This is a genomic window from Pelagibacterium lacus (assembly GCF_003345525.1).
Taxonomy (GTDB): Bacteria; Pseudomonadota; Alphaproteobacteria; order Rhizobiales; family Devosiaceae; genus Pelagibacterium; species Pelagibacterium lacus.
In genome coordinates this window covers 1-56,838 of sequence record NZ_QQNH01000005.1, presented here as the reverse complement: position 1 = coordinate 56,838, position 56,838 = coordinate 1, and the positions used below count along the sequence as shown (strand labels likewise).

The following is a 56,838-nucleotide window of genomic DNA, read 5'->3' as shown; positions in this document are numbered from 1 at the left end:
GGCCGAACCCAATGCCGTGCTCTCGGGCGTAACGGTTGCCAAGATGTTGCAGGGCGGCACCCAGACCATTATTGGCGCTCACCGCGATCCCACCTTCGGGCCGGTCGTCATGTTTGGCCTCGGCGGCATTTATACCGAGGTTCTCAAGGATACAGTTTTGCGGCTGGCTCCCGTTACGCACGAAACCGCGCTCCAGATGATCAGGGAAATCCGCACCTTCCCCGTTCTCGACGGCGCGCGCGGCCAGGAGAAGGCCGATCTCGACGCGATTGCCGATACCATCGTCGCCGTGTCGCGTTTCATCGCGGCGCAGGGTTCCGAGGTTGAAAGCGTCGAGATCAATCCGTTCATCGCGTTGCCGGAGGGCGGCGCTGGCGTCGATGCTCTGATCGTCGTTTCGTAAACGAAGCCATTGGGCCCATGGGTTCAGAAGGGAGCGGACAGCATCCGCTCCCTTCTTTTTGCGCAAAAAAAATCCCGCGCCAGATGGGGACCGGCGCGGGAGGGGACAGGAGCCGAAAAGGGCTCTAGTTGGCGGTGATGCCGCGCTCCTGGGCGAGCGTGGCCCAGCTCTCGAGTTCGGTGAGCACCTGGGTTTCGAACTCTTCAACCGTGCTCGTGGACGTTACGAGATCGATGGTTGCCACCTGCTCCTGCAAGGCGGGATCGTCCAGGATGGCGTTGAGGTCGGCGTTGATCTGGGTTGCCAGTTCCTCGGAAATGCCGGCGGGGGCCAGCATGCCGAGCCAGAAGCTGGCATTGATACCCTCAAGCCCGAGTTCGGCCGTCGAAGGAACATCGGGCAGCGACGAGATTCGATCCGCTCCGGCAATGGCCAGTCCGCGCAGGGTGCCATTGCGGATGTTGTCGAGCGAGGATGCCGGCGTCGATGCGTAGATGTCGGCATGTCCGCCCATCACCGCGACTACGGCTTCCCCGCCGCCGCCATAGTGGACGACGTCCATGTCGATGCCCGATGCCTGCATCAGCATTTCCACGGTAAAGTGGGTCGTGGTGCCCAGGCCGGCCGTCGCGGCAAAGAGCGGCTCAGCCGCTGCTTCCTCGAGAAATTCGGCCAGTGTCGCGCCTTCGGTGCTCGGGCCGCCGACAAATACCATCGGGATATAGCCGGCAAGGCCGATAGGCTGCATGCCTTCGAGCGGGTCGAAAGGCATATCGGTGAGCACGGCGGGGCCGGTGACGTAAGCCGATGTGGTAAGCAGCAGCGTATAGCCGTCGGGGTCCGATTGGGCCACATAGGCCGTACCGAGCATAGACCCACCGCCTGGGCGGTTTTCCACCACGACCGGCTGGCCCCATTTCTCCTGCAGGCTATGGGCAACGTGACGCGCAAGCACGTCGGTCACGGCGCCTGCCGTATAGGGCACGACGATGGTGACCGGACGTTCGGGATAGCCCTGGGCCCATGCCGCCGTCGACATGGACAGAACCAGGGCGGTAGTCGCTATCAGAGATTTCATGGTTTTCCTCCTCTTTGATAATCTCGAAATAGGCGTTGATAACCAGTGGGTCGGACCTCGGGCGCTAGGGTTGCCCGACATCCAGAAGTTCCAGATTGCCGCGCCGGGTTCCGCTTCCGGCCTGCCGAACCAGTTCGTCGCAGTCTATATGGAGCGCGGTTGTTTCCTGCTGCCGTGCCCAGTGAACCGGTCCGCCGATCCAGCGCGGAAAGCCATAGCCATTGGTCATGGTCACATCGATGCTGGCGGGTGTCTCGGCAGCGCCGTCCTCGATCGCCAGGGCGGCTTCGTTCACCATGGCGATGAGCGCTCGGCGGACGATGGTGTCGGGGGCAATGGACGTGCGGGTGCGGCCCGCTTCCCGCGATGCCTCCACGATCAGGGCTTCGACCTCGGGGTCGCGTCCCTTCTCCTGGCCGGGGCCACCATAGCTGTAATATCCCGCGCCTGCCTTCTGCCCCAGCCGTCCCGCTTCGCATAGAAGATCGGGGATTTTGACATAGCGGGCCGCCGGATCGCGGCGGCCGGTCTGCGCCTGACGCATGCGCCAGGCAATGTCGAGCCCGGACATGTCGGCAACGGCAAATGGTCCCATCGCGAACCCGAACGCTTCGAGCGCGTCGTCCACCTCATGGGGCAGGGCGCCGTCCTCAAGCATGAATTCGCATTCGCGGCGATAGGCGGCGTAAATCCTGTTGCCGATGAAGCCGAAGACGTTGCGGGCGATCACCGCCTGCTTGCCGAGTTGCCCGGCCAAGGCGATCCCGGTCGCCAGGGCGTCTGCGGAGGTCGCTTCGGCGCGCACAACCTCGAGAAGCCTCGTGGCGTGGGCCGGACTAAAAAAATGCAGCCCCAGGACATCGGCAGGCCGTGATGTCACTTCGGCCACCCGGTCGATGTCGAGATAGGATGTGTTGCTGGCCAGAAGCGTGCCGGGTCGAACCACGCGGTCAAGCGCCGCAAAGGCGTCGCGCTTGACCGAGAGGTCTTCGATCACCGCCTCGATAACGAGATCGCAGTCGGCAAACACGTCCATGCTCGATGCGATGTGCAGGCGGCCCAGCTGTGCGTCGGCGGCGGACTGTCGCAGTCTCTTCTGCGTGACGCGGCGGGCCAATTGGTCTTCGATGGCCTTCCGGCCGCGCATGAGCGCGACCTCCGCATTGTCGACGAGGCGGACGGTCAGTCCGGCCGCCAATGCCGCCAGCGCAATGCCGGTGCCCATGGTGCCCGCACCCAAAATGCCGACGCGGTCGATCTTTTTGGCTTCACCCGTGCGGGCAAATGCCGAGCGGCCTGCTTCCCGCTCGGCAAAAAACAGATGGCGAAGCGCCTTGGCGTCCGGCGCGATGCGCAAATTCTGGAACGCGGCGCGTTCGTTGAGCAGTCCCTGGGCGGCGGGTATCCGTCCCACCGCGCGGATATGTCTGATCGCCTCGGCGATATGAGGACGATTGCGGGATTTCCTCAGTGCTGCAGCAGCGGCCAGTTCCTCGCGGTCCGGGTCATCGGTCGGAAGGTTCTTTTCCAGCACGGGCGCTTTGCGTCCGTCATAGTGGAGCGCCAGATTGACGGCTTCCTCGCGCAAATCGCCATGGGCGATTATGTCCACCATGCCCAGCCGCAGGGCTTCGTCCGCGCCGACGCGGCGGCCACTGGTGATCAGGTCTATCGCCGCGACGGTGCCGGTCAGCCTGGGAAGCCGCTGGGTGCCTCCGGCGCCCGGAATCATGCCCAGGGTTGTTTCGGGCAGGCCCACCAGTGTTCCCGGCGCCGCGATCCGGGCATCGCATCCAAGCGCCAGCTCATAGCCACCCCCCAAGGCGGCGCCGTGCAGCGCGGCGACGAACGGCTTGGGTGAGCTTTCGATGGCGGCGATGACCGCCGGCAATTGCGGCTCGGCCAGAGGCAGGTCGAATTCCTTGAGATCGGAGCCCACGATGAAGCTGCGATCGCCCCCGATGAGCACCGCGCCCTTTATGGAGGGATCGGTATCGATCGCTTTAATCGCGTCGAGCAGGCCGGTCCGCACCGCGTGGCTGCCCACATTGATGGGCCGGTTGTCGATGATGATGACAGCCACCGCGCCCTGGCGTTCGAGCCGGATGGGGGATGGTGCGAAATTGCCCGTAGCAGTCATGGCCGTTCCCCTTGCGCGATTCGGACCAGGCCATCCACCGCCACCACGCCCTTGCCGCGCGGCAGAACCAGCAGAGGATTGATTTCGGCCTCGATCACCGCGGGATCGTCGCGCACCGCGAGTTCGGACAGCGCCACGATGGTTTGGGCCAGCGCGTCGATGTCGCCCTCGGGCGCACCGCGGAAGCCCATGAGCAGTTGGCAGGCGCGGACCTCGCCAATCATCTCGTGCGCGGTCGCCACATCCACCGGCGCGAGCCGCAGGCTGCTGTCCCGGTAAATTTCGGTCGCAACGCCGCCCGCCGCCACCATCACCAGAGGACCGGCCTGAGGATCGCGGCGAATGCCGACGAGAACCTCGCCCATGCCGCGGGTCATGGGCTGCACGAGAACCCGATCCACAACCGTTCCGGGGCGATAGGCCGCGACGGCCTTGCGGATGCGGTCCATTGCCCGGCTCAGCTCCGCGCTGTCCGCGATGTTGAGAACGACGCCCCCGGCATCGGATTTATGGGCGATATCCTTGTGCAGGACCTTGGCAACCACGGGATAGGCGAAATCGAGTTCGGGCACATCGGCGCCCGGCTCGAGAACGGCGTAGGGCGCGTGCGATATGCCCGCCGATCCCATAAGGGCATAGGCCTCGGCTTCATCGAGCATCCGGTCGAAGCCCGGCAGGTCCACCGGATGTGGCGTGCCCAGCCGGGGCGCGCGGCGGCGGAAGGCGCTGGCTATGGCATCGCCGCAAATTTCGGGTGTGCCGAATACGGGAACGCCTGCCCCGGCCAAGGCGCGGATCGCCTCGGGCGCATCGGGCACGATATAGGCGGCGAGTGGCTTTGAGTGCTCGCGAGCCGCATCGATGATGGGCATCACCGCGAGGTCGGGATTGAACCGGGCCGAGGATCCCACGGTGGCCAGCACCAGGTCGAACTCGGGCGCATCGAGCAGGATGTCGAGGCTGGCCTTCATGATCTCGTAGCGGGTGCCGGCCAGCGTAAGGTCGACAATGCGCCCGCTCTGGGCGTCCACTCCCGCTTGCGCCAGCCGTGCGCGGGTTTGGGGCGAGGGCTCGACCACCTCGACGCCGCGCAACGCGATCTGGTCGACAGCCATCGCCGCGCCGCCGCCGGTGGTGGTGACGACACCCACACGCGCCGGCCGGCCCCGGTTTTCCGCCGGGATGCGTTCGAGCAGCGCCGATATTTCCAGCAATCCGTCAAAGGATTCCGGCCGCGCTATGCCGCATTCGCGCAGGAATATGTCGGCGACGTCGTCCGCCCCCGCCAATGCGCCGGTGTGCGACACGGTGAGTTCGGCGGCCTCGGCGGTCCGGCCCAGCTTGTAGGCGGCAACGGGCTTGCCCCGCCGGGCGGCCTCGAGGGCGAAAGTCCGCAGCGATTGCGCGTGATTGATCGATTCCAGAAAGAGCAGATATCCCGTAACCGCCGGATCATCGAGCGTTGCCGCGCAGATTTCGCCGATGGAAAGATCGCTCTCCACGCCCACCGAAACCAGGCCCGCAAAGCCTATGCCCCGTGCCTTGCCGCGTGATGCCATCGCGCCGATCAGGCTGCCGCTGTGCGAGCCTACGAACAGCCCGCCGCGGGGCAGGTCCGGCTCGGCAAAGGCTGCGTTGGCGGTGAGGACCAAATCGTGATGGAGATTGGCAAGCCCGATGCTCGACGGCCCCAGGATGCGGGTATCGTAGCGCGCGCGGATATCGTCGAGGCGCCTTTGATTGTCGATTCCCTTTTGACCGGCCTCGGAAAATCCCCCCGCCAGAATGGTCGCGACCGGCACGCCCAGCCGGCCGCATTCTTCCAGCGCATCGAGCGCCAGCTCGGCGCCCGTCAATATAAAGATGTGGTCGGGCCGCTCGGGCAGGGCCGCAAGGCTTGCATAGGCTTTTTCGCCCTGCACGGTCTCTCGCCTTGGGTTGACCGGATAGACGGTGTGCGCGAACCCGGCCCGCCGCAGGAAATGCAGGGGCCGCCCGGCGGTTTTGCTGGGATCGTCGGAAATGCCGACGAGAGCCACCGAACGGGGGCGCAGAAGCGCGCCGGCCCATGCGGCGTGAGAAGCAGTGCTGGGGGAAATCTGGTTCATCATGCTCGGTCAGTTGGGTCGCTGGCTGAAGCGCCGGTCGAAGACATGCTCGGCAATTCTGTTCTTGAGCATTTCGATGGAGCCGCCGGCGATCATCCAGCCCCGCGTCCGCTTCACGCAATATTCGACAAGCGATTCCGTGCTGTAGCCATAGCCGCCCATGGCCTGCAACGCCTCGTTGGCCACTTCGAAGCCGGCGGTGTTGCAGGCGAGCTTGGCGATGGCCGTCTCATAAGGCGAGGGCAGGGCGTGATCGGCATTGGCGGCCGCGCGATAAAGCAGCAATTGCGCGCTTTCGAGCTTGAGCGCCATATCGGCGAATTTCCATTGCAGGCCTTGAAATTCGCAGAGCGGGCGCCCGAACTGCTTGCGGTTCGAAACATAGTCCTTCGCCGCCTCGAAGGCATAGCGCCCCAGGGCCAGGGCGCGCGAGGCATTGCCCAGCCGTTCGACGTTGAAGCCCGACATCTGCTTTTTAAATCCGCCTGGCCCCAGCAGCACGTTGGAGGCGGGGATGCGGCACTTGTCGAAATAGAGCGGGCACCATTCCTCGCCGCTCATGAAACTCGAGCGCGCGCCCACCGTAAAGCCGGGTGTGCCCCGCTCGACAAGCACCGATCCGATGCCGTTCGTGCCAGGTCCGAAACGCACATAGACGAGGAACAGTTCGGCTTCCGGGCTGTGCGTGGAAAACACTTTCGAACCGGTAATGAGAAAATCGTCGCCATCCGGCTCGGCGCGGGTTTGCAGCTCGGTGGCCGCCGAACCGGCATCGGGTTCGCTCATGCCGAGCGCTATGAGCTTTCGTCCGCCCAGAAGGTCGGCGAGATACCGCTCCTTCTGGTCGGCGCTGGCATATTCGGCAAAGGTCCGGATCGGCCCGAAATTGCCGGCCTGAACGATATCGGCACTCTTGGGGCAGACGCTGGCGATTTCCTGAATCGCGATCACCGCGTCCATCAGCGTGCCGCCGATGCCGCCGTCCTCTTCCTTCATGGTGATGCCCAACAGCCCCATGTCCGCGAGCTTCTGCGCCACCTTCCAGGGAAACTCGCGGCTGTGCGCGCGCTCAAGAGCGTTCTCGGCAAGTTCGGCCTGCGCAAAGCGTCTTATGGTGTCGGCGAAAGCGCGCTGCTCGTCATTGAGAAAGGAATGCATTGTAATCCTGACGCGTTATTTTCCCTCATTGTGGCCAAGTGCTGTCGGGCCAGCAATTTCCTGGTCATCAGGCGCGCATGAGTTTTTGGCATGGCGGGGACGTTCGGGTGCCATAGGATAAAGTCAGGGCGCACAATCAATTTCCAATTGGCTGGCATTTTCCCGCCCGGCTAAGATGCGTGCCGGAGATGCTGGATTAGCGTGCGATGCTTGTCGAACCGGACGTGACGATGTTTTTTTGCGGTTGCGCCCGGTGAACGTCCAGACGCCTCATGATAACCCCGATCTGGGCGTGCTGCCGCCGCTGCGCCGGAACATTGCGTTCGGCACGATGATCGTGGCCATCGGCGCCGTGGTGATGGACAATGTCGCTGCCGCGCTGGCGCTGCCCACCATCGCGCGTCATTTTTCCGTCTCGGACGCCCAGTCGATCTGGGTGGTCAATGTCTATCAGCTCGTCCTTATCATCTGCATTCTGCCCATGGCGGCGCTTGCCGACAAAGTGGGCTATCGCCGGGTCTATATTGCCGGGCTCGCGACCTTTGCGATTACGGCCATGTTTTCGGCGCTGGCCCCGACCTTCGGGCTGCTTGTCGCGTCACGGGCCATCCAGGGCGTGGCGACGGCGTGTGTGATGTCGGTCAATCTGGCGCTCATTCGCACGATCTTTCCGGAAAAAAGACTTGGCAGCGCGCTGGGGATGAATGCGACGGCAGGCGCCATCGCTACGGCGGCAGGGCCTTCGATCGCCGGATTTCTGATCGAATACGCCTCATGGCAATGGATCTTTGCTATTGGCATCCCGTTTACGGCCACGGCGGCGCTGGTCAGCTATTTCGCGCAGCCGCCGTCGCCGACACGCGATGTCAGGCTCGATCTTTTGAGCGCGCTGCTCAGTGCGATGACCTTTGGCGGCATTCTCATGGGCATCAGCGCCATAGGGCACCACTGGCCCGTGGCCGTCAGCCTGGCGCTGCTGGCGACAGGACTGCTGGCGGGGCTGGCGCTGGTTCTCCGGCTCCGCGGCGTGGCCGATCCGCTGGTGCCCATCGACCTGCTGGCGATCCCCCCTTTCGCCATGTCGGTTCTGGCGTCGATTCTCACCTTCACCGCCCAGATGATCGCTTTTGTGTCGCTGCCTTTTCATATGCAGTCAACGCTGGGATTTTCGGTGGTCGATGCCGGTCTTGCGTTCAGCGGCTGGCCGCTGGCGCTGGCCTGCACGGCACCTCTTGCCGGCGTTCTCGCCGACCGCATGTCGCAAGGGCTTTTGAGCGGCATCGGACTGTCCATCCTGACGCTGGGACTTGGGCTTCTGGCCCTGCTGGACGCGGATGCGTCCCTGTTCGATGTCGCGCTGAGGCTGGCCATGTGCGGGGTGGGCTTTGCGCTGTTTCAAACGCCCAATAACCGGATCATGCTCGGTTCGTCCCCGCGCTTGCGGGCCGGCGCCGCCAGCGGCGCGCTCGGTACGGCAAGACTGCTGGGGCAGGCTCTGGGAACCGCGCTTGCGACCCTTGCGATCACCACCAATGTCGGCGGCAATGCGGCGTTTGCGCTATGGGGCGCCGCAGGGCTGGCCCTGCTGGGCGCTTCCGTTTCCCTTTTGCGCCGCAGGTTTCCCCGCACATGAAAATGCCCGCGCCGTTCAGCGCGGGCCTCAAAAACGATTGGTGCCTGAACGCTCTATTGGCGGGCGTATAGGGGAGTTTCCACATCCGCTCCAATCAAGGCGCGACCCGCATCGAGCACCTTGGCCTCGCGCTCACGTACCACGGCCCTGAAGGATGCGACGTCGCCGTCGCGCCAGATCTCAAATGCGATCGTCTCACCGGGAAAGACGGGAGCTGAAAACCGGCATTCGATGGAGCGCAAAAGGTCCGAGTCGTAGTCGAGCACTCCGGCCAGAAGCGCCCGCGCTGCCAGCCCATAGGTGCAAAGCCCGTGCAGGATCGGCCGGGGAAAGCCGGCGCGCCGGGCATATTCGGGATCGGCGTGCAGGGGATTGCGGTCGATATTGAGCCGGTAGATCAGCGCGGCTTCAGGCCGTGTTTCGAGTTCGACGACCATGTCCGGCGCCCGGTCGGGCAGGGTGTGGGCTGCCGGAACCTCGCCGAATCCGCCGCCAAAGCCCCCATCCGCCCTGCAAAATGTGGCGTGCAGGACGCTGGCGATGGGCGTGCCGCTCGAGGCGTCTCTCATGGTCCGGACGACATGAATGATCGCCCCTTTCTCGCCCTTGTCCTCGACCGCCAAAATGCGTGCGTCGGCCACCAGCTCGGCAGCGGGCGGAAGCGGGGCATGGAGGAAGACCCTTTGCGCCCCATGCACGACCTTGGATCGCGTGATCGCGAAGACCGGATCGCTGGACCAGGTTCCGGGGTGACAGAGAATTGCCGCCATGGTGGGGACGGCATGCAGATCACGCTCGAAGACGAATTTCAGCTGCCCGGCATCCAGCGGGTCCTGGCCGAAGCCCAGACTCGCTGCATAGAGCATGCTGTCCCTGTCGTCATAGGTCTGACGCAGCTCCGGGAACGTGAACGCTCGGAGGGCCTCGATATTGAGCGCCATCTAGATCGCTTCCCAGGGAAACACGTCGCGCGTACGTTCAAGCGGGGTGAAACTCGCACGCAAGGCTCCGGGCAGCGTTTCCGCCAGTTTGGCGACGGTCCAGCCGTCGTCGCGATGCAGCGTGCGGATCGGACGCGGCTGGCTGTAGAGATAGACCTCATTGCCGCGCGCCCCGAAAATCTGCCCGGAAATTCCTTCGGCAGCATCCGAGCACAAGAAAGCGGCCAGGGGCGCAATCTGATCGGCACGGGTGCGGGTGCGGCGCTTTTCCATCTCCCGCTCCTGCTCTTCGGGGGTCTTGCCGGGAATGGATTCGATCATGCGGCTGAAGGCATGGGGGGCGATGCAGTTGGACCTGACATTGAAGCGCTGCATGTCGAGCGCCACAGAGCGCGAAAGGCCCACGATCCCCATCTTGGCCGCGGCATAATTGGCCTGGCCCACCGAGCCGATCAGGCCCGAGGTCGAGGTCATGTGCACGATGGCGCCGGAATTCTGGTTGCGGAAATGGGGGGCTGCAGCGCGGCTGATGTTGAATGCACCGAACAGATGGACGCGCAATACGGCCTCGAACTGATCGGGTTCGAGCTTGTGGAAGATCGAATCGCGCAAAATGCCCGCCGAATGGACCACCGCGTCGATGCGGCCAAACGTTTCCAGTGCCGCGGCCACCATGTTTTCGGCGCCGGAATATTCTGCGACGCTGTCGCCATTGGCCACGGCCTTGCCGCCTGCCGCCTCGATGGCCTGGACGACCTCCTGGGCCGGAGACATATCGACGCCTTCGCCCTGCAGGGACGCGCCAAGATCGTTGACGATCACGCTTGCGCCCTCGGCGGCGAGGCAGATGGCGATTTCACGCCCCACGCCACGCCCCGCGCCGGTCACCACCGCCACCTTGCCCTTCATGAGATCGTTCGACATCGCTTCTCCTTCCACTGGGTTCTTATTGCGACAGGCGCAAACCCGGGGGTTGCGCCGCGCAGACTGCGCCAATGTTTTAACGATGGAAGGCGGGGGGACAACTTCGCAGCAATCATCGTACCTTGACCTCTGATCATGCTCGGTTGGGGCCGTTCATGCCGAGGGACCCGATTTCGTTTTGGTAAACTCGGGCGGTTGACCGGCCTGGGCGAGAATCCAGTTGATGAAAGCCCGCGTCTTGACCGCGACCGATTTGGTCGTCGGCCAGCTCACATAAAAGGCGGCACCGGTGCGCACGGGTTTATTGACGGGCTGGATGAGGTGCCCCTGCTCGATTTCGGATTGCAGCAAATCGATCTGGCCGATGGCAAGCCCAAGATCCTGTTTCGCGGCCCTGTAGACCAGAAGCGAGGTGTCGAATGCCATGCCCTCGCGATGGTTGATCTTGACCTCGGCCTCGCGCGCCCAGATTTCCCACTCGCGGCGGCGATAATGGGCGTGCAGCAATTCCGCCTCGTTGAGCGATTCGATCGATGCGAAATTGTCATGGAGCGCCGCGTATCGGGGGCTGCAGACCACATCGACGACCTCGTCGAACAGCTTGCGGCTCTTGGTGTCGCGCCAGGTTCCATAGCCGAGTTGAAGCGCCACATCGAGCTGGGTGCTGCGGAAATCCAGCGGTTCAACGACGGTGTCCAACCTGATCTTGTAGTGAGGATAGATGTCGGTGAATTCGCCCAGCCGGGGCAACAGCCAATGATGGGCCAGCGTGGGATAGAGGCGGACGTTCACCGTCTTTTCGGTTTCGTGGGACATCAGCTGCTGGGTGGCCGTCTCGATGTCGTCGAGCAATTCAGCGATCTCGTGGCCAAAAGCGCGACCGACTTCGGTCAATCTGGCCGACCGCGACCCCCGCTCGAAAAGCTTGACGCCCAGATAGCTCTCCAGCGTCGAAATCTGCCGGCTAACGGCGACCTGGCTGACGCCGAGCTGGCTCGCCGCCGCCGTGAAGGTCCGGTGCCGCGACGCGATGGCGAAGGCGCGCAGGGGATTGAGGGGCAGGTTGCGGTATGATCGGTTCATTCCATCATTCCGTGATAGGGTGGTTCAAATCGGCCGGTGCATAGTGCGTGCGCGCCGGCGAATGTCCAACGTCAATTTAAGCATGGGCAGCGGCAAGCTTTCCAAAAACTCATGCCAAACTTCTGTCTCTGAACTTGCCATCATCCAAGTGTGGCGCTTTGTCTCTACGCAAGGCGAACTGGGTTTCGCGTGGCCGTTTTGCGTCCGCATCATCGCGAACACTGCGCCTCAAAAAGGGAGAATGCTTATGAGCACGCCGAGGGCGCCCCATGTTTGAACGAGACTATCGCGACATGGCGGCCGGATTATTGATGGCCGCAACGGGAGGGTTCGTCGCCATCTATGCATCCACGCAGTACAATCTTGGAACGTTTCGCAACATGGGCCCGGGCATGTTCCCGATGCTGGCGGGCAGCGTTCTGGTTTTTCTCGGCGGGCTTTTGGCCGTCACCGCCTTTTTCCGGGCGGGGCCGATGCCCAAGATCCGGATATCGACGCCGATCTTCATTCTGGCGTCGATTGCCGCCTTTGCGTTGCTCATCAGAAATTTTGGGATGTTGCCCGCCGTCCTCGCCGTGACCCTGATCGCATCCCTGGCCGAGTTGAAGATGCGGCCGGTTTCGCTCGTTTTGCTCGCCGCCGGCCTGTGTCTGATGACTTGGCTGATTTTTCCGCTCGGGCTGGGACTGAATATTCCCATGCTGCGCTGGCCGTTCTGAAGGAGCGCGAAAAATGGATATTCTTGCCAATGTCAGCCTTGGGCTCGCCACTGCGCTGACTCCCGTCAATCTGCTTTACTGCTTTCTCGGGGTCTTTCTCGGCACGGTCGTCGGCGTTATTCCCGGAATCGGCGTGCTCACGGCGATTTCCCTGCTCTTTCCGCTCACATTCTATCTCGAGCCGACAACCGCGCTGATCATGTTGGCCGGGGTATGGTACGGCACGGGATATGGTGGCCGGACGGCGTCGATCCTGCTCAACATTCCAGGCTCCGCCGCCAACGCCGTAACCTGTCTCGACGGTTACCCGATGGCGCGTCAGGGCCGGGCGGGCGTCGCGCTGTTCATGACCACCATGGCGTCCTTTTTCGGCGGTTGCGTCGGCATTCTCGTGCTGATGCTGTTTTCGCCGATCATCGCGAGCTATGCGCTGAGCTTTGGCTCGGCCGAATATTTTGCCCTCATGGTGCTTGGCCTTGTCGCGGCCTCGACCATTTCGGAAGGGTCGGCGATCAAGGCCCTGGGCATGGTCGTGCTGGGCATCATCTTCGGCACGGTCGGCATGGACAGCCAGACCGCAAGTGCGCGCTTCACGTTCGGCATGCTCGATCTGCTCGATGGGCTCAGCCTCATCGCCCTTGCGATGGGCATTTTCGGGGTGGCCGAGATCATTGCCAGCGTGCGCCGCGTCGATGGCGGCGAAGTGCTCGATGCCAAGGTGTCCTGGGCGTCGATGAAGCCGACGCGCGATGATGTGAAGCGGTCGTGGTTTCCCGTGATGCGCGGATCGACCATCGGCACGCTGTTCGGCACGCTTCCGGGCACCGGGCCCTCGGTCGCCTCGTTCATGGCCTATGCCATCGAAAAGCGCATCGCCGGGCAGCCCGAGCGGTTCGGCAAGGGCGCGATCGAGGGTGTCATGGCGCCGGAATCGGCCGACAACGCCGCCGAGCAGACCTCGTTCATACCGACGCTTTCCCTCGGCATTCCCGGCAGCGCGACCATGGCGCTGATGCTTGGGGCGCTGATGATCCACGGCATCGCGCCCGGCCCCTCGCTGATCAACGACCAGCCTGCCCTGTTCTGGGGCCTGATCATGAGCTTCTGGATCGGCAATGTGCTGCTGGTGATCCTCAACGTGCCGCTCATCGGGCTGTGGGTCAAACTGCTGACCATTCCCTATCACCTGCTGTATCCGTCGGTTCTGGTGTTTATCTGCATCGGCGCCTATTCGGTCGGCTACAGCGCGTTCGATGTGTGGATGGTCGTGTTCTTCGGATTGCTCGGCTATGTGATGCGGATCTTTGCCATGCCGGCCGCGCCCATGTTGCTCGGCTTCGTTCTGGGGCCGCTCATGGAAGAGCATTTCCGCCGCGCCATGCTGTATTCGCGGGGCGATTTTGCAACCTTTGTCGAGCGCCCGATCAGCGCGGTCATCGTCGCGCTCACCTTTGCCCTCCTGGTCTGGACGGTCTGGACCGGCATTCGCCGCGCCAGAACCCGCCGCAACACAGAGATGGATGATGGCCTGACCCAGAGCTGAGCGCTCTTTGACGGGCATGAAAAAGGGGGACGCAGCCTGAACGCTGCGTCCCCCTTTTCGGTTTGTGGACTTTGCGTCCTTAAATCGTCGCCATGGTCCCTAGAATGACGGTGCTCTGTGCCGAGAGCACGCCGCCATTGCCGTGCACGATGGCCGTTTCGCAATCCTTGACCTGCCGTTCGCCGCACTCGCCGCGCAATTGGCGCACCGCCTCGACGAGGATCAGCAGTCCGTACATTCCCGGATGGCAGTATGAAAGCCCGCCGCCATTGGTGTTGACCGGCAGGCTTCCGCCCGGCGCGATCCTGCCGCCCTCGACGAACCGGCCGCCTTCGCCCTTGGGACAAAAGCCCAGGTCTTCGAGGAACAGGATCGTGTTGATGGTGAAGGCGTCATAGAGTTCGACCACATCGATGTCCTGGCATCCCAGCCCGGCCATCGCGTAGGCCTGAGCTCCCGATTTGATGGCGCCGGTCCGCGTCAGATCGGGCATGCTCGAAATGTTGGCATGGGTCAGCGATTGGCCGAAGCCCAGCACCGGAACGGGGGCCTTTTTCAGCGTTTTTGCGATTTCGGGGGAGGCCAGGATGATGGCTCCGCCGCCATCGGTGACAAGGCAGCAGTCGCGCACGGTGAAGGGATCGCTCACCGGGCGGGCATTGAGCACGTCCGAAACGCTGAGCGGGGTTTTTTCCCAGGCCGCCGGGTTCATCAGCGCCCATTGCCGCGCGGCAACGGCCACTTGCGCCATCTGCTCGCGCGTCGTGCCAAATTCGTGCATGTGGCGGCTGGCCGCCATTGCATAGGCGGATGCGGGAAGGAATGGCTTGAACGGGGTTTCATAGGGATTGAACTCGCGCGCCGAGGCGTGCTTGCGCCCTATGGTGCGCTGGGTGCTGCCATAGGCGATCACCGCGACCTTGCACAGCCCCGCGTCGATGGCAGCCATGGCATGGGCGACGTGGAGTTCGAAGGAAGCGCCCCCGACAAAGGTGGAATCGGCATGGGCGGGGTCGATCCCCAGATATTCGCACAAGGCCAGCGCCGACATGCGCGATTGGGATGCCGCACAGAACACGCCGTCGACCTGATCGAGCCGCAGCCCGCAATCATCGAGCGCCCTGCGCACGCCCTGGGCCATGAGATCGAAAATGCTCATTCCTTCGGCCACGGCGCCCAGGTCGGATTCGGCCACGCCCACGATAGCGGCGGAGCCGCGCTTCAAACCGGGGTTCATTGTGCGTTCTCCTCGGGCACGAAAACGGGGCGGGGGTCGTCGTCGACAATGTCCTCGGTCTCGAACCGCACCCGCATTCCGATCCTCACGCTTTCGGGCGGAATGCCCTTGACCGTGCTCATCAGCCGAAAGCCTTCGTCGCAATCGATGAGGGCGACATTGTGCGGTTGCTGGTTGCGCGTATGCACCACGGTGGTGGCGTAAACGGTGCCGAGCCCCTGGCTGATGCGCCATTCGAGGTTGCCCCCATGTCCGGGTGCGGCAACGCGCGGATAGAACACGGCGGATTGCCGCACGGGATCGAATTGATAGGCGAGCTTTCCGGCTCGGAGATAGTCGAGATAGGTCGAAAGGGGGGAGGTTTCCAAAGCAAGTGTCATGAAGCGCCCATACGCAAATGGCCGCGTCGAAACTGCGCGGCCGTTTTCGATGTCCGGTGCGGCCCCGCGTCTGCGTATCGCGGCTGCCGGGCTGCCCCAGGCTTGATTTTGTCACGGTGCAGTGCCCATGACTTGGTCATGTCAGGGTAGACCGACCATGGCTATGTTGACGTTTGTCCAATTAGGCTTCAACTGCACGTAGCGCAGTGGGCGATGACTTTTTATCGGTCTGGGACGGTCCCGGGCCGACAATGGATTTCAGGCGATGACCCGTACGATACCCCCGCTCAATCCCCTGCATGTTTTCGAAGTCGTGGCGCGGCTGGGAAACTTTACGCGGGCTGCGCAGGAATTGCGGGTTACCCAGTCCGCCGTCAGCCGCCAGATCGCGACGCTGGAAGCCTATCTGGGGCTCAAGCTCTTCACGCGCGAGCATCAGGGCATTGCTCTGACGCCGGCGGGCACGAAATATTTCGATGAGATCGGGCCCGCATTCGCCGCCATCGCATCGGCGACCGGGCGCTTGCGCATCAGTCAGTCGCGCGAGGCGTTGAGGCTGGTGGTCTATCCCACCTTCGCCGCCAAATGGCTCATCCCGCGCCTGTCGCGGTTTTCCGCCCTCCATCCCCAGATCGAAATCAAGCTCACCACCGGCATCAAGCCCGCCAATTTCGCGTCGCAAACCGTCGATCTCGCCATTCAGCTCGCCACGCCCGACCAGATCACCGATGGCCACAAGCTGTTGTTCGATGACATCATGCAGCCGGTTTGCAGCCCGTCCTATCTGGCCGAGCACAAACTCGAAACCGTCGACGATCTCGCCACGGCGCGGCTGCTCCACTCCCATTATCGCCGCAGCGACTGGCAGGACTGGCTCGACGACATCGGCCGCCGGGACCTCTGGCACGATGGCGTGGAATTTCCCAGCTCGCTGCTCACCTATCAGGCGGCCATCGAGGGCATGGGAGTTGCCATCGGACAGACCCGGCTGCTGGCGGAAGAAATCAAGGCGGGCACGCTGGTGCCCCTGTTTGATGTGGTCAAACGCGACCTCGCCTATTTCGTCATGTGGGAGAAGGGGACCGAACCCAATCTCAAGGGCCGGAAATTCATTCGCTGGCTCGGCGACGAACTCGGGCAGACGCGGCCGCAATAGACGGCATATCGGTCGCTGCGCCATTGATGATCTTTTCTCATCCCAGCTTAAGCACAGCGAAGTTTTCGCCAAACCGGGGTTGCCCTAGATAGTGGAGCATATTCGGGCCCGTTCGCGGGCCGCGAAATCAATGTTCAAGGTGCAGGACCCTTCATGAAGATTGTCGTACCCATCAAGCGCGTTGTCGATCCCAATGTGAAGATCCGCGTCAAGCCCGATGGCAGCGGCGTTGATCTGGCATCGGTCAAGATGGCCATGAACCCGTTCGATGAAATCGCGCTCGAAGAAGCGGTTCGTCTCAAGGAAGCCGGGAAGGCCGACGAGGTGGTCGCGGTCAGCATCGGTCCGCAACAGGCGCAGGAAACGCTTCGCGCGGCCTTGGCCATCGGTGCCGACCGGGCAATCCTCGTGCGCTGCGAGGGGCGGATCGAGCCGCTCACCGTCGCAAAACTGCTCAGGATCATCGCCGAACGCGAGGCCCCCGATCTCGTCCTCGCCGGCAAGCAGGCCATCGATGACGACAGCAACCAGACCGGGCAGATGCTGGCCGGTCTTCTGGGCTGGCCGCAGGCGACGTTCGCCTCGGCCATCGTGGTGGACGGAAGCAATGTCGAGGTGACGCGCGAAGTCGATCAGGGCCTCATGACGCTCTCGCTCACGCTTCCGGCGGTGATCACCGCCGATCTGCGGCTCAACGAGCCGCGCTATGCATCGCTTCCAAGCATCATGAAGGCCAAGAAAAAGCCCCTCGAAGAGCTTTCTCCCGAAGAGCTCGGCATCGATGTCGCGCCTCGGCTGGAGGTTCTCGAAGTCAGCGAGCCGGCTGCCCGCAAGGCGGTGCGGATGGTCTCCTCGGTCGATGAACTGCTCCTCAAACTCAAGGAGGAAGCGCGCGTTCTCTAGACGCGTGGCGGAAACACCCATGCCTATTCTCATTCTTGCCGATCACGACAATCACACGCTGTCCGAAGCGACCGCGAGACTTCTCACCGCCGCCGGACGGTTGGGCGATGCCATCGACATCCTCGTCGCTGGCCAGGGCGTCGCGCCGGTCGCCGAAGCTGCTGCCCGGCTCGCGGGTGCCCGCAGCGTTCTGGTTGCCGATGGCGAGGCGCTCGCCCATTTCATCGCCGAACCGGTCGCCGATATCCTCGTGCAACTGGCCGATCGCTACGACGCCATTCTGGCCGCCGCGAACTCCAGCGGCAAGGATGTCCTGCCCCGCGTTGCGGCACGTCTCGACGTGATGCAACTCTCCGACGTCGTCGCGATCAAGGGTGCTGACGTTTTTTCCCGGCCCATCTATGCCGGCAATGCCATCGAGACCGTGCGTTCGCGCGACGGCAAGAAAATCGTCACGGTCAGAACCTCGAGCTTTGAGGCAGCCTCGACGCTTGAGACTTCGGCGCCGATCGAAACCCTGGCGTTCGATGCCGGTCCGGTGCGGACGCGGTTTGTGCGGCTCGACGCTTCGCCCAGCGATCGTCCCGACCTCTCCTCGGCCCGGATCATCGTTTCGGGCGGGCGCGCCCTGGGCAGCAAGCAGGCGTTCGAAACCACCATCGTTCCCCTGGCCGACAAGCTCAATGCCGCCATCGGTGCCTCACGCGCCGCCGTCGATTCGGGCTATGTGCCCAATGATTGGCAGGTCGGCCAGACGGGCAAGATCGTCGCGCCGGATCTCTATATCGCCTGCGGCATATCGGGAGCCATCCAGCACGTCGCGGGCATGAAGGACAGCAAGGTCATCGTCGCGATCAACTCCGATGCCGAAGCCCCGATTTTCGCTGTCGCCGATTATGGCCTTGTCGCCGACATTTTCGAGGCCGTTCCCGAGCTGACCGGCAAGCTCTGAAGCGGCTCCGGATTTTCCAGGAAGGAGCGATGGCGTGACCGAGCGGGAATCGATGCCGGTGGATGTTGTCGTCGTGGGCGCGGGGCCTTCGGGCCTGTCGACGGCAATCCGTCTCAAGCAGATGGGCGACGCGGCGGGTACCGATCTCTCGATCGTCGTTCTCGAAAAGGCGGCCGAGATCGGCGGGCATATCGTTTCGGGCGCCGTCCTCGACCCCGCGGCCCTTGACAGTCTCATCCCGGACTGGCGCCAGCGCGGCGCGCCGGTTACGATCAGGGTTTCATCCGACGCTTTCTCCTATCTTACGGCAAAGCGCCGGTTCCCCATTCCCGGCATCGTACTGCCCAAAGCGCTCCACAATGATGGCAATTACATCATCAGCCTGGGCGATCTTTGCCGCTGGCTGGCCGAACAGGCCGAGGCGATGGGCATCGATGTCTATCCGGGCATTGCCGCTTCCGACCTGCTTTATGGCGAAGACGGAGCTGTTATCGGGGTGGCGACGGGAGATATGGGCGTTGACCGCAACGGCCAGCCCAAGCCCAGTTTTGCGCCCGGCATGGATCTGCTGGCGCGCTATACGGTCATTTCCGAAGGCGCGCATGGGGCGTTGGCCAAGCGTCTCATTGCCCGTTTCGCCCTCGCCGCCGACAGCGCACCACAGAAATACGGTATCGGGATCAAGGAAATCTGGGAAATCGACCCGGCCCGGCACCGGCTGGGCCATGTCGAACACACGCTTGGCTGGCCGCTGACCGAAGATACCAATGGCGGCGGGTTCATCTATCATGGGGCGGACAACACCGTGCAGATCGGTTTTGTCGTTCACCTCAATTATTCCAATCCGCATCTGTCCCCGTTCGGGGAAATGCAGCGCTACAAGACCCACCCTTCCATCCGGGCTCTGCTCGAGGGCGGCAAACGCGTTGGGTATTCGGCCCGCGCCATGACCAGCGGCGGCTGGCAGTCGATCCCCCGGCTGGCCTTTCCGGGGGGCGTGCTGGCCGGGTGCTCGGCGGGATTCATGAACCTGCCCCGTATCAAGGGCATCCACAACGCCATGTGGTCGGGCATCAAATCCGCCGAGGCGATCTTTGCGGCGCTGCAAGCCGGGCGCGGCGGCGATACCGTCGCCAATCTGGCTGAAATGGTGGTGGATGGTCCCATCGCCGACGATCTGAAGCCCGTGCGCAATGCCAAGCCCCTGCTCTCGCGTTTCGGCACGCTGGTCGGCATGGGGCTCATCGGGCTGGACCTGTGGTGCAACCAGCTCTTCAAACTCTCGCCCTTCGGCACGCTGAGGCTGGATAAGCCCGACCACGCCACCCTGCGCCCGGCCAGGGACGCAAAGCCGATACACTATCCGAAACCCGATGGAAAACTGACATTTGACCGGCTGTCATCGGTCTATCTGGCCAATATCAGCCATGACGAGGACCAGCCCGTCCATCTGCGTCTTCGCGATCCGAATGTACCGGTGAGCCGCAATCTGCCGCTCTATGACGAGCCGGCGCAGCGCTATTGCCCGGCCGGCGTCTATGAAATCGTCCGGACAGAGGGCGAGGCAAGATTGCAGATCAACGCGGCCAACTGCGTCCATTGCAAGACCTGCGACATCAAGGACCCTTCGCAAAACATCGACTGGGTTCTTCCCGAAGGTGGGTCCGGCCCCAACTACTGACGGCGCTCAGGCGCTGGCGTCGCCACGGTTCGCCGTTTTCAGGCGTGCCTTTCCAAAAAATTGCCCCGTAGCGCGCGAGCGCAATTCGGCCAGCCAGCAAGGGAGGTCGTTCTCAGCAATATGGTATTCCAATAGAATCCAAATGGTGTATTGATGCTGTTCCGTCGGCTCGGGCAATGGGCAATCCATCGTGCCGAAAATCAGCATGGCCGAAGTGGCGAGGGAAAAGAGGCCTGGGCTTGAGTTTCGACAGCGACAGGATGCCGGCGGTGGCGCGCCTCGGCACGGGCCAGGCGGCACCGCTCAGGGCCGTCCTCGTGATGATCGCTGCCGGCGGGTCGTTCTGCATGCTCGACAGTTCGGCCAAATATCTGGTGACGGCCGGCTACCGCGCGGAATTCGTCACTTGGGTGCGATTCCTGATCCACGTTCCGCTGGTGCTCATCGCTTTCCGCGCCTGGCATAATCCCGGCCCGTTTCGGGTGCGCAGCCTGCCTTTGCAGGTGTGCCGCGGGCTTGCGCTGCTGGGTGCGACACTGCTGAATTTTTCCGCGCTGCGCACGCTGCAACTCGACCAGGCGGTGGTGATCGGCTTTCTGGCGCCGGTGGTGATCACCGCGCTTTCGGGGCCGCTGCTGCGCGAATGGCCCGGATGGCGGCGCTGGCTCGCCGTTTTTGCCGGGCTCGCCGGCGTGCTGGTCATCGTCCGGCCCGGATTTGGCGGGTTCCAGGTCGGCCATCTGTATGCGCTTGGCGCCATGGTGAGCATGTCGCTCTACACCCTCATGACCCGGTATCTGGGGGCGAGCGAGACCACGCAAAGCCTGACGCTTTTTCCCGCCTTGACGGCGGTGCTCCTGCTGCTCCCGATGGTGTTGCCGGTCGCCGAGGTGCCGCACGACCCGGTCGAGTTGACGCTGCTGCTGGGGCTGGGTCTGTGGGGCGCGTTGGGGCATTATCTCGTCGTATGCGCGCACAAGATGGCGACGGCGGCGGCGCTGGCGCCATACCCGTATCTGGGGATCGTGTGGGCCATCGGGTCCGGCTATGTGGTGTTCGGGCAGTTGCCGGACCAATGGACGCTCGCCGGTGCCGCGATCATCATCGGCGGAGCGCTTTACGTCATGGGGCGCGAGCACCAATTGCGGGAGCGGAACGGACAATGAGGCGCAATGCGCGCCGATGCGCCCGCTCGCGATAGAGGATGGGGTGCCGGCCGCCGAATGCCCGCATCATCATTCGCATTGACGGGTGAGCCATCGCGTGTTTTATTGGTATTCCATCAGCATACTATAAGTATATTTATATCCGGGGAACCTTGCCGCGCATCCAGGCAGGAAGGGAGAAAGAGTGTCCAGTGAATTCCTTGATCTGAAATTTCCGGGCTCCGATATGGGCCGCACCGCCATCCGCAACGTGACCATCATACCGATGGACAGCAGGCGGACGCTGCCGAACCACACGATCCTGTTCGAGGCGGGCAAGATCCTCGCTATCTCTCCCTCGGGGGAAATGCAGATCGACGAAGACGTGGCTGTCATCGATGGCGGGGGGCGTTTCCTCATGCCCGGGCTGGCCGACATGTATACCCATTATCGCGACCCCGCCGAATCTCCCCTCTATCTCGCCTATGGCATCACCACGGCGCGGACCAGCAGCAATGCCTTCCAGCTTGCCATGGCGCAGGCGGCCGCCCGGCGAGATTTTCCCAGTCCTCGGATGATCACCGTGACCCCGGGGATCGACGGCATCGGGCCCAACGGCCGAACCGACATGTATGACGGTTATCCGCTCACCCGGCCCGAGGACGCGAAAGACCTCGTCCGCCATTTCGCCGGCCGCGGCTACGACCAGATCATGCCCTTCTCGCTGTTGAGCAAGGAGGTGTTGACGGCCCTGGGCGAGGCGAGCGCCGAACAGGGCATGCGCCTTGCGGGCAATTGTCCCAACGCCGTGTCGTGGGAAGAGGCGGTCGAGGTGGGCATGAGCGGCTTTCACCAGTGCCATCTGGTGGCGCGCGACCACATGCTGGATGCGCATGCGGGCCAGACCTATTGGGACCGCTTCGATCCGGCCCCCGGCACCAAGCTCGATTTCGACAAGATCCGCCGGCTGGGGGCGTTCCTCGCCGCGCACGATGCCTGGAGCCTGCCCACCCTCGCCTTCCACCAGCGCGCCGCCCGTCCGCTGGAGGTATCGCTGGCCGATCCCGATCTCCGCTATGTTCCGCAATCGACCATCAATGACTGGGAAACCACGATCATCCGGTGGTCGCATCGCGGCCGCATCGACGCCGTCGCATGGCGCTCCCTCGCGCAGCGGCGGGCGGAAGCCTTTCACCGCATGATCGGGATTTTCCACGAGGAAGGCGCGCCGCAACTTACCTGCACCGACGGCATCAATCCCTACAATATCCAAGGGCCGGTTCTGCTCGAGGAGATCGAGAATTTCGCCAGTGCCGGAATGGGCGCTTTCGACGCGCTGCGCTGCGCCACGAGCGAAGCGGCCCGGTTCATGCACGAAGAGGATCTGTGGGGAACCATTGCGGTGGGCAAATACGCCGATATGATCCTGCTGCGCGACAATCCGCTTGAGGATCTCCGGGCGCTGCGCACGGTTGATGAGGTTTTCGTCAACGGCCATCATCTCGACCGGACGGTTCTCGACAGCTTGCTCGAGCAGCGCGCGGCGCTGGCCAAAAAAGGGGCGCCCTCGGTGGCCGCGACGACCCTGCCCGCCGCTGCGGGATCTGGCGAGGTCGTAGATGAGGGCATCTGGCAGGAGCGGATCTGCGATGCCGAGTTCGGGCAGGTGGGCTATCGCCACTCGCGTCTGTCCAATGGCGGCTGGCTGATTGAGGAACGCCATTCCGGGGCCAATCCGCGGCGGCATCCCCAGCGGCAGACATCCCTGCTCACGCTCGACGAGAACATGAACGTTCAGCACGGCGAAATCGAGATCGAGAGCTTCGTGGGCAAGGAAACCACGACCATAAGCTGGTCGGACGGCATGGGGTATCGCCAGCGCCATACCGCGATGGACGGAATGGAAACCGAGGCTGTCCTTCCCGGCGCGCCGCGCGTGCCGGGCGAGGCCCTTTCGCTCAGCTTTTTGCCACGCATCGTGGCAAGACATGGCACGGCGCGCGTTCCTGCGCTCGATGTGGAAGGCCCCAGTCTGGGCGCCACCGAGCTCGCTATCGCCCCTGCGGACGAGACCGGGGTCGCCGCCGATGACGGATTGTGGCGGGTCGACGTCAGCCGTCTTGGCCAACGGGCCAGCAAGACCTATCGGCTGACGGCCGAGGGAAAGCTCATCGACATGAAGGAGACCACGACGCTCCTCTGGCCGCGCGAATTGCAGCCGATCGAGCCTGCCCTCTAGGAGGAGGCGGAGGGCCGAACACCCAAAGCGTGCCGGATATCATCGCAAAGGAGCCAAAACCCAGATATCGCTTGCGCTTTCCAAGACAAAACTGATTCACATACCATTGGTATACATAAGAGGAGGACTATATGAACACCATTCATTCCCGATTGCGGGGCAAGGCGGTCGCTTTCGCCCTGGCGGGTCTCGCAAGCGTTGCCGCCCTGGGCAGCGCCGGCTTCGCCAATGCCCAGGAGCTCGAACGTTTGAGCCTTCGTCTCGATTGGCTGCCCAGCGGCTATCACGCGCCGATCTTTCTGGCCATCGACAAGGGCTATTATCGTGAAGCCGGCATTGACCTGACGCTGGAGGACGGTCAGGGGTCCAATGCCGCGTTGCAGGCGGTGGCGGCGGGGACCAATGACGTCGTTATCGCCAATTACACCACCATGTTGCAGTCGATCGCCCAGGGCATGGACCTGATTGCCATTGGCGGGCTGATCCAGCGCCTGCCGGATTCCATCGTGTCGCTCGAGCGCAATCCCGTCCTGACCCCGCAGGACCTGGAAGGCCGGACGGTTTCGACGCCGCCCGACAGCGCCGCGTCCAAGCTGTTCCCGGCCTTCCTGGATGCCGCCGGGGTCGACGCCTCCAAGGTGAACATCCTCAACACGGCTTCCGGCCAGTCCATCCCCGCCGTATTGGGCGGCAGCGCCCAGGCGACCACTGGCTGGAGCTTCACCGACGCGCTCGTCGTAGCACGCCAGGCCCCTATCGCCCCGCCGATTCTGTTTTCCGATTTTGGCATCAACCTGCTCGGCAATGGCTTTGTGACCACCCAGAGCTTTGCCGCGGAAAACGGGGATCTTCTCAGCAAATTCATGGAAGCGACCGCTCGCGGCTATGAGGAGGGTCTGGCGGATCCCACGGCCGCCGTCCAGGCGCTGGCCGCCGCGCGGCCTCTGGTCGACGTGGAACTCCAGAGTCAGCAATTGGCCGCTTTCCCGCCCTTCCTGCACTCGGCCAATTCGGAAGGCCAGCCCTTTGGCTGGACCGCCGAAGCCGATTGGGAACAGACGGCCCAATTGCTGCGCGACTATTTCGACCTGCAGGGCGAGGTCGATATCAGCAGCGTGTACACCAACGACTTCGTGCCGCAGCAATGATTGCCTGCGGGGGCAGACGGGTGACCGTCTGCCCCCGCGTCCTGGCACCGACCTCACAATGCATACGGAATACCCATCATGACCATTCAACCGTGGCGCGCCACCTGCATACAGATGCCGAGCGTCCTCGCGACCAAGGCGGAAACGCCGGACGCCGCTCGCGCCATCATCAAGGCCAATGTCGCAAAGGCCATCGAACTCATTGATCTCGCCTGCGGAGGGGACAACCCGCCCCGAGTGGTGGTGCTGCCGGAATTCGGCCTGCAAGGGCCTCCCCATGGCCTTACGATCGATCGCTGGCTCGACCTTGCAGTGTGCTCCGTTCCCGGCTGGATAAGCGCGCCGCTGCAGGATGCCGCCCGGCGGCATGGCATCTATATCGGCTTCAACCAGTTCGAATCCGATCCTCAATGGCCGGGGCGCTATTTCAACAGCTGCGCGCTGATCGATCCGCGCGGCGAGGTGATCCTGCGATACCGCCGGATCAACACGGCGGCGTGGCCGTCTCCCCATGATGTCATGGATCAGTATCTGGACCATCATGGGATCGATGGCACGTTCCCCGTGGTGGACACCGAACTGGGCCGGATCGGGATGATCGCCTGCGGCGAGATTGCGGTTCCCGAAGTGGCCCGGTGCCTGATGGCGCAGGGTGCCGAGATCATCCTGCACCCCACCAATGAGGACAACACCCCGTCCCAGGAGGCGGCCAAGATCGCCCGCGCCGCCGAGAACATGGTCTATCTGATCAGTGCGAATGTCGCCGATGGCATCGGTTTTTCAGCCGATGGTTCGGTGAAGGGTGGGCGTTCCCGCATCATCGATTTCCGCGGCCGCACCCTGGCGTATCGCGAGGGGTCCGAACCCGGTGTCGACGTGACCGCCGAGATCGATGTGGAAGCGCTGCGGCAAGCCCGCCGCGACACCGGCATGGGCAACACCCTGCTGCGGGGGCGCTGGGAGATCTACCGGCCCCTGCTGGGCAATCTCGCCGTCTACCCGCCCAACAGTTTCGCGCAACGGCCCATGGCAGACATATCCGAAACGGCCGGGCCGGTGCAGATCGGCCTCGACACGCTGTATGGGTCGGGAATCGTCGTGCCGCCGGACGCATAAGCTGGCGCGAGCCTTCCGCAACGGGCAGCCACTGGATGCGCTTCCGCCTGGATGAGGGGGCGCATTCACGCCGTCCGGCTGATGCAGGGCAGGGGGCTACAGGTCGAGAACCAGTTCATCGGTCTTGGCGCCCGAACAGCAGATCATCATGGATTTGTTGCTCGTGCGTTCGCGTGCCGACAGAACGTGGTCCTTGTGATCGGGGATGCCTTGCAGCACGCGGGTCTCGCAGGTGCCGCACACGCCTTCCTGGCAGGATCGGGCAACGAACTCGCCATTGTCGAGGAGGACGCTCATGATGGTCTTGCCCTCGGGGATATCGAAGGATTTTCCCGACCGCGCCAGCACCACGCGAAATCCGCCGGTCGCCGGCTCCACCGTACCGGAGAAATGCTCGACATGGACGGTATCGTCGGGCCGCTCCGCCACCGCGCTGGAAAAGGCGTCGATCATCGGCTTGGGGCCGCAACAGTAAAAATGGGCGTCGGGTTCGGCGTCCCGGCAGGGTCCGGCGATATCGAGAACCCCGCCATTATTGTCCTCGTCCACATGCAGCACCACTCTGCCCGTGCCCTGTTGCCGATAGTGCTCGATGAGATCGAGATAGGCGGCCGCCGCCCGACTCCGCACGGCGTAATACAGCGTCCATTTTCGGCCCAGAGCGTTGAGGCGGCTGATCATGGAGATGATCGGGGTGATGCCGATGCCGCCGCCGAAGAAGATGCTGTGGCCTGCCGATTCATAGAGGCCGAAATTGTTGCGCGGCGGGCGGATCGACACGATGTCTCCTGGCCGCATGGTATCGCAGACATAGGCCGATCCGCCGCGGCTCTTGGGATCGCGGTTGACGGCAATGAGGTAGCGGTGCCGCTCCTCTTGTGAATTGACCAGCGAATAGCTGCGGAAATCGCCGCCCGGAATTTCAAGATCGATGTGTGCACCGGCCGTGAACGGCGGCAGCTGTGCCCCGTCAAGGGAGCGCAATTCCACCGAGCGAATGGTTTCTGCTTCATAGCGGATGGTGTGGACACGAACGGCGAGCAGGCTTTGCTGGCTCTGGTCGGCAATCAGGGGTGCAGAAAGATTCATGGGATCCAACGGTAATGGAGCTTGCCGCGCCTGAAACACGGCAAGCTGACAATGATTATTCGGCAACGTCCAGTTTGGGCCGATAGCCCTTGGCGAGGGCCATCTTTTCCTCATAGCCTTCCAGCCAGTCGGTCCCGACCGGAACGACGATATCGCCGCCACGCGCGTCACGGGCGAGGGCGGGATTGTCGAGGACCTCCGGCAATTGCCCGGATTCGGCAAAGTCGCGCGCCGATTGCAGCAGGACTTTGCGGGTCAGCATGACCATGCGGTCGCTCGCGGCCAGGTGCTCCATGGTGCGGTCGACGATGGAATCCATGCTTTCCTGGATGGCCTGGTCCTGCAGCGGAATGCCGGTGATGCCGGTGTAGCTTTCGCCGCTGCGCTGCATCTCCCGGTCGATTCCGTAGTCGTTGGCGAAATTCTTGGCGGCGCGCCAGCGACCCTGCCAGTCCGTCGTGCGGGGCAGATAGTCCAGCGGCCGGGCAAGGCCGGGGACCTGCGTGCCGTCGGCGTATTTGAGCTGCTTGTTCCGGCCCTGGGCGCGTGTCAGGTCGATGTTGAAGATCATGGTGTTCTCATCATCGATCGGCACCCAGGCATTGGCCGTCACATTGTGCTCGAGGCTATGGGACGGATAGGTCACCCAGAACGGGTAGACAAAGCAGGCGAAGCGATGATGCTCGGTGCCTTCGAAGGCGTCGCGCTGGGCCGAATACATGGTGCCGAACGACATTTCGGACACGTTGATCGTAGGTGCCTTGTTGATGACGGTGAAGCGTTCCGGATCGTTCATGTCCAGCCTCTCGCCATCGACGCCGCCCACATGGAGGAAGCCGAGATGGGAGGTGTCGATATCGCCTTCGAGGGCCTGCAGCCAATTGCATTCCCGCTGCGTGAGGGCGATGTTGAGGTCATTGGCCTCGCCCATGATCGCCTCCAGTTCCGGAAGCTCGGGTGCAACCTCGCGATTGCCCATATAGATGAAGACCAGCCCCCCCTGCTCCTTCACCCTGTAGGCCTTGGCGGGCACGCCGGCCGGGAATTTGTTCTTGTCGGTCAGGTTGGGCTGGTCGAGGCACTTGCCTTCCACGTCGAACTTCCAGCCGTGATAGGCGCAGCGGATGCCGTTCTCTTCGTTCCGTCCGAAAAACAGCGACGCACACCGGTGGGGGCAGCGATGATCGAGAACGCCGACGCGGCCCGATGTATCGCGAAAGCCGATCAGCTTTTCTCCCATGATCATGAGACGGAGCGGATCGCCGTCCGCAACAAGTTCGGATGACAGGCACACAGGCGTCCAGAACTGGCGCAGGAAATTGCCCATCAATGTGCCGGGGCCGACCCGGGAGAGCTGCTCGTTTTCCTGTGGTGTAATCATGATGTTCTCCAGTTTCTCAGTGTCGTGGGAGCCAGCAGGCCAGGCCTTGTGAGGTTGGCGATCCCGCATTGTACCCATGTTGCACGCCAACGGTATACCACTTACTTTACTTGATCCACCGGACAATTCAAGAGGGTGGTTGCGGAGCAATGTGCCGGAAAGCTGCGATTCTCGTTGTGGAACCGCCCAGATGGATTATTACCATGGGTGGGATATGTGAGATATGCAGCGGAAGTACCACTGACATTCCTCACGGCAGACTACCAAGGAGACACAGATGCGCCCAGAGCAGGTCCCAGGCTCGGCCGATAGCAGGGGCGAGCGCCCGAATCTGACCGAAGCCGTCTATGAACAATTGATCGATTTGCTGATCCGAGGGGAACTTCGACCCGGTGATATCGTCACCGAACGCAAGATGGCCGAAAGCCTCAAGGCCTCACGAACGCCCATCCGGGAAGCATTGAGCCGGCTGGAATCCCAGGGCCTGGTCTATAAGCAGGCCAGCCGGGGCGTGACGGTCAGCCCGTTCACCGCGGAGGCCTTCATTGAAATCATCAATGTCCGCCAGATTCTCGAGGCCGAGGCCGCATGGCTCGCGGCAGGGGAAATACCGGCTGAAACCCTGGAGCGGATTCGCCGCGTCCTCAATGAAACCGCCGCCAAGCCCAACCCGACGCTGGCAGAGATCTGGGCGGCAGACGATCTTCTGCACGGTGAAATCGCCGCGGCGTCGAACAACAAGCTCCTTGCGACCATGATACGGGACCTGCGCCGGCGCACGCATGTGTTCAATGTCTATCGCAATGGAATCAGCCGCCCCTTCACCTCGAACCAGAACGGCAACCATATGCTGCTGGAGGCTATCGAGAGCGGCGACCGTGATCGGGCCCGCGAGGCGATGTCCCAGCACCTCGCCCAGGTGAAGACCGCGATTATCGAACGGCTTTCGGGGGTCAAGCCGGCCGTGGCCTGACCGGACGCCGGTAGCGCTCACCCGCCCGGCGGATCACCATCGGGCGGGTAAGCGACGCGATCAAATGCTCTGGATGAGCCCGCCATCAACGCGAATGACGGAGCCCGTGAGGTATGAGGCCCGGGCGCTGGCGAGGAAGGCAACGGCATCCGCATATTCTTGCGGCGTGCCATAGCGTCCGACCGGGATGGACGCGGTGCTTTCACTGGCCACGGCGTCGACGGTCCTGCCTTCGCGCTTGGCCTTCTGCTCGTCGAGAAAGGTTATCCGCTGGGTGGCGATGCGGCCCGGTACGATGATGTTGCTGGTGATGCCGTCCCTGCCGACCTCGCGCGCCAGCGTCTTGGACCAGCCCAGCAGCGCCATCCGCAGGGCGTTGGACACCCCCAGATTGGGAATGGGAGCGACCACCCCCGACGAGGTCGACGTGATGATGCGCCCCCATTGACGCTCGCGCATGCCGGGCAGCACCGCGTCGGTGATGGCGATCACCGAGAGGACCATCGATTCGAACTGACCGGTCCACAGATCGGCATCCTGCCCCGCGGCGGGAGTCGGCGGGGGGCCGCCCGTGATGTTGACCAGGATGTCGACGGGGCCCAGCGCGTTCGCGGTGCCCGCCAGATTGTGCGCGATGACGGAGCGGTCGGCGAGGTCCCAGGCGAGGGGGATGGCCCTGCCGCCGTCCTTCACGATCGCGTCCGCCGTATCCTGCGCCGCTGCGCCGTTGATGTCGGCGACGGCCACATGCGCGCCTTCGCCGGCGAGGGTGCGCGCTATGGTGCTGCCCAGCCCGCCGCCGGCGCCCAGCACCAAGGCCACTTTGCCTTCGATACCCAAATCCATGATGATAGTTCCTTGTAAAGATGCGGTCAGACCAGGTTGCGGGGCTGGATGCCTGCGGCGTGCAGGCTGCGCTCCAGCCGGGCCACCAGGCTGTCGAGTTCCGCGTGATCCTCCTTGCTCAGCCGGGGACCGGGTGCGCGCACATAGCTGCTGGCCATCAGGCCGCGCCGGCGCAGCAATTCCTTGCGCAGGGCGAGGCCGATGCCCGGCTGCGCTTCGTAGCGGAGCAAGGGCAGATAGAGATCGAACAGGTCCTCGCCCTGCTCGGCCTTTCCGGCGCTATAGAGATCGCAGACATCGACCAGCATTTCCGGATAGGCAAAGCCCGTCATCGCGCCATCGGCGCCGCGTCCCAGTTCCGGCGGCAGATACATGCCGCCATTGCCGACCAGGATGCTGACCCGGCGATGGGCGCCGCTGTCGCTGCCCGCTCGCAGGCGGGTCAGCTTGCTGAGGCCGGGCCAATCCTCGTGCTTGATCATGACGATCTGGGCGAAATCATCGATCAGGCGCTCCAGCACCGGCACCGAGGCGTGCACGCTGGTGACGAAGGGATAGTCCTGGAACACCAGCGGGGTTTGGGAGCCTATGGCATTGCAGACACGCTCGAAATAGCCGTACAGCGCCTCGTCCGTACGGATCGAGGGGATGGGCGTCGCCATCACGCCGGCCGCTCCGGCATCCATGGAAAATTTGGACAGCGCGACCAGCGGATCGAGGCCGGCACTGCTGACGCCCACCACCACGGGCACCCTTTGGTCGACGCGGTTGAGAACGCCGGTGATGACGCTCTTGCTCTCGGCTTCGGAGAGCTTGTTGGCCTCGCCCATCATGCCCAATATGGTAATTCCGCTGACCCCGGCGGCGAGATATCCATCCACCATGCTGTTGATGCTGTCCTGGTCGACAGCACCGTTGTCGTCAAACGGGGTCGCGGCGATGACGTAAACGCCGCGTGCCTGTTCATTCAGTTTCATTGCGGTGACTCCGGTGTTTTGCGCATGCTGAGGGTAGATCGCGCCATTGGTGGTGATTGCGTCGCGGCCCGGGCAGTGGGGCTAGCCGGCGACGGGCGAGCGGTGGGGCCCGGGGGCCCGCGGAATGAATTGGCCATGGCCCGGCGCGCCGATGACCTTGGTGCCGTCCCAGACCTTGGTGCCGCGCACATAGGTCGCCACGGCGCGCCCGGAAAAGGGCTCGCCGTCAAAGGGGCTCCATCCGAGTCCGTCCAGCGCGTCGCCGGTCGAGAAGGTCCAGGGCTCGGGCGCGAACACCGTGATGTCGGCATCTCCGCCCGGGATCAGGCCGCCTTTGCGGGGCCAAAGGCCGAACAGCTTGGCCGGCCCTTCCGAGAGGTGTCTGGCGCAGTGGGCCGCCGCATCGAGGCCGCGTTTTTCCGCGCCGGAGAAAAAGGCCGGCAGCAGGGTTTCGAGGCCGGGAATCCCGGCGGCGTTGTCATGGACGGAAGCCGACTGCTTGCGGGCGAGCGGCCAGGCACTGTGGTCCGACGAGACGAGGGATACCGCGGTATCGCCGACCTCTTTCCACAACTGCTCCCTGACATTGTCCCTGATGGGCGGATTGACCTTCATCAGGGCGCCGAGCCGATCGGCATCTTCCGCCGCGTCGAAATGCAGATAGTGAACGCACATCTCGGCCGTCGCCCTTACGCCCCGGGCCTGGTAGTGCCGCACCAGTTCAAAGCCCCGCGGCGTCGAAATATGGACGATATGGACATGAGCTCCCGTGGCCGCCCCGAGTTCGAGGAAGGTGGCAGTGGCGACCAGCTCGGCGACTTCGGGACGGCTGGGGCTGTGGTCGCGCATGTGGTGGCGGCCCGCTTCGGTCAGCCGGGCCAGGCGGGAGCGGACGATCTCCTGGTCCTCATTGTGCAGGCCCAGCGGAATATCGGTTTCGGCCAGAAGCTCGAGCAGATCGAGCGTCGTGTCATTGCCGATGCGGGGAAAGCGCGTGGGATGGTTTTCGAAGGAAGAGATCTTGAATGCACACACCCCGCCCGCGATGAGGGCGTGTATGTCGTCTGTGTTCAATGTGGGTGAAATCGTTCCGTAGAGAGCCACATCGCCATAGGCGTGCTCCTCCACGGCGGCGATCTTTTGCGCCAGCACCGGGCCGGAGGCGACCGGCTCGGGGTCGTCATAGGGCATATCCACGATGGTGGTGACGCCCCCGGCCACGGCCGAACGGGTGGTTGCCTCAAGCCCTCGAAAGCCGAACTGGCTGCCGGCATGGGTCTGGCCGTCGATGATGCCGGGCAGGATATAGGCCTGGCCGGCGTCATCGACCGTCGTTGCGGAGGGGCAGGGGCCGGTTCCGATTTCGGCGATGGTTTGCCCGGCCACGCCAACCCAGCCGTCGTCCAGCGTGCCGGACGGGGTCACCACCCGGCCCTTTATGATCAAATCCAGCATATGTGCTCCTCAGTCATACGAGTGGCCGGTTCAAAGAGATCCAATCATGCCTCCATCGACCCGCAACAAAGATCCGGTGATGTAGCTGGCCGGCACGCCCGCCAGAAACGCAGCGGCGGCGGCAAATTCCTCGACGCGGCCGTATCGGCCGGCCGGTATCTGCCGCAGAGAATCCGCGATCACCTGCTCCGTCGAGGTTCCGTCCTTGGCGGCCCTGAAGGCATCGATGGCCACGACGCGGTCTGTCTTGATGCGGCCGGGTATCATCATGTTGACGGTGACCCCGTCCGCGGCGACCTCGCTGGCCAGCGTCTTGAGCCAGCCGGCCAGGCCGGCCCGAAGGGCATTGGACAGCGGAAGGTGGCGGATGGGTTCTTCGACACCGCTCGATCCGATGGTGATGATCCGGCCCCATCGGCGCTGGCGCATGCCGGGCAGGATCAACCGGGACAACTCAAATATCGGCAGGGCGATGTGCGAAAACTGCTCGGTCCACAGCGCCGCCGAAATCTCGCTGGCCGGCGTGGCCGGCGGTCCACCGCAATTGTTCACCAGAATATCGGTCTGCGAAAATACGCGCCCGGCCGCTTCGCTGATCCTCGAGGCGCTTTCGACATCGCCGAGATCACAGGCGAAGGTGCTGGCGCGCCCCGGTCCGACGGCGTTGATCTGGGCGGCAGCGGCGGCGAGCCTGTCGGCATTGCGGGCTGTCAGGAGCACATTGGCGCCCTCCGCGGCGAGCTTGGCGGCCACGCCGTAACCCAACCCCTGGCTGGAGGCCAGAACGATGGCGTTCTTACCGGTCAGGCCCAGATCCATGCTCCCTCTTTCTCTGCGATGCCGCGCGAAGGCGATTATTGCCTAATTTGGGATACCATTAGAATACCGTATCGCCCTTGTCCAGACGTCCGGCCTGCACGCGAATGGATGAATTGGAAAAAGGCCCGCGAGACCCGTGTTGCACGGTGAATTTCGACACCCGCGTCAGATGGCCGTCATTAAGTATTGCGCGGCGTGTGAAAGTGGAATACCGTCAATGTACCAACGGAGGGTTGGAGATCGGACATGGCTTCCAAGGGCGCGAAGACGCCACACCATGGCGATCAAGAAAAAAAGGAGATGGCATGCTTCACACACCGGACACGGACAGCTTTATTTCGATAAAGCATGTGTCGAAATCGTTTGGCCCGGTTCAGGCGCTCAGCGATATTGGCCTGGACATCAAGTCAGGGGAATTCGTTTCCATCGTCGGGCCGAGCGGTTGCGGCAAGAGCACGCTGCTCATGCTGCTTTCGGGTCTGATGAAGCGCACGGGCGGTGATATCCGCGTGGGCGGCCAGATGGTCGATTCCCCCCGCTCGGATATCGGCATCGTTTTCCAGCGCGACGTCCTCATGGAATGGCGATCCGCGCTGCGCAACGTCCTGCTGCAGGCCGAGGTTCGCGGCATGCCCATGGGGCCGGCTGCCGCCCGGGCGCGCGAACTGCTCAAAATGGTTTCGCTCGATGCGTTCGAAAACGCGTATCCCCATCAGCTGTCCGGCGGCATGCGCCAGCGCGTTTCCATTTGCCGGGCGCTCCTGCATAAGCCGCCCCTGCTCGTCATGGACGAGCCGTTCGGAGCGCTGGATGCGCTCACGCGCGACCAGATGCAACTCGATCTGCTGCGCATCTGCCGCGAGACCCATACGACGGTCCTGTTCATCACTCACTCGATCTCGGAAGCGATTTTCCTGAGCGATCGCGTGGTCGTCATGTCGCCCCGCCCCGGACGGATCGAGCGCATCATCGACATCGACCTGCCGCGCCCCCGCCGGCTTTCCATCCGTGAAAGCCGGGAGTTTGCCACCTATTCCGATGAAGTCACCCAGATCTTCAAGTCGCTGGGCGTGCTGCGCGAAGGAGATGACGAGTGACCAGCATCAATGCGGCTTCCATCAAGCAGAACATATTCTACAATTTCCGCGTTCCCTATGCCTTGATCACGCTCGTGGCCTTGGTCGCCATCTGGGAAATGACCGCCAAGCTGAGCGATGTGCCGGCCTATATGCTGCCCGCGCCGTCGGACATCATGGTTGCGATGCAGTCCATGTGGGGGCTGTTGTTCATCCATTCGGGCATAACCCTGGCCGAGATCGGGATCGGTTTCGTGCTGGCGACGCTCATCGGGGTTCCGCTGGCGACGCTCATTACCTATTCGCACGTGTTCGATCGCGCCGTTTATCCTCTGATCGTCGGATCGCAAACCATCCCCAAGGTGGCTATCGCGCCCCTGCTGCTGGCCGGCTTCGGCTATGGTCTGGCGCCCAAGGTGGCGATCGTCACGCTCATCGCCTTTTTCCCCATCGTCATCAACACGGTGGTCGGCTTGCGCTCGGTTCCCGCCGAGATGCTGCATCTGGCGCGGTCCATGGGGGCGACGCCGCTTCAGGCCTTCTGGAAATTTCGTCTGCCCCAGGCCCTGCCGTCGATCTTTGCCGGTCTCAAGCTGGCGTCGGTGCTGGCCGTCATCGGCGCGGTGGTTGCCGAGTTCGTGGGCGCCAATGGCGGGCTTGGCTACATCATCATGATCGCCGGGTCCAATTTCCGCATGGACCAGCAGTTCGCGGCGATCATTTTCCTGTCCGCCATCGGAATGGTGTTCTTCTGGCTGATCGGGCTGGCCGAGCGGGCGATGTTGCCCTGGCACATCTCTGTCCGGAGCGCGAGCGAAAAGAACTGATACGGTCCGCCGCAGGGCAATGACGGGTGAAACGATGTCGACAGTCCTGATCACCGGCGGCAATCGTGGCATTGGCCTGGAGCTCGCCCGTCAGTATTCGGCGGAGGGCTGGACGGTTCTCGCGACGGCGCGTCAGCCGGAGCAGGCCGAAGCGCTTGCAACGTTGGGCGCACAGGTCAGCATAGTGCCGCTCGAAGCCTCCGATGGCGCGAGCATTCAGGCATTGGCCGCGAACCTGCGGGGCGTCCCGATCGATGTTTTGATCGCCAATGCCGGGATCAGCGGCGACCTCAAGGCCGCCGCCCAAGCTGTGTCGAGGGACGACTTTCTCAACGTCATGGCCGTCAATGTCATTGGCCCGTTGCTGTTGGCGCGTGCCCTCAAGCCCAATGTCCTTCTGGGGCAGCGCCGCGTGGTCGCGGCGATGTCGAGCCTCATGAGCTCGATCAGCGCGAACGATTGGGGGACGCAATACGCCTATCGCGCCTCCAAGACCGCCCTCAACGCCATCTGGCGCACCCTTGCCCGGGAATGGGGCGCGGACGGGCTGTGTTGCGTGCTGTTGCGCCCCGGGCTGGTGGCGACGGACATGACCGGCGGTGCCGGGCAGCCCGTGCAGGCAAGCGTCGCGGGCATGCGCCAGGTCATCGAGGGCCTGTCGCTCAAGGATCGCGGGCGCCTCATCGGGTTCGATGGCCAGGACGTTCCCTGGTAGCGGATGGCGGGGGAACAGGCATGCCTTCAGTTCTTGTAGCCGATGTCGGACAGGAGATCGGACGCCGGTTCGCCCAGGACTATGCAGCGCGTGGATGGACGGTCTTTGCCGCCGGTCCCGGCGGGCCCTTCGATGCGCTTCCCAATGTCGTCTCCGTCTCCTATGACCCGATGGCCGAGGGCGGGGCCGACCGCCTCGCCCGGCAACTCGCCGGCACGGCGCTCGATGTGCTGATCGTCGTCGGTGGAGCGCATGGCACGCCGCCGCCGCCCGACGATACGTCTCCTGCCGTCTGGCAGTCGGCCATGATCACCAACGCCCTGGCCCCATTGGAGCTGATCAGCCGGCTGAAGGCCAATGTCATGGCGGGCGGGCAAAAGAAAATCGTCGCTGTGTCGCGCTGCTCGGCATCGATGGCCCTGCCGGGGGAGCCAGGGGATTATATCTCCCGGGCCTCGCGGGCCGCCATGCATCAACTCCTGCGCTGTATCGCAGCGGAGTGGAACGAGCCGGGGTGTAGCTGGATTCCCATTTGCCCCGCCGAGACACCGGATGTCGATGCATCGGTGCAAGCCATGCGGCAGGTCATCGCTTCGGCCGTGCCCCGGGAGGCCATGTCCCTGCTGTCCCATGACGGCAGGGAGCTGCCCTGGTAGGACCATTCCGGGCTGCGGATGCCGGAATGGTCCGGCTTGTCTATTTCAGGTCGGAATATCCGGTTGCCACGAACAGTTCTGACTGCAGGTTGGTCAGCTGCGCCGATCCCCCCGGAGGTGGCCAGATGCCTTCCTTGCTCGCTTGTCCCCGCGCCTTCATGCGGTCCTCGATGGTTTTGTAGGGCCAGATATGCACCATTTTGGTGGGCGCATCGCCGATCGATCCCATGACCATGAGCAGCTTTGACATTTGCTGCCGGCGTTCCACGATCTTGCTCCAGGCCTCCGCGGTCTCGGGCAGGCCGCCCGGGGCGATGGAATAGGTGCGGAATTCATAAAACGGCCCGAAGTCGCCCGGCGCGATCGGCGGCATGAAGAACAGGGGCTTGTACGCGTTGCGCACGACGGCGCCCAGATGCTTCTGAATGCCGAAGGGGTCGTCGGCTTCCAGGTCGCGGGCGCGGTCGGCCTGCAGGGCCTCGGCATTCTCATATGCCGCCAGCAGGATGAAGCGATTCAGCACGCCAAATTCGCATGCGAAACATCCCAGTGCCGTCCCATTGGGCGCGTAGCGCGCATAGGTCTCGGGCAGGATCGGCAGCACATCGCCCAGCCTGTTGGGCAGCAGGGCCAATTCGGTCAGATCGTAAATCAATGCTTTCCCCTTCGGTTGATGGTTCGCACAGTCCTACACGATCTTTGGTATGCCATCAATATTCCAATGGCACACATTATTGCCGTCATGGCCCATCGAGCTCCAGTACTTGCGCGCAGCGGGAGATGACGCGGGGGTCGTGGGTGACGATGAGCACGATCGTGTCCCCTTGCGCCGCGAACAGCCGGTCGAGGAAACGCTCGGCGGTCCGCGCGTCGAGGTTGCCGGTCGGCTCGTCGAGGATGAGGATGGGGGCCGCGCCATAGAGGGCGCGGGCGAGACCGATGCGCTGGACCTGGCCGCCGGAAAGCCGCCGCCCGAGTTCCCCGACCGGATGGCCTTCGGCGGGAAACGGCAGGTCGTCGAGGCAGGCGATGTGGAGGGCGCGCTGCAGGCGGTCGCGGTCGAAGTCGGCGCCGATGGTCACATTGCCGACGATATCGGTGTCGAACAGGGCCGGCTTCTGCGGGCAATAGCGCAACTGGCCCTGCCAGTCCGGGGCGTGGCGCGCCGTCAGCCGGACGCCTTCGACTTCCACCGCGCCCGCATCGGGCATGATGAGCCCGGCGATGATGTCGATGAGCGTGCTTTTGCCCGAGCCCGACGGCCCGGTGATGGCCAGCGATGTGCCGCGGCCCACCGAGAGCGACAGGTCTCGCAGCGTCGGGGCGGCGCTGCCGTGATGAGTGAAGCTGACGGCGTCGAGCGTGAAGCCGTTGGTGACCGGGGGCACTGGCGCCGGTTCCAGCGGCGGCTCGAGCCCGTCGACGAAGCGCGCCAGCTTGTCGAGCAGCGGCTGCCCGCTGCGCAGGCTGGCCAGATTGGCATAGAGCATGTGGCCGATCGGGAACAGTTTCAGGCCGGCGGCCGCGAACACCATGAGGGTCGAGAGGGCCGCCGGGTCCTGGGCTTCTCGGCCGGAGGCCAGCAAAAGCATGAAGGTGATGAGAAAGGCAAACAGGACCGCCTCGAGCATCAGCCTCGGCAGTTCGGAAAACAGAGTCCGTGCCCCGCCGGACGCCGCGATGCCTTCGCATGCGGCTGCAAAGGAGCGGGAAAACTCTGTCTCGAGCCGGGAGAGGCGCACCTCGCGGATGGCGTTGAGGGCATCGGTGCTGTAGCGATGGCGCAGCGCGTGGTTCTGGATCTGTGTGGCGGTTATGGCCGTCAGCCGCTGGCCGGACAGCGCGAAGACCAGCGCGTAGCATGTCACGAGGACCAGGGCCGCCACGGCGGTTTCGACCGGCCGCACCACCAGCATGAGCGTGCCGACGCAGAGCACCAGTGCCCCCTGGGCCAGCAGGCGGCCGAGGGGGATGGTCACCAGCGACATCAGTTCCTGCGCATCGTGCAGGAGCAGGGTGCGCAACTCGGCCGAATGGTGCCGGGTGTGCCAGGTCTGCGGCTGATCGAGGACGCGGGCGAACAGCCGGGCCGCAAGCCCATAGCCCACCGAAAGCGTGGTTTTCATCGTAAAGCGCAGCGCGAAGACGCGCACCGCAAGCCCGGCGACATAGAGCAGGATGACCGCCGCCACCAGACTCTCGCGCGACACGGCGATGGGCCCGATCGCGGCCGGTTCGGCGGAGAGGACGAAGGTCGCCAGCGGCAGGATGAGCGCGAGACTCCCCGCTTCGAAGATCGCGGCGAACAGCCCGGCGATCCAGGCCGATATCTGGCTCGACCAGCCGCGCGGGCTCAGAAGGGCTTTGAGGGACGCGATTTGTCCGGGCATGGCGGCCGACCGGCTCCCTTTCGTCATGGCCTGAGGGCGGCGGAAATTTTCGCTGCGAACCGCGCCCAGAAACGACGATCGGTGAGCCGGTGCCGATAGGCCGTCGCGCGCCCGCTGCGCCAGAAGTCCCGCCGCAGGAAACTGGCCGCGAGGTTGGCCGAACTGGCCAGCAGAACCCCCGCATGGCCGCGATGGCGCAGTTCGAGCTCGGCGATCAATCGGGCCGCGCCGAAGCTGCGTCGCCGCGCCGCGTCGTCCTCATGGAGGCACCAATCGGCCAGCGCGCGCCATTGGTGCCACAAATGCGCGCCGCCCCGTGCGGACAAGCGGTCCTGCGCCTGTTGCCGCTGCGTGTCGGTGAGGGCATCATAGAGCATTTCGCATTCCACGATGCCGCGCAGGAACAAGCCCCCATGCATGCTGGCCCGGTCGGAGCAGAGCGCGTGCACCATGGCGAGGATCAACTGGTCGGCCGGGTCGGGCAGATAGAGCGCTTCGGCGCCGGGCGCGGGTGTGGCGTGCTCGGCGATATTGCCCACCAGATAGGCATGCTGGCTGGAGGCGGGAAGCACATGCGGCTCGATGCGCGCCGCGTCGCGCTCGCGCCAGAACGGCCCGAGATCGTGCTGTCCGGGGGCGACGTCGAGCGAGGTCGGCATGGCCTGTCCCTCGTCCGTCGGGCGATAGCCGAGTTCGGCGAGAATCCTGAGCGGGGCGGCATCGTCGAGCAGCACGTCGAGATCGGCCATCTGGCGCATCCCCGAGCGCGGGTAGAGCGGACGGAACAGCTGGATGCTGCCCTTGAGCAGGACGATGCGGCAGCCATCGGCGCGCAGGGCCTGTTCCAGCTGCAGCAATTGCTGGCGCAGGTGCAGGTGATAGGAGGCGTAATATGCGGGCGGTCGGACGTTTCGCGGGTCGGTGACGCCGAGCGCGCAAAGCGGCGCGGCGAGCAGGGGAACCACCCTGTGGCTTCTGGCCAATTCGACAATGCCGCCGATCGGGACCCCCGCGGCCAGATGCGGTGCCAGAAGATCCCGCACGTCCCTGCCCCTGGCCGCTTCGAGGCAAAGGCGGGCAAAGGCGCGGAGGTCGATGGCGGCCATGAGAGAGAGTCCGAAGGAAATTGGTCCCCGACTCCTAGGCCATCATGCATCCGGGGTCGAGCGATAGTCTGTGAACGGGACGCATTGAAACCTCGCCCGATTGCTGTAAGCAGCAGAGAGAGCGCCCGCTCGTCAGAAGGCACAGGCATCCCCCATGGCCGTAAGCGAACCCGTCCAACTCTTGTCTGCGCCGCCCGTTGGGACTGACGGCAAGGGCGCGCGCTGGAAGCGCTGGTGTTCCGGCCCGGTCCGCTGTCGCCTGCCGGAGGGCGGGGTTACAGCGGGTCTGGCGGTGGTGGTGATCGGGTTTCGTGCCCAGAAGGGGCTGGTGGATGCGGTGGCCTCCCTGCTGGCGCAGGAGACCGTGCCGGAAATCGTCGTCGTCAATTCCGGCGGCGGCGATGCGGGAGCGCTGCTCGAACGCTTTGCCGGGCGCATTGGCATCATCGACGTGGCGCAACCACTCAGGGCCGGGGCGGCGCGCAATATCGGCATCGATGCGAGCAGCGCCCCCTATGTCGCCTTTCTCGCCGGCGATTGCCGGGCCGCGGACGGTTGGGTCGCGGCGCGTCTTGCCGCCCATGAGAAGGGCGCGCGCGCCGTGGCGTCGGCGATTGCCGTCCCGGGGCAGGAGAACGCTGCGGCCCTTGCCGCCCATCTGACGCTGTTCGGCCTGCGCTCGCCGCAGATGCGCCCGCCCCAGGCGCTGCGCTATGGCGTCTCCTATGCGCGGTCGGTGTTCGGCGAATTGGGCTATTTCAACGTCGCCTTGCGCATCGCCGAAGACACCGATTTCGCCCAGCGTCTCGGGCGGTCCCTGCCGGCGGCCTGGGTGCCCGCCATCCGCACGATCCATCGAAACCCCAGGACGGCCGTGGCGCTGGCCGGCGACATGTTCGGCCGTGGCCGGCGCGCGGCGCGGCGCAATGGTGCCAACACATCTATCAAGACCGTTATCGGCGATGCGCGGCAACGGGCCGGCGCCGCGCTGCGCATCGGCCGGGATGCGCTGGGATTCGATGGTGGAACGCTCAGGCGGACGAGGCCCTATGTCGCCCTCGCCAGCCTGGCCTATGCCCTGGGCCTGGCGCGGGGCGCGGCCCGCCTGGCGCGGGGGCAAAACCTGTTCGAGCGGGCTGAGGAGGCGGATCGGGCAGGACGCGGGGAGCGCGCGATTGCCTTGTTCGAGGCGGCCGTGGCGCTCGACCCCGAAAGTGTATGGTTTCGGCTGCATTGTGCCGATGCCCATCGCCGGCAGGGTTCGGACGGGGCCGCTGCGCATATCCGGCAGGCCATCGCGCTCTCGGCCTATCGCTCCGCGAACGCCCGGCGATTGGCCGCATGGCTGGCCGAGCGGCAGCTTCATTCCTATGGGGCGGAACTGGCCGAACTGGTCGGCTACACCCTGCCGTTTGAACGCGAGCTGCGGATGGGATCGGAGAGCGCCTCGTCATAGCGGAGGCCGGCTTGGGGGAAGCCGGCGGCGATGAAGCGCTTGAGGAGGAGCCCGTTCTTGCGCGCTTCGCCGCAGAGGTCGAGGTGAAAGCACGGGATTTTCGCGAGGAGGCGGGCATAAAAGGCCATTCCCGTTTCCGGTTCGGCCGGAAATTGATGCAGGTTGGAGGTCATCAGGGCCAGCATCGCCTCGCGGGCCTTGGCCGGGCGCAACAGGGGATGCTCGGCATGGGCGATATGGGGCAGCACGACCGCGCCGATCCGCAACTGGTCGGCAAAGGGGTCGGGATAGAAATCGGATGGGTCGAACATCACCTTGCCGCGCCAGTTCTCGTCCATATGGGCGGTCTGTTCCCTCAGTGCCGGATGCCGGTCGAGACCGGAGCGGTCCTGCTTCACCACCCGGAACAGAGGGTGGGCCATGCAGGCATCGGCCATGGCGAGGGCCACGTAATCGTCGCCGACCGTCTTGAGGCCCACCGAGAGGCCGGCCAGTGTGGTGCCGGATTTCCCCGCTCCCCCCGCGCCGAAGAGGACCACCCCGCGGCCTTCGTGACCCAGGGTCGCCGCATGGACAAGGCGCTGCGATCGCGCGTCCAGCATCCAGTGGAAATGGTGCCGTAACGGCGCCGTGGCGTCCCAGAGCGGCAGGGCGGCGCGGGAGGCGGTCAGTTGCACGCCGATATGTCGTGCCGTGTCGAAAAACTTCCAGGTCTGGGCCTGGAACGGATAGGCGGCGCGCAGCCCGGCCGCGCCGGCCAGGGCCTGGAACTGGTCCGGCGAACAGGTGGCCTGGTCGAGATCGGGCAGGGCGAGGCCGATGAGGTCTGGCCGGGACAGGACGAAGATGTGGGTCGAGGGCGGGCCGGATTGGGCCGTGTGGCAGAGGATATCGCAATAATCGTCCGCCATGGCCGTGTCGTCGAAGACCAGTTCGAGATCGATCCCGGCGACGGAAAGGGCGCGGCGGTCGAAACCGCCGGGCGGGGCGGAGGAAAGACGCTCGATCACCTGCCGCATCCAGACGATCGCGCCCGGCCCATCAATTGTCTCGACGGCATGCATGTTTTGCACTAATTCAAGCCCCTGAATTTTGTCCCCGATCGGCGTCCGCTGATCAACCCATACCCGCTAAATGTCCTCCGCTTCCATGGAAATCCGCAGCGTCGAAGTCCGCCACGCGAGCGCCGCCGTCGAAAGACGGGTGCGGGCCTGGTTCGAGACGGCCTCGCGGATCGGCGCGGTCGATGGCGGGCGCTCGGTGCATCTGCCCCATCCGGAAAAGCGGGGGGTGTCCCTCAAGATCAAGGGCGCCGGGGACCGGGGCGGCCCCATTCGCTTCGGCACGCGCCTCAACAACGGCCCGGTGGCGCCGCGCTTTGATTTCGACGGGCGCATGATGGTCGATATCGCCAGCGGCCACGACAATGCCTTTGTCGGCGGCGCCTCCTTCCAGCAGACGGCCACCGAGTTCCGCATGGCGGCGACGTTTGCGGAACTGGGCATTCCGGTGGTGCCCTGTGTCGGATATGGCCGGGTCGCCACCGACGCACATGTCTCGTGGTTTTCACTGCATGAATGGCCGCGCGGGCATGCGGACATTGCCGCCGACGAGACCGACAGCTATCGCTTGGTCAATCTCAGGCTCAGCGAACTCATGCTCGATCTCGCGGTCAACCACGGCAAGATCGGCTATTTCTGGTTCGCGCGCGGCCCCGTCCAGCAGGATCTGGCGTTCGACCTGCACCCCTTCGTGCAGCTCGATCCGCTGTCCGCCTCACAGCTGTCCTGGGTGATGCACTTGGCCTATGCCTATTACATCCGGTGCCGCGCCTGCGAGGTCTTCCCCGCCAAGGCCGGCGTCAGGAACCTCTCCCCCGATATCGCGGCCTTTCCACTTCGGGGTCTGCTTGCTGACGCAAATCATGCTGACTATACTGACCTGCGAACGCGGATCATCAGGCCATCCAAACGTCTCGGCGGTGAACAATTTTCATCGTCGACACTGGCCGCCATGCTAAAGGCCAGCCGTGTGGGGTCGGCGCTGTTGGAGCGCTGCCCCGAATCCTATACGCGGTGGACATGAGGGGGCTATCGCTCGAGGTGGACCCCATCCACCGGGGGCGCAGGTCATGACCATAGTGAAGCGAGACTCTTCCGAAAGCATCAGCGTGGTCATCCCCGCCTTCAATGCGGGAAAATACCTCAAAGACGCCATCGACAGCATTGGCCGGCAAACCCGCCGGGCTTCGGAGATCATCGTCGTCGATGACGGCTCGGAGGACGATACGGCCGAGGTCGCGCGCTCCGCGCCGGCGGTGCGCTATGTCCGCCAGGACAATGGCGGCGTCGCGTCGGCGCTCAATCACGGCGTGCGCGTCGCCAGTTCCGCCCTCATCGCCTTTCTCAGCGCCGACGACGTCTGGGACGCCGACAAGCTCGAACGCCAGGCCGCCGCGCTCGGCAATGCGCCGGGCCGGCTGGTGTTCGGGCATATGCGGCATTTTCTCTCTCCCGAATTGCCCGAAGCGGTGGCCAGAACCCTTGTCTGCCCGCCCGATCCCATGCCGGCCTATTCGGCTGGCACGCTGCTGACGCGGCGCGATACGTTCGGCGCGGTCGGGCCGTTCGACGAGAGTTTTGCCGTGGGCGAGTTCATCGACTGGTATGGCCGGGCCCGCGATGGGGGCATGGAGGTGGTGATGCTGGATGCTATCGTCTCCCTGCGGCGCGTCCACGATTCCAACTACAGCGCCCGGACCCTGCGCAGCAAGAGCTATGCTCCGGTCCTCAAGGCGACGCTGGACCGCCGCCGTGCCCAAGAGGGCGGCGCATGACCATCATCGCCCTGCTGCAGGCCCGCAATGAGGAGCGCTACCTGCCCGGGTGGCTGGACAATATCGCGCCCGCCGTCGATGCCATCATTGCCATCGATGACGGCTCCGCCGACGCGACTCCCGATCTCCTGGCCGCACATCCCAAGGTGATCGAGCTCATGCGCCGCCCCGTGGGAGAGCCCTGGCGCGAGCGTCATAATCACATCGACCTCATCAAGGCCGGGCGGCGCCATGGGGCGGACTGGTTCCTGTGCATCGACGCCGACGAGCGCGTCGAGCTGCGGTTCCAGCGCCAGCTCCCGCTCCTCGTCGCCGAGGCCGAGCAGCGCGGTGTCGAGGCCTTCGCCCTGCGGCTGCGCGAAATGTGGAATGACGATCGCCATTACCGCGTCGACGGCGTCTGGGGCACCAAGGCGCGCTACCGCCTGTTCCGCAACGATCCGGCCCATACCAAGTTCGATCCGCGCCAGCTGCATCGCTACTGGATGCCGCTGGAGATCGTCATGAGGCTGGGCCAGGTGGGCGCGAACCTGCCATTCGCGATCTACCATCTGCGCATGATCGCGCTCGCCGACCGGCAGGCGCGGGTCGAGCGATACAAGGCGCTGGACCCTACAAGCCAGTTCCAGCGCGAGGGCTATGACTATCTCGTCGACGAGACGGGAATCGAACTCGCCGCCATCGCCCCCGATGCGGATTTTCGAACCCGGCCCTAACCTCCCCCATCCCCGGTGCGATGCCCTCGCGCCTTCTTTCCCGGAGCCCCTATCATGAGCGAGACCTTTCTGAAGATTGCCGTTCCCAACTGCACGGCAGAGGAATTCGATGGCGAACTGGTCGCCATCAATCTCGAAACCGGCATCTATTTCAGCATCAAGGATGGCGGCGCCGTGATCTGGCGCGACCTCGTCGCGGGCCATTCGGTGCAAGCCCTCGCGACCCTGGCCGGCGACAACGCGGCTCTCGCGGAGGGCATTGCGGCCTTCGCCCGGCAATTGCTCGACAATGGCCTGATGCGCCCGGCCAGCGGCGCGCCGACCGCGAGCGCCCCGGCCGGCACCGCCGAAATCGTCGGCGGCATGGCCATTCCCGAGCTGGAATCGTTCGGCGACATGCAAAGCCTGCTGCTGCTCGATCCCGTGCATGAGGTCGATGCCGACGCCGGCTGGCCGCTCAAGGACCAGGGCTGACTCGATTGCCGGAACGGGCTCGGGCAGTCTCAGGGGACCTATTGGACCCGTCCTCCTGCCTCGTCTTGCAGGCCGTGTCCCACCGGGGGGCGCCGGCCGTCGCGGCCTACAAGGCCTGGCGCGCCCTCGGCAGCCTGGACGCGGCCGACCACAAGCATCACCGGGCCATGCCGCTGCTCGCCGAGGTGGCGGCGCGCGAAGGGATCGCCGACCCGGACCTCGCCCGCATGCGCGGTGTGGCGCGTCATTTCTGGGCCGGCAATGCAGCGCGGCTGGACCCGCTGGACAAGGCGTTGGCGGCGCTGGCCACCGCGCAGGTGACGCCGCTGCTTCTTTCGAGCGCAGCCGCGATGGTGCGCGATCCCGGCCTCGCCAAGCGCCGCGTCATCGCCTCGCTGGAGCTGCTTGTGGCGGAGGACCAGTTTCCCGACGCCTGCCGGGCGCTGGCCGCACAAGGCTTCGTTTCGCAAACGGGGCTCATTCTCGGTCCGGGTGAATCCACCATGGCCGCCGGCCCGCACGGGCTGCGGTTTTCCATAGCCGGGCGGCATGGCGATATCGTGCTGAGGACATCGGTCCTCGCCAGCATCACGGATACCGCTTTGGCCGATCGCCTTCGCGCCGCCAGCACCGTGGCGCTGCGGGCCGGCCATAAGGTGCGCCTGCCATCCTGCGCGCATCAAGTGTTCTGCGCCCTGGCGCACAATGCGCTCTGGGACGGGATGGCGTGCTTCACGCGCTTGCTCGAAGGGGAAGCCCTGCTGGCCATGGTGCCGCAGGCGATCGAGTGGACCGAGGTGACGGCGCTCGCCAAGCGCTATGGGGTCGAGGCCTTCGCGCTGGCCTATCTCGACATCCTCGCCCGCAACACGCCGCATGCCGTACCCGCCACTGTCCTTGCCGCCCTCGCTGACGCGGTCACGGCCGCGGGGCAGGACGAGTGGCGCCGCTGCACGGTCCGCCCCCGCGCGCGCGCGCCTTGGGTGGTCCGGCGCCTGTTCGCGCAGGACCTGCGCCATGAGCGCCACGCCCAGCCGATGGCGCCGGCCACCGTGCTGGAAAGGGCGGCGCGCCGCTTGCTGCCCGCTACCTTCGCCTTGCAACTGATCGGCCTTCTGGCGCAACAGCGGGTGCGCGGCCAGGCGATCGACCGCCTCACCATCGCCGAGCACCACCTCCTCGGAGGCGGCGCCGGCCAGATGCTGGTCGTCCTCCTGCCGCTCCGCAGCGCCCGGACGGCTGTGGTGTCGCTGACCCTGCGCGCGCTCGCGCCCGGCGCAGTATTGCACTGCGCGCTGCATGGCGGGGGGAAAACGGTGCGGTGTGACCTCGCCGGAGACGCGGCGCTGCCGGTCGAAATCCCGGCCTATCCTCTCCGCACTGCTCGGAACCTGGGGATGATCCTCGTTCATCTCGGCCCGACCCGGCCAGCCTGACCCATACCCATCGGGCCCGTATCGCGGTGCGCTAACAGCTTGGCCCGCAAGCCGAAAACCCATCCACGCTTTCCTGTCCACCGGTGTCTTCCCGCAATCGGCGGGGCGCACTGGTTTTGCGCTTGACAAAAAGAAGGTGTGCTGAGTAGTTTTTATCAGCATGCTGATTAAAATGTGCTGCAAGCGTGTTTGGGGCTTTGGACGAGGGAGGATGGGTTTGATGGAACGGATCAATCCGAGCCGTGTCGCCCCGGCGACCCGAGGCCTTGAGATGCCGCGGCAGCACTGCATGGCGCATTTGGTTTGAGGACAGGACATGTTACGCAAGATCGCCCTTGAAGAACACTTCATGACCCCCGGCTTCGAGAGCTATTCGGAAGCGTTCACCCGGCTGATGTCCGAGACCGAGTTCAAGGCGCTCTCGGCAAAGCTCTATGATTTCGACGACAAGCGCCTGGCCCTGATGGACGGCGCCGGCATCGACGTGATGATCCTCTCCCAGACCGGGCCCGGGGTTCAGGGGGAGGCCGATCCCGAGCTCGCCATCGCCAGGGCGCGCCAGGCCAATGATTTCCTCGCCGCCCAGATCGCGCGCCATCCGGCGCGCTATGCCGGCTTTGCCGCCCTGCCCATGCACCGGCCCCAGGAGGCGGTGGCCGAGCTCTCGCGCTGCGTCAACGAGCTGGGCTTCAGGGGCGCGCTGGTCAACGGCCACACCCTCGGGCAATATTACGACGATCCGGCCTATGATCCGGTGTGGAAGGCGCTGCAGGATCTCAGGGCGCCGCTCTATCTCCATCCCATCGATGCCCATGGCACCGCGCCGGCCTTTGCCGGGCGGCCGGAGCTGGCCGGCGCCATCTGGGGCTGGGGGGTGGAAACCGGCACCCATGCGCTGCGCCTCCTGTTCGGGGGCGTGTTCGACCGCTTCCCCGAGCTGACGGTGGTGCTGGGCCATATGGGGGAGGGGCTGCCCTTCCAGCGCTGGCGTTTCGATAGCCGCTTTGCGGTCTATTCCAACGGCGTGACGCTGGAGCGCCAGCCCTCGGACTATATCGGCAGCAATATCGTCATCACCACCTCGGGGGTGTGCTCGGATGCGGTGCTGGTCGCCGCGGTGGCCGAGATGGGCGAGGACGCCGTCATGTTCTCGGTCGATTATCCCTATGAATCCATCGAACTGGCCAACGCCTTCATCGAAGGCGCCTCGCTGCCCGATGCGACCAAGAAAAAAATATGCAAAGGCAATGCGGAGCGCCTGTTCCGTCTGTAAACTGGGCCGCTGGCCCTTGTCACCATCCGGCATGGAGGAGAGGCTTTGAACACGAACGAGATCATCATTATCGGCGGGGGCGTCGGCGGGCTGACGCTGGCCCTGATGCTGCACGAAAAGGGCGTTCCGGCACGGGTCTATGAAGCGGCGCCGCGGCTCGATCCCATCGGGGTCGGCATCAGCATCCTGCCCCATGCCAGCAAGCAGCTCTGCGATCTGGGCCTGCGCGACGCGCTGGCCGCCGTCGCCATCCAGGCCCAGGAATCGTGCTTTTACACGCGGTTCGGCCAATTGGCCTATAAGGAGAAGCTGGGGCTTTCGGCCGGCTATGACGTGCCACAGTTCCAGATCCATCGCGGCGACCTGCACGCCGTCCTGCTCGATGCCTTCATCGCGCGGGCCGGCCGCGACAAGGTGGTGACGGGCCATAAATGCGTGCGGGTCGAGGATACGGCCACCAGCGCCATCGTCCATTTCGTCGATCCGGCCGGCAACAGCCTCTCGCCGGTCGAGGGCCGCGCCGCCATCGCCGCGGACGGCATCCATTCGGCGGTGCGGGCGCAATTGTTCCCCGACGAGGGCGGGCCGATCTATTCGGGCGTCAACATGTGGCGCGGAGTCACCCGCTGGAAGCCCTATCTCACCGGCGCCAGCTATGTGCGGGCCGGCTGGCTGAGCCATGGCAAGATGGTCATCTACCCGATCCGCGACAATATCGACGGCGAGGGCACCCAGCTCATCAACTGGGTGGCCGAGATCGAGACGCCGGAATATGCGGTGCAGGACTGGAACCGCCGCGGCAAGCTCGAGGATTTCATCGGCGCCTTCGAGGACTGGCACTTCGATTTCCTCGACGTGCCGGCCATGATCCGGGCCGCCGACAGCATTCTCGAATATCCCATGGTCGACAAGGACCCGCTGCCCTTCTGGAGCCAGGGGCACATGACGCTGCTCGGCGATGCGGCCCATCCCATGTATCCGCGCGGCTCGAACGGGGCCGGCCAGGCCATTCTCGACGCGCGCAAGCTGGCCGACGAGCTCGCCAGCGGCGGCGATGTGGTCGATGCGCTGGCGGCCTATGACGCCGATCGCCGTGTGGCGACCGCCAAGGTGGTGCAGACCAATCGCACCAATCCGCCCGACGTCATCCTCAAGCTGGTGCATGAGCGCAGCGGCGACAAGCCGTTCGAGCGGATCGAGGACGTCATCTCCCCGGCCGAGCTGGCCGCGGTGAGCGACAGCTACAAGACCGTGGCCGGCTATGACCGCCAGAAGGTCGGCAACGCGTAACGGACCCACCCCATGGAACCGGCATCGTTTCTGGTCATCGTCACCGGGCTGGTCCTGGGGGGATTCGTCAAGGGGCTCACCGGCATGGGGACGCCCCTGGTCAGCATCCCGATCCTTGCCAGCGTGCTCGGGGTTCCGAGCACCATCGGGCTGTTGACCGTCTCCTATCTGGTCTCCAACCTGTCCCAGATCTGGAGCCATCGCACCGAGGGGCTGGAAGGGCAGGGCTATCTGCCCGGCTTCCTCGTCTGCGGCATAGCGGGGGTGGGGCTGGGGACGGCGGTGCTGGTCAACCTGCCGGTGCAATGGGCCTCCCTGGTCCTCGGTGTCCTGCTGGTGGTCTATTGCCTCGCCCGGCTGGCCAATCGCGACCGGATGAATCTCGCGCCGGCCACGTCGCGGCGGCTGGCGCCGGTCGCCGGGCTCGCGGCGGGGCTGCTGCATGGAGCAACCGGGATTTCCTCGCCCATCGGCGGGGCTTTCCTCCAGGCCATGAACATGACGCGCAGCCAGTACATGCTGGCGCTGTCGTCCATGCTGCTGCTGTTCTCGCTCGTGCAGGCCGGCAGCCTCCTCGCCTCCGGCCTCATCGACCTGCCGCTGCTCGCCGCCGGGTGCCTGGCGCTGGTCCCGGTGCTGGGCGGCATGTGGGTCGGCAACGCGCTCACCGAGCGGATGTCGCACGGGCTCTTCGACCGGACGGTGACGGTGCTGCTCACCGTGGTGGGGATCAAGCTGCTTTGGGACGGCCTCTCGGTTCTCCTGGCAGGCTGACGGTTTGGATGGCCTTGCCGGGCCTGTGCAAGTAATCTTGATCCCGGCACCCAAGTCTGGAGGCGGGGCCGATTGTCTCGGCCGCATAAACGCAGTATGCCCCGCGTCTGAAACCGGAAAGGATTCCCAGCCATGTCGAACGCACAAGCCGACGTTTTCGAGGCGCCTGATGACGCTTCTTCCGAAAAGGACGCGGCGCGGCCCGAGATCGCGGACAAGTCGCTCATGTCGCTCATCGAGGAAATGCCGCTCTGGCGCCGCCCGGGCTATCTCATCCGCCGCCTCAACCAGCTCCATTATGCGCTGTTCTTCGAGGAGTGCGGCAAGGAGATCACCCCGGTGCAATATGGCTTGCTGACCATCCTCTCGAGCACCTCCGACAGCGACCAGATCAGCATCGCCAACCGGCTGGGCATCGATCGCACCAATGTCGCCGACGTGCTGCGGCGTCTGGTGACCGCCGGGCTGGTGCGCCGCGAGCGCAGCAAGACCGACCGGCGCGCGATGATCGCCATGATCACCCCCGAGGGCGAGAAGCTGCTCGAGCGGATGCACCCGGCCATGGTGCGGGCGCAGGAGCGCATTCTCGAAGGCCTCAGCCCCGACGAGCGGACCGTGTTCATCGACCTGCTCATCCGGCTCCTGGCGGCCAATAACGAGCATGGCCGGGCGGCGCTCAAATTGGAAAAGCCTGAGGACTGATCCGGCGCTCCAGCGGCGGTGGCGCGACGGCACGAGGCGTTTCTGCGCCTCGTTTTTTTATGCCGAAGCGCCGCCGTTTCAAAGGCTTAACCCCGGAATGGGGTGTGCTGAGCAAAAAAAGGGAGGCACACTGATTAAATGCTTGACTCGGCCCGGCACGCGTTGCACAGTTTTCGTCGGAACAGGCTGCACCAAAGCTCGCAAGGTTCGCGCATATCGACGCGGGGCAGCGCTGGAACCGATCAATCAAAGGGTGTGGATATCATGATGGTAAAGAAATACGGCCTTTCCGCCGTCGCGATGGCGGCGGCGCTTTGCCTGTCCTTTCCGGGGCTGGCGCAGGACATCTGGATCGGCCTCAGCGCCGAGCCCTCCACCCTCGACCCGCAGGCGCGGGACGATGGCAGTGAACGCGCCGTAAGCGACAACGTCTATGAGGCGCTGATGGCGCGCAACGCCCAGGGCGAGCTGATCCCGGGCCTGGCCGCCGCCGAGCCGGTGCAGGTCGACGAAACCACCTGGGAGTTCAAACTCCGCGAGGGCATCAGCTTCCACAATGGCGAGCCCTTCAACGCCGATGCGGTGGTCTACAGCGTCAACCGGGTCATTGCCCCCGAGTTCAATTCCGAGCAATTGTCCTATTACGCCTCGATCAACGGCGCCGAGGCGGTGGACGAATACACCGTGCGCATCACCACGTCGGGCGCCGATCCCATCCTGCCCTCGCGCATGTACTGGATGAAGATGGTGCCGCCGGCCTATGGCGAGGACCCCCAGTTCGCCGCCGCCCCGGTCGGAACCGGCCCCTACAAATTCTCCGGCTGGATGCGCGGCTCGGAGATCATTCTCGAGGCCAATGCCGATTACTGGGATGGCGAGCCCGAAATCGACCTCGTGCATTATCGCTTCATCGCCGAGCCGGGCGCGCGCCTTGCCGGCCTGATGTCGGGCGAGCTCGACGTCATCACCAACCTGCTGCCCGAATTCGTCGACGTGGTCCCCAATGCGGTGACCGTCGAGGGGCTGGAGACCTCGGTCATCGTGCTGTCGACCGAAAATCCGGTCACCGGCATTCCCGAGGTGCGCCAGGCGCTCAACATCGCCATCGACCGCAACTCGCTGGCCGAGAACGTGTTCGGCGGCTATGCGCAGCCGGCCCGCGGGCAATTGGTCAATCCGGCCGCCTTCGGCTTCAACGAGGCGCTCGAAGCCTATCCCTACGATCCCGAGGGGGCCCGGGCGCTGATCGAATCCAGCGGCGCCGCCGGCCAGACCATCACGTTGCTCGGCCAGGCCGGCCGCTGGCTGAAGGACCGCGAACAGCTCGAAGCCGTGGCCGCCTATTGGCAGGCGACCGGCCTCAACGTCAATGTCGAGATCGACGAATGGGGCGCCTATCTGACCCGGTTGTTCGATCCCGCCAACCGTCCCGATGCGGTGCTCGCCGTCAATTCCGACGAAGTGCTCGACGCCGACCGTCCGCTTTCCTGGGCCTATCAGATGGGCGAAGGCGCGTCGTCGAACGCCGATGCGGAACTGGCCGAGTGGATCAGCCAGGCGCGCATGGAGACCGATGTCGAGACGCGGGCGCAGCTCTACGGCGAGATCACCCAGCACGTCTATGACGGCAATTACGCCGTCCCGCTGCTCAACATGCAGGACATTTACGGGGTTTCCGGGAGGATGGAATGGCAGCCCCGCGTCGATGCCAAGCTCATCGTGAAGGAAATGTCCGTCAACGAGTAGCGACCGGATAAGGCTGGCGGGAGGAGGATATCATGGGTTCGTATATCGTGCGGAGGCTGTGGCAGGGCATTCTCGTGGTGCTTGCCGTGACGACGATCGTCTTCGTCGTCACCCGCCTCGTCGGCAACCCCGTCGATATCATGCTTCCTCTTTCCGCCACCACCGAACAGCGGGCCGCCTTCGCCCATCAGATCGGGCTCGATCGCCCGATCCTCGAGCAGTTCGGCACCTTCGTCTGGGATGCGATCCATCTCGATTTCGGCGACAGCCTGTGGCAGCGCCGCGCCGCCATGGAGGTGGTGCTCGAACGCCTGCCCAACACGCTGCTGCTGCTCGTCTCGGGCATCGGCACGGCCATCGTCCTGTCGCTGCCGCTGGGAACCATCGCCGCGTTGCGGCCCGGCGGCATCGTCGACCGCCTCATCGTGGGGCTGGGCCTTCTCGGCCTGTCCCTGCCCCAGTTCTGGGTCGGGCTGATGCTGATCATCACCTTTTCCGTGGTCTTCGGCCTCCTGCCCACCTCCGGCATCGGCACCCCGGCCCATATCATCCTGCCCTCCATCGCCATGGCGCTGCCCTCGCTGGCCCGGCTGTCCATGCTGGTGCGCTCGGCCATGCTCGACGAACTCAACAAGCAATATATCCAGACGGCGCGCGCCAAGGGCATGCCGCTGCATCGCATCGTCACCGTGCACGGCTTCCGCAACATCCTCGCCGGTTTCCTCACCATGAGCGGCTGGGAGGTGATCTATGCCCTCGCCGGGTTCAGCGTCGTGGTGGAGACGGTGTTCGCGTGGCCCGGGCTGGGGCAGACGGCCCTGCAGGCCATCCAGCGCAGCGATCTGTTCCTGCTGCAGGCCATCGTCTTCTGCGTCGCCATCCTGATCGTGCTGATCAACCTGGCCCTCGACATCATCTACAAGCTCGTCGATCCCCGTATCGACCTCAATTGAGGACGCGCCATGTCTCTTGATATCGCAGCGCCGGCAGCCCGGAGGCCCTTCGCACGCACGGGGCGCCTGCTGCTCGAAATCTGGCACGATCGCTCGGCCGCCTTCGGTCTCTCGGTGATCGTCGTCATCCTCTTCTGCGCCGTGTTCGCCCCCTGGGTCGCGCCCTATGATCCGGGCGCGCAGGATCTGGGCGCCCGTCTGGTGCCGCCCTTCTGGCTGGAGCGCGGCAGCCTCGCCCATATCCTGGGCACCGATCACCTGGGGCGCGACATCCTTTCGCGCATCATCCACGGGTCGCGCGCCTCGCTGCTGGTCGCCGCCTCGGTGGTGCTGATCGCCGGCACGTTCGGGACCATTATGGGCCTGTGGGCTGGGTTCCGCGGCGGGCGCACCGACTCGGTCATCATGCGCATCGTCGACATCCAGGTGGCATTGCCGGCCCTCCTGCTCATCCTCCTCGTCATCTCGGTGGTGGGGCCTGGCATCGCGACGATGATCGTCGTGCTCTCCATCGCCAACTGGATGGTCTATGCGCGGCTGGTGCGCTCCATCGTCCTTTCGGTGCGCCAGCTCGAATATATCGAGGCGGCGGAAATGATCGGCTGCCGGCCGGGGCGCGTGGTGTTCAGCCACCTCCTGCCCAATCTCATCTCGCCGCTGCTCACCCTCGCCATCCTCGAATTCACCAATATCATCCTCGCCGAAGCGGCGCTGTCCTTCCTGGGGCTGGGCGTGCAGCCGCCGGCGACCAGCTGGGGCCTCGATGTGGCCAATGGCAAGGATTACCTGTTCGTCGCCTGGTGGCTGGTGACCTTTCCGGGCCTGTGCATCTCGATCACGGTGATCGCCATCAACCTGCTCGCCAATTGGGTGCGGGTGACCACCGATCCGCAGGAGCGCGAGAAGCGCTATGCCCGCCATCGCGCCGGACGGCGTCGGCAGGCGGCGCGCCAGCCCGTGGGAGGACAGCAATGAGTGCGGTTGCAGAGGACGACCTCCTGGTCATCGACGATCTACACGTCCAGTTCGACACGCGGGCCGGCGTCATCCACGGGCTGCGGGGCCTCTCGCTCACCGTGGCGCGCGGGGAAACCCTGGGCATTGTGGGCGAGTCCGGTTCGGGCAAGAGCGTCATGGCCCAGTCGGTCATGGGGCTGATCGATACCCCGGGCGAGATCGTGCGCGGCGACATACGCTTCAAGGGGCGCTCCCTGCTCGGCCCCAAAGGCCGGTCCTATGGCCGCAAGATCCGCGGCCGCGAACTGGCGATGATCTTCCAGAATCCCATGACCTCGCTCAACCCGCTCATGACCATCGGCGCGCAGATCGAGGAGGTGATCGTCCACCATCTGGGCAAGTCGGCGCGCGAGGCGCGGCAGCGGGCGCTCGAACTGCTCGACCTGGTGGGGATCACCTCGCCCGTCTCGCGGCTCAGCCAGCTTCCGCACGAGCTTTCGGGCGGCATGAAGCAGCGCATCATCATCGCCATGGCCATCGCCTGCGAGCCCGAACTGCTCATCGCGGACGAACCGACCACGGCGCTCGACGTGACGGTGCAGGCCCAGATCCTCGAATTGATCAACGACATCCAGAAGGCGATGAACCTCTCGATCATCCTCATCACCCACGATCTGGGCGTGGTGGCCCAGAGCTGCCACCGGGTGATGGTCATGTATGCGGGCAAGGAGATGGAGGAGGCGCCGGTGGGCCAGCTGTTCAGCCGCCCGGCCCATTACTACACCGCCGGCCTGCTGCGCTCGACGCCGCGGCTGCGCGACAGCAGCGACCGGCTGTTCTCCATCGACGGGGCGCCGCCGAGCCTGATCGATCCCCCGACCGGATGCCCGTTCTTCGACCGCTGCGAGGCGCGCACCGAGGAGTGCAGGATGGACCCCCCCGCCGTCACGACGGGAAACCAGGCAAAGGCGATGTGCTGGCATGTCTAGAAGCGACGCGATGACTTTTCTGGGGTCGACCATGACCAATGCCTCCCATCAGGGCGGTTTCGCGGGCGCGGCCTCGGGGGCGGAGGCCCGTTCGGGGCTCGAGTCTGAAAGCCCCGCCGCCGCCGATGGCCCCATTCTCAGCGTTAAGGGGCTGGGGGTGCGCTATCCGCTGGGCAAGCGCAGCTTTTGGGGCGAGCGGACCTATTTCGAGGTTCTCGACGACGTCTCCTTCGAGATCGCCCGCGGCGAGACGCTGGGGCTCGTGGGGGAATCGGGCTCGGGCAAGTCGACCATCGGGCGCACCATCCTGCGGCGGATCGAGCGCACCGCCGGCACCATCACCTTCGAGGGCCGGGACATCAGCGATCTGGGCGGGGAGCCGTTGCGCAAGCTGCGCCGGCGCATGCAGCTCATCTTCCAGGACCCTTATTCCAGCCTCAATCCGCGCATGAACGTGATGAGCATCATCGCCGAACCGCTGGTCGTGCATGGCATCGTCGGGAGCTTTGCCGAGGCGCGCCCGCAGGTGCTGGCGCTGCTCGATCGGGTCGGGATGCCGGCTTCGGCGGCCGAGCGCTATCCGCACCAGTTCAGCGGCGGGCAGCGCCAGCGCATCGGCATCGCCCGCGCCCTGGCGCTCAAGCCCAGCTTCATCGTGGCCGACGAGCCGGTCTCGGCGCTCGACGTCTCGGTGCGGGCGCAGGTGGTCAACCTCATGCAGGAATTGCAGGAGGAGCTGGGCATCAGCTTCCTGTTCATCGCCCATGACCTCAGCGTCGTGCGGCACATCTCGCAGCGCGTGGCCATCCTCAATTCCGGCCAGATCGTTGAGATCGGGGCGCGCGACGCGATCTATGAACGCCCGCTCCATCCCTATACGCAGACGCTGCTGTCGGCGGTGCCCGAGCCCGATCCGACCATCAAGCTGGCGCGCCAGGACAGGAAGCGCGCCGGCGGGCCGGTTCCGGATGCGACGGGCACCGGGTGCCGCTTTCTCGGCCGCTGCCCGCTGGCCTCCGATGTCTGCCGCGAGAAAAAGCCGGTGCTGGAACCCAAGGGCGTCGATCACTGGGTGGCGTGCTGGAACGCCTGAATACGTTTTTTCAAATTGCAGGAGGGCTTCGTGCCAACCCCCTATCGCATTGGTCAGATTGTCCCGTCCTCGAATGTTACGATGGAGACGGAGATTCCGGGTTTGTTGCGGGCGCGGGAGGGGATTTTGCCGGAGCGGTTCACGTT

Annotated in this window: 52 protein-coding genes and 1 pseudogene (1 of these 53 only partly in view); 33 read left to right on the top strand and 20 right to left on the bottom strand. The window is 64.6% G+C overall.

Translation table 11 applies throughout. The annotated features are described in order from the left end of the window. Positions 1–403 carry the end of an acetate--CoA ligase family protein gene (locus tag DVH29_RS05285; protein WP_158541569.1) on the top strand. It extends 1,727 nt beyond the left edge of the window, so the window shows 403 of its 2,130 coding nt (coding positions 1,728–2,130); the start codon falls outside the window, past its left edge; its stop codon occupies positions 401–403. A 124-nt stretch (positions 404–527) separates the two neighbouring features. Here DVH29_RS05285 and DVH29_RS05280 read toward each other — a convergent pair whose 3' ends face one another. From DVH29_RS05280 to DVH29_RS05265, 4 genes are all read right to left on the bottom strand, one after another. Next, on the bottom strand, positions 528–1,481 hold the full coding sequence (locus DVH29_RS05280; protein WP_158541568.1) for a Bug family tripartite tricarboxylate transporter substrate binding protein: 954 nt from the start codon (positions 1,479–1,481) through the stop codon (positions 528–530). A gap of 64 nt (positions 1,482–1,545) precedes the next feature. Next, positions 1,546–3,621 (bottom strand): 3-hydroxyacyl-CoA dehydrogenase NAD-binding domain-containing protein, encoded by a 2,076-nt coding sequence (locus DVH29_RS05275; protein ID WP_114645117.1) that lies wholly within the window; start codon positions 3,619–3,621, stop codon positions 1,546–1,548. Next, positions 3,618–5,732, bottom strand: coding sequence for an acetate--CoA ligase family protein (locus tag DVH29_RS05270; RefSeq protein ID WP_245944885.1), 2,115 nt, complete (start codon positions 5,730–5,732; stop codon positions 3,618–3,620). Before DVH29_RS05270 ends, DVH29_RS05275 begins: the two co-directional genes overlap by 4 nt. A 6-nt stretch (positions 5,733–5,738) precedes the next feature. Next, complete coding sequence (locus tag DVH29_RS05265; protein WP_114645116.1) at positions 5,739–6,887, bottom strand: acyl-CoA dehydrogenase family protein; 1,149 nt, start codon at positions 6,885–6,887, stop codon at positions 5,739–5,741. 253 nt (positions 6,888–7,140) lie between these two features. Between DVH29_RS05265 and DVH29_RS05260 the strand changes: the two genes are divergently transcribed. Beyond that, a complete protein-coding gene (locus DVH29_RS05260) occupies positions 7,141–8,520 on the top strand; it encodes an MFS transporter (RefSeq protein WP_158541567.1) in 1,380 nt (459 codons plus the stop codon). Positions 8,521–8,573: 53 nt separating this feature from the next. On the opposite strand, the gene DVH29_RS05255 is transcribed toward DVH29_RS05260, so the two are convergent. The 3 genes from DVH29_RS05255 to DVH29_RS05245 form a co-directional block, all read right to left on the bottom strand. Next, positions 8,574–9,461: a MaoC family dehydratase gene (locus DVH29_RS05255; RefSeq protein WP_114645114.1), complete on the bottom strand. Its 888-nt coding sequence runs from the start codon at positions 9,459–9,461 to the stop codon at positions 8,574–8,576. Then, entirely contained in the window at positions 9,462–10,385 is a 924-nt protein-coding gene (locus DVH29_RS05250; RefSeq protein WP_114645113.1) for an SDR family oxidoreductase, read from the bottom strand. 153 nt (positions 10,386–10,538) lie between these two features. Beyond that, complete coding sequence (locus DVH29_RS05245) at positions 10,539–11,468, bottom strand: LysR substrate-binding domain-containing protein (protein WP_114645112.1); 930 nt, start codon at positions 11,466–11,468, stop codon at positions 10,539–10,541. A gap of 269 nt (positions 11,469–11,737) precedes the next feature. On the opposite strand from DVH29_RS05245, the gene DVH29_RS05240 reads away from it, so the two are divergent. Continuing rightward, entirely contained in the window at positions 11,738–12,187 is a 450-nt protein-coding gene (locus DVH29_RS05240) for a tripartite tricarboxylate transporter TctB family protein (RefSeq protein ID WP_114645111.1), read from the top strand. 13 nt (positions 12,188–12,200) lie between these two features. Next, on the top strand, positions 12,201–13,730 hold the full coding sequence (locus DVH29_RS05235) for a tripartite tricarboxylate transporter permease (RefSeq protein ID WP_114645110.1): 1,530 nt from the start codon (positions 12,201–12,203) through the stop codon (positions 13,728–13,730). 79 nt (positions 13,731–13,809) lie between these two features. Here the strand turns inward: DVH29_RS05235 and DVH29_RS05230 are convergent, their stop codons facing one another. Both DVH29_RS05230 and DVH29_RS05225 read right to left on the bottom strand, forming a co-directional pair. Continuing rightward, the gene (locus tag DVH29_RS05230) at positions 13,810–14,967 is read right to left on the bottom strand and encodes an acetyl-CoA acetyltransferase (RefSeq protein WP_114645109.1); all 1,158 of its coding nucleotides are present in this window, start codon (positions 14,965–14,967) and stop codon (positions 13,810–13,812) included. Continuing rightward, the gene (locus DVH29_RS05225; protein WP_114645108.1) at positions 14,964–15,347 is read right to left on the bottom strand and encodes a Zn-ribbon domain-containing OB-fold protein; all 384 of its coding nucleotides are present in this window, start codon (positions 15,345–15,347) and stop codon (positions 14,964–14,966) included. The genes DVH29_RS05230 and DVH29_RS05225 overlap by 4 nt, the downstream gene beginning before the upstream one ends. A 265-nt stretch (positions 15,348–15,612) precedes the next feature. On the opposite strand from DVH29_RS05225, the gene DVH29_RS05220 reads away from it, so the two are divergent. The 4 genes from DVH29_RS05220 to DVH29_RS05205 all read left to right on the top strand — a co-directional run bounded on the left by DVH29_RS05220 (position 15,613) and on the right by DVH29_RS05205 (position 20,039). Next, positions 15,613–16,503, top strand: coding sequence for a LysR substrate-binding domain-containing protein (locus DVH29_RS05220; protein ID WP_114645107.1), 891 nt, complete (start codon positions 15,613–15,615; stop codon positions 16,501–16,503). Positions 16,504–16,656: 153 nt separating this feature from the next. Beyond that, entirely contained in the window at positions 16,657–17,406 is a 750-nt protein-coding gene (locus DVH29_RS05215; protein WP_114645106.1) for an electron transfer flavoprotein subunit beta/FixA family protein, read from the top strand. Between the two features lie 19 nt (positions 17,407–17,425). Then, positions 17,426–18,358, top strand: coding sequence for an electron transfer flavoprotein subunit alpha/FixB family protein (locus tag DVH29_RS05210; protein WP_114645105.1), 933 nt, complete (start codon positions 17,426–17,428; stop codon positions 18,356–18,358). 34 nt (positions 18,359–18,392) lie between these two features. Beyond that, positions 18,393–20,039 (top strand): electron transfer flavoprotein-ubiquinone oxidoreductase, encoded by a 1,647-nt coding sequence (locus DVH29_RS05205; RefSeq protein ID WP_342769873.1) that lies wholly within the window; start codon positions 18,393–18,395, stop codon positions 20,037–20,039. Between the two features lie 6 nt (positions 20,040–20,045). On the opposite strand, the gene DVH29_RS05200 is transcribed toward DVH29_RS05205, so the two are convergent. Next, positions 20,046–20,246: a hypothetical protein gene (locus DVH29_RS05200; RefSeq protein WP_114645104.1), complete on the bottom strand. Its 201-nt coding sequence runs from the start codon at positions 20,244–20,246 to the stop codon at positions 20,046–20,048. A 32-nt stretch (positions 20,247–20,278) separates the two neighbouring features. Here DVH29_RS05200 and DVH29_RS05195 point away from each other — a divergent pair, with 32 nt between their 5' ends. From DVH29_RS05195 to DVH29_RS05180, 4 genes are all read left to right on the top strand, one after another. Next, positions 20,279–21,205 (top strand): DMT family transporter, encoded by a 927-nt coding sequence (locus DVH29_RS05195; RefSeq protein ID WP_245944884.1) that lies wholly within the window; start codon positions 20,279–20,281, stop codon positions 21,203–21,205. A gap of 184 nt (positions 21,206–21,389) precedes the next feature. After that, positions 21,390–23,423, top strand: a complete 2,034-nt coding sequence (locus tag DVH29_RS05190; protein WP_147276007.1) for an amidohydrolase family protein — start codon at positions 21,390–21,392, stop codon at positions 23,421–23,423. A 131-nt stretch (positions 23,424–23,554) separates the two neighbouring features. After that, complete coding sequence (locus DVH29_RS05185) at positions 23,555–24,571, top strand: ABC transporter substrate-binding protein (RefSeq protein ID WP_114645102.1); 1,017 nt, start codon at positions 23,555–23,557, stop codon at positions 24,569–24,571. Positions 24,572–24,649: 78 nt separating this feature from the next. After that, entirely contained in the window at positions 24,650–25,687 is a 1,038-nt protein-coding gene (locus tag DVH29_RS05180) for a nitrilase-related carbon-nitrogen hydrolase (protein WP_114645101.1), read from the top strand. Between the two features lie 96 nt (positions 25,688–25,783). On the opposite strand, the gene DVH29_RS05175 is transcribed toward DVH29_RS05180, so the two are convergent. Together DVH29_RS05175 and DVH29_RS05170 are read right to left on the bottom strand one after the other, a co-directional pair. Further along, positions 25,784–26,776 (bottom strand): PDR/VanB family oxidoreductase, encoded by a 993-nt coding sequence (locus tag DVH29_RS05175; protein WP_114645100.1) that lies wholly within the window; start codon positions 26,774–26,776, stop codon positions 25,784–25,786. A 55-nt stretch (positions 26,777–26,831) separates the two neighbouring features. Next, positions 26,832–28,157, bottom strand: a complete 1,326-nt coding sequence (locus DVH29_RS05170) for a Rieske 2Fe-2S domain-containing protein (RefSeq protein ID WP_158541566.1) — start codon at positions 28,155–28,157, stop codon at positions 26,832–26,834. A gap of 277 nt (positions 28,158–28,434) precedes the next feature. On the opposite strand from DVH29_RS05170, the gene DVH29_RS05165 reads away from it, so the two are divergent. Continuing rightward, positions 28,435–29,130 (top strand): GntR family transcriptional regulator, encoded by a 696-nt coding sequence (locus DVH29_RS05165; RefSeq protein ID WP_114645098.1) that lies wholly within the window; start codon positions 28,435–28,437, stop codon positions 29,128–29,130. Between the two features lie 60 nt (positions 29,131–29,190). Here the strand turns inward: DVH29_RS05165 and DVH29_RS05160 are convergent, their stop codons facing one another. From DVH29_RS05160 to DVH29_RS05145, 4 genes are all read right to left on the bottom strand, one after another. Next, positions 29,191–29,976 (bottom strand): SDR family oxidoreductase, encoded by a 786-nt coding sequence (locus tag DVH29_RS05160; RefSeq protein ID WP_114645097.1) that lies wholly within the window; start codon positions 29,974–29,976, stop codon positions 29,191–29,193. A 26-nt stretch (positions 29,977–30,002) separates the two neighbouring features. Beyond that, entirely contained in the window at positions 30,003–30,953 is a 951-nt protein-coding gene (locus tag DVH29_RS05155; protein WP_114645096.1) for a dihydrodipicolinate synthase family protein, read from the bottom strand. A gap of 81 nt (positions 30,954–31,034) precedes the next feature. Next, positions 31,035–32,408, bottom strand: coding sequence for a dihydroorotase (locus DVH29_RS05150; RefSeq protein ID WP_114645095.1), 1,374 nt, complete (start codon positions 32,406–32,408; stop codon positions 31,035–31,037). A 30-nt stretch (positions 32,409–32,438) separates the two neighbouring features. After that, positions 32,439–33,227 (bottom strand): SDR family oxidoreductase, encoded by a 789-nt coding sequence (locus tag DVH29_RS05145; protein ID WP_114645094.1) that lies wholly within the window; start codon positions 33,225–33,227, stop codon positions 32,439–32,441. A gap of 104 nt (positions 33,228–33,331) precedes the next feature. Here DVH29_RS05145 and DVH29_RS05140 point away from each other — a divergent pair, with 104 nt between their 5' ends. Genes DVH29_RS05140 through DVH29_RS05125 form a run of 4 tightly spaced genes read left to right on the top strand, consistent with a single transcriptional unit; the run spans position 33,332 to position 36,501 of the window. Further along, on the top strand, positions 33,332–34,324 hold the full coding sequence (locus DVH29_RS05140) for an ABC transporter ATP-binding protein (RefSeq protein WP_342769872.1): 993 nt from the start codon (positions 33,332–33,334) through the stop codon (positions 34,322–34,324). Continuing rightward, positions 34,321–35,130, top strand: coding sequence for an ABC transporter permease (locus tag DVH29_RS05135; protein ID WP_199562527.1), 810 nt, complete (start codon positions 34,321–34,323; stop codon positions 35,128–35,130). The genes DVH29_RS05140 and DVH29_RS05135 overlap by 4 nt, the downstream gene beginning before the upstream one ends. Before the next feature lie 34 nt (positions 35,131–35,164). Beyond that, positions 35,165–35,845, top strand: a complete 681-nt coding sequence (locus DVH29_RS05130) for an SDR family oxidoreductase (protein WP_114645092.1) — start codon at positions 35,165–35,167, stop codon at positions 35,843–35,845. 20 nt (positions 35,846–35,865) lie between these two features. Next, positions 35,866–36,501, top strand: coding sequence for an SDR family NAD(P)-dependent oxidoreductase (locus DVH29_RS05125; protein ID WP_114645091.1), 636 nt, complete (start codon positions 35,866–35,868; stop codon positions 36,499–36,501). A gap of 40 nt (positions 36,502–36,541) precedes the next feature. On the opposite strand, the gene DVH29_RS05120 is transcribed toward DVH29_RS05125, so the two are convergent. The 3 genes from DVH29_RS05120 to DVH29_RS05110 form a co-directional block, all read right to left on the bottom strand. Next, positions 36,542–37,135 (bottom strand): NIPSNAP family protein, encoded by a 594-nt coding sequence (locus DVH29_RS05120; protein WP_147276005.1) that lies wholly within the window; start codon positions 37,133–37,135, stop codon positions 36,542–36,544. 106 nt (positions 37,136–37,241) lie between these two features. Next, positions 37,242–38,891 carry an ATP-binding cassette domain-containing protein gene (locus DVH29_RS05115; protein ID WP_158541565.1) on the bottom strand — a complete coding sequence of 550 codons (1,650 nt, stop codon included), beginning with the start codon at positions 38,889–38,891 and terminating at the stop codon, positions 37,242–37,244. 23 nt (positions 38,892–38,914) lie between these two features. After that, a complete protein-coding gene (locus DVH29_RS05110; RefSeq protein ID WP_114645088.1) occupies positions 38,915–39,997 on the bottom strand; it encodes a nucleotidyltransferase family protein in 1,083 nt (360 codons plus the stop codon). 154 nt (positions 39,998–40,151) lie between these two features. On the opposite strand from DVH29_RS05110, the gene DVH29_RS05105 reads away from it, so the two are divergent. Then, positions 40,152–41,453 (top strand): glycosyltransferase family 2 protein, encoded by a 1,302-nt coding sequence (locus tag DVH29_RS05105; protein WP_114645087.1) that lies wholly within the window; start codon positions 40,152–40,154, stop codon positions 41,451–41,453. Here the strand turns inward: DVH29_RS05105 and DVH29_RS05100 are convergent. Continuing rightward, positions 41,396–42,463: a phosphoenolpyruvate carboxykinase (ATP) gene (locus tag DVH29_RS05100; RefSeq protein ID WP_158541564.1), complete on the bottom strand. Its 1,068-nt coding sequence runs from the start codon at positions 42,461–42,463 to the stop codon at positions 41,396–41,398. The genes DVH29_RS05105 and DVH29_RS05100 overlap by 58 nt on opposite strands. Positions 42,464–42,587: 124 nt before the next feature. Between DVH29_RS05100 and DVH29_RS05095 the strand changes: the two genes are divergently transcribed. The 15 genes and pseudogenes from DVH29_RS05095 to DVH29_RS16575 form a co-directional block, all read left to right on the top strand. Continuing rightward, positions 42,588–43,538: a hypothetical protein gene (locus DVH29_RS05095; RefSeq protein ID WP_147276003.1), complete on the top strand. Its 951-nt coding sequence runs from the start codon at positions 42,588–42,590 to the stop codon at positions 43,536–43,538. Positions 43,539–43,584: 46 nt separating this feature from the next. Then, positions 43,585–44,289: a glycosyltransferase family 2 protein gene (locus tag DVH29_RS05090; RefSeq protein WP_114645084.1), complete on the top strand. Its 705-nt coding sequence runs from the start codon at positions 43,585–43,587 to the stop codon at positions 44,287–44,289. Further along, positions 44,286–45,005, top strand: coding sequence for a glycosyltransferase (locus tag DVH29_RS05085; RefSeq protein ID WP_114645083.1), 720 nt, complete (start codon positions 44,286–44,288; stop codon positions 45,003–45,005). The genes DVH29_RS05090 and DVH29_RS05085 overlap by 4 nt, the downstream gene beginning before the upstream one ends. A gap of 54 nt (positions 45,006–45,059) precedes the next feature. Continuing rightward, positions 45,060–45,479 carry a PqqD family protein gene (locus DVH29_RS05080; protein WP_114645082.1) on the top strand — a complete coding sequence of 140 codons (420 nt, stop codon included), beginning with the start codon at positions 45,060–45,062 and terminating at the stop codon, positions 45,477–45,479. Positions 45,480–45,520: 41 nt separating this feature from the next. After that, a complete protein-coding gene (locus DVH29_RS05075; protein WP_147276002.1) occupies positions 45,521–46,915 on the top strand; it encodes a nucleotidyltransferase family protein in 1,395 nt (464 codons plus the stop codon). A gap of 316 nt (positions 46,916–47,231) precedes the next feature. Further along, on the top strand, positions 47,232–48,188 hold the full coding sequence (locus tag DVH29_RS05070; protein WP_114645080.1) for an amidohydrolase family protein: 957 nt from the start codon (positions 47,232–47,234) through the stop codon (positions 48,186–48,188). Between the two features lie 45 nt (positions 48,189–48,233). Continuing rightward, entirely contained in the window at positions 48,234–49,478 is a 1,245-nt protein-coding gene (locus DVH29_RS05065) for a flavin-dependent oxidoreductase (protein ID WP_114645079.1), read from the top strand. Between the two features lie 12 nt (positions 49,479–49,490). Beyond that, positions 49,491–50,252: a sulfite exporter TauE/SafE family protein gene (locus tag DVH29_RS05060; protein WP_114645078.1), complete on the top strand. Its 762-nt coding sequence runs from the start codon at positions 49,491–49,493 to the stop codon at positions 50,250–50,252. A 132-nt stretch (positions 50,253–50,384) separates the two neighbouring features. After that, positions 50,385–50,954 (top strand): MarR family winged helix-turn-helix transcriptional regulator, encoded by a 570-nt coding sequence (locus tag DVH29_RS05055; RefSeq protein WP_245944883.1) that lies wholly within the window; start codon positions 50,385–50,387, stop codon positions 50,952–50,954. A gap of 264 nt (positions 50,955–51,218) precedes the next feature. After that, positions 51,219–52,700, top strand: coding sequence for an ABC transporter substrate-binding protein (locus DVH29_RS05050; protein ID WP_439331613.1), 1,482 nt, complete (start codon positions 51,219–51,221; stop codon positions 52,698–52,700). 32 nt (positions 52,701–52,732) lie between these two features. Further along, positions 52,733–53,653 carry an ABC transporter permease gene (locus DVH29_RS05045; protein WP_114645077.1) on the top strand — a complete coding sequence of 307 codons (921 nt, stop codon included), beginning with the start codon at positions 52,733–52,735 and terminating at the stop codon, positions 53,651–53,653. Positions 53,654–53,662: 9 nt separating this feature from the next. After that, positions 53,663–54,628 (top strand): ABC transporter permease, encoded by a 966-nt coding sequence (locus tag DVH29_RS05040; protein WP_114645076.1) that lies wholly within the window; start codon positions 53,663–53,665, stop codon positions 54,626–54,628. Then, the gene (locus DVH29_RS05035; protein WP_114645075.1) at positions 54,625–55,599 is read left to right on the top strand and encodes an ABC transporter ATP-binding protein; all 975 of its coding nucleotides are present in this window, start codon (positions 54,625–54,627) and stop codon (positions 55,597–55,599) included. The genes DVH29_RS05040 and DVH29_RS05035 overlap by 4 nt, the downstream gene beginning before the upstream one ends. Next, on the top strand, positions 55,592–56,692 hold the full coding sequence (locus tag DVH29_RS05030) for an ABC transporter ATP-binding protein (protein ID WP_245944882.1): 1,101 nt from the start codon (positions 55,592–55,594) through the stop codon (positions 56,690–56,692). Before DVH29_RS05035 ends, DVH29_RS05030 begins: the two co-directional genes overlap by 8 nt. 30 nt (positions 56,693–56,722) lie before the next feature. Beyond that, a pseudogene (locus tag DVH29_RS16575) lies at positions 56,723–56,838 on the top strand (Asp/Glu racemase); the annotation flags it as partial.

What these genes read in the sequence shown, in the direction of transcription:
- DVH29_RS05280 (WP_158541568.1), bottom strand. Translation starts at nt 1,481, where the DNA reads ATGAAATCTCTGATAGCGACTACCGCCCTGGTTCTGTCCATGTCGACG.
- DVH29_RS05275 (WP_114645117.1), bottom strand. Translation starts at nt 3,621, where the DNA reads ATGACTGCTACGGGCAATTTCGCACCATCCCCCATCCGGCTCGAACGC.
- DVH29_RS05270 (WP_245944885.1), bottom strand. Translation starts at nt 5,732, where the DNA reads ATGATGAACCAGATTTCCCCCAGCACTGCTTCTCACGCCGCATGGGCC.
- DVH29_RS05265 (WP_114645116.1), bottom strand. Translation starts at nt 6,887, where the DNA reads ATGCATTCCTTTCTCAATGACGAGCAGCGCGCTTTCGCCGACACCATA.
- DVH29_RS05255 (WP_114645114.1), bottom strand. Translation starts at nt 9,461, where the DNA reads ATGGCGCTCAATATCGAGGCCCTCCGAGCGTTCACGTTCCCGGAGCTG.
- DVH29_RS05250 (WP_114645113.1), bottom strand. Translation starts at nt 10,385, where the DNA reads ATGTCGAACGATCTCATGAAGGGCAAGGTGGCGGTGGTGACCGGCGCG.
- DVH29_RS05245 (WP_114645112.1), bottom strand. Translation starts at nt 11,468, where the DNA reads ATGAACCGATCATACCGCAACCTGCCCCTCAATCCCCTGCGCGCCTTC.
- DVH29_RS05240 (WP_114645111.1), top strand. Translation starts at nt 11,738, where the DNA reads ATGTTTGAACGAGACTATCGCGACATGGCGGCCGGATTATTGATGGCC.
- DVH29_RS05235 (WP_114645110.1), top strand. Translation starts at nt 12,201, where the DNA reads ATGGATATTCTTGCCAATGTCAGCCTTGGGCTCGCCACTGCGCTGACT.
- DVH29_RS05230 (WP_114645109.1), bottom strand. Translation starts at nt 14,967, where the DNA reads ATGAACCCCGGTTTGAAGCGCGGCTCCGCCGCTATCGTGGGCGTGGCC.
- DVH29_RS05225 (WP_114645108.1), bottom strand. Translation starts at nt 15,347, where the DNA reads ATGACACTTGCTTTGGAAACCTCCCCCCTTTCGACCTATCTCGACTAT.
- DVH29_RS05220 (WP_114645107.1), top strand. Translation starts at nt 15,613, where the DNA reads ATGACCCGTACGATACCCCCGCTCAATCCCCTGCATGTTTTCGAAGTC.
- DVH29_RS05215 (WP_114645106.1), top strand. Translation starts at nt 16,657, where the DNA reads ATGAAGATTGTCGTACCCATCAAGCGCGTTGTCGATCCCAATGTGAAG.
- DVH29_RS05210 (WP_114645105.1), top strand. Translation starts at nt 17,426, where the DNA reads ATGCCTATTCTCATTCTTGCCGATCACGACAATCACACGCTGTCCGAA.
- DVH29_RS05200 (WP_114645104.1), bottom strand. Translation starts at nt 20,246, where the DNA reads ATGCTGATTTTCGGCACGATGGATTGCCCATTGCCCGAGCCGACGGAA.
- DVH29_RS05185 (WP_114645102.1), top strand. Translation starts at nt 23,555, where the DNA reads ATGAACACCATTCATTCCCGATTGCGGGGCAAGGCGGTCGCTTTCGCC.
- DVH29_RS05180 (WP_114645101.1), top strand. Translation starts at nt 24,650, where the DNA reads ATGACCATTCAACCGTGGCGCGCCACCTGCATACAGATGCCGAGCGTC.
- DVH29_RS05175 (WP_114645100.1), bottom strand. Translation starts at nt 26,776, where the DNA reads ATGAATCTTTCTGCACCCCTGATTGCCGACCAGAGCCAGCAAAGCCTG.
- DVH29_RS05170 (WP_158541566.1), bottom strand. Translation starts at nt 28,157, where the DNA reads ATGATTACACCACAGGAAAACGAGCAGCTCTCCCGGGTCGGCCCCGGC.
- DVH29_RS05165 (WP_114645098.1), top strand. Translation starts at nt 28,435, where the DNA reads ATGCGCCCAGAGCAGGTCCCAGGCTCGGCCGATAGCAGGGGCGAGCGC.
- DVH29_RS05160 (WP_114645097.1), bottom strand. Translation starts at nt 29,976, where the DNA reads ATGGATTTGGGTATCGAAGGCAAAGTGGCCTTGGTGCTGGGCGCCGGC.
- DVH29_RS05155 (WP_114645096.1), bottom strand. Translation starts at nt 30,953, where the DNA reads ATGAAACTGAATGAACAGGCACGCGGCGTTTACGTCATCGCCGCGACC.
- DVH29_RS05150 (WP_114645095.1), bottom strand. Translation starts at nt 32,408, where the DNA reads ATGCTGGATTTGATCATAAAGGGCCGGGTGGTGACCCCGTCCGGCACG.
- DVH29_RS05145 (WP_114645094.1), bottom strand. Translation starts at nt 33,227, where the DNA reads ATGGATCTGGGCCTGACCGGTAAGAACGCCATCGTTCTGGCCTCCAGC.
- DVH29_RS05140 (WP_342769872.1), top strand. Translation starts at nt 33,332, where the DNA reads ATGGATGAATTGGAAAAAGGCCCGCGAGACCCGTGTTGCACGGTGAAT.
- DVH29_RS05130 (WP_114645092.1), top strand. Translation starts at nt 35,165, where the DNA reads ATGTCGACAGTCCTGATCACCGGCGGCAATCGTGGCATTGGCCTGGAG.
- DVH29_RS05125 (WP_114645091.1), top strand. Translation starts at nt 35,866, where the DNA reads ATGCCTTCAGTTCTTGTAGCCGATGTCGGACAGGAGATCGGACGCCGG.
- DVH29_RS05115 (WP_158541565.1), bottom strand. Translation starts at nt 38,891, where the DNA reads ATGCCCGGACAAATCGCGTCCCTCAAAGCCCTTCTGAGCCCGCGCGGC.
- DVH29_RS05110 (WP_114645088.1), bottom strand. Translation starts at nt 39,997, where the DNA reads ATGGCCGCCATCGACCTCCGCGCCTTTGCCCGCCTTTGCCTCGAAGCG.
- DVH29_RS05105 (WP_114645087.1), top strand. Translation starts at nt 40,152, where the DNA reads ATGGCCGTAAGCGAACCCGTCCAACTCTTGTCTGCGCCGCCCGTTGGG.
- DVH29_RS05095 (WP_147276003.1), top strand. Translation starts at nt 42,588, where the DNA reads ATGTCCTCCGCTTCCATGGAAATCCGCAGCGTCGAAGTCCGCCACGCG.
- DVH29_RS05090 (WP_114645084.1), top strand. Translation starts at nt 43,585, where the DNA reads ATGACCATAGTGAAGCGAGACTCTTCCGAAAGCATCAGCGTGGTCATC.
- DVH29_RS05085 (WP_114645083.1), top strand. Translation starts at nt 44,286, where the DNA reads ATGACCATCATCGCCCTGCTGCAGGCCCGCAATGAGGAGCGCTACCTG.
- DVH29_RS05080 (WP_114645082.1), top strand. Translation starts at nt 45,060, where the DNA reads ATGAGCGAGACCTTTCTGAAGATTGCCGTTCCCAACTGCACGGCAGAG.
- DVH29_RS05070 (WP_114645080.1), top strand. Translation starts at nt 47,232, where the DNA reads ATGTTACGCAAGATCGCCCTTGAAGAACACTTCATGACCCCCGGCTTC.
- DVH29_RS05060 (WP_114645078.1), top strand. Translation starts at nt 49,491, where the DNA reads ATGGAACCGGCATCGTTTCTGGTCATCGTCACCGGGCTGGTCCTGGGG.
- DVH29_RS05055 (WP_245944883.1), top strand. Translation starts at nt 50,385, where the DNA reads ATGTCGAACGCACAAGCCGACGTTTTCGAGGCGCCTGATGACGCTTCT.
- DVH29_RS05050 (WP_439331613.1), top strand. Translation starts at nt 51,219, where the DNA reads ATGATGGTAAAGAAATACGGCCTTTCCGCCGTCGCGATGGCGGCGGCG.
- DVH29_RS05045 (WP_114645077.1), top strand. Translation starts at nt 52,733, where the DNA reads ATGGGTTCGTATATCGTGCGGAGGCTGTGGCAGGGCATTCTCGTGGTG.
- DVH29_RS05040 (WP_114645076.1), top strand. Translation starts at nt 53,663, where the DNA reads ATGTCTCTTGATATCGCAGCGCCGGCAGCCCGGAGGCCCTTCGCACGC.
- DVH29_RS05035 (WP_114645075.1), top strand. Translation starts at nt 54,625, where the DNA reads ATGAGTGCGGTTGCAGAGGACGACCTCCTGGTCATCGACGATCTACAC.
- DVH29_RS05030 (WP_245944882.1), top strand. Translation starts at nt 55,592, where the DNA reads ATGTCTAGAAGCGACGCGATGACTTTTCTGGGGTCGACCATGACCAAT.